The sequence below is a fragment of the Maribacter vaceletii genome (genome assembly GCF_003634105.1).
Classification (GTDB): Bacteria; Bacteroidota; Bacteroidia; order Flavobacteriales; family Flavobacteriaceae; genus Maribacter_B; species Maribacter_B vaceletii.
This window is the reverse complement of sequence record NZ_RBIQ01000007.1, coordinates 1,499,457-1,557,127: the sequence shown is the minus strand read 5'-3', so window position 1 is coordinate 1,557,127 and position 57,671 is coordinate 1,499,457. Positions and strand designations below refer to the sequence as shown.

The 57,671-nt window shown below is 32.6% G+C and carries 54 protein-coding genes (2 of these 54 cut by a window edge); 36 read left to right on the top strand and 18 right to left on the bottom strand.

From position 1 onward, the window contains the following. From aceE to CLV91_RS06375, 3 genes are all read right to left on the bottom strand, one after another. Nucleotides 1-1,384: the 5' portion of a pyruvate dehydrogenase (acetyl-transferring), homodimeric type gene (aceE, locus tag CLV91_RS06385; RefSeq protein WP_121065095.1), read on the bottom strand. It extends 1,286 nt beyond the left edge of the window; 1,384 of the gene's 2,670 nt are visible here — the first part of the coding sequence; the start codon lies at nucleotides 1,382-1,384; its stop codon lies off the left edge, out of view. Between the two features lie 347 nt (nucleotides 1,385-1,731). Beyond that, complete coding sequence (locus CLV91_RS06380) at nucleotides 1,732-2,760, bottom strand: VOC family protein (RefSeq protein WP_121065093.1); 1,029 nt, start codon at nucleotides 2,758-2,760, stop codon at nucleotides 1,732-1,734. Nucleotides 2,761-2,826: 66 nt separating this feature from the next. Next, a complete protein-coding gene (locus CLV91_RS06375; protein ID WP_121065091.1) occupies nucleotides 2,827-3,693 on the bottom strand; it encodes a DUF1838 family protein in 867 nt (288 codons plus the stop codon). Nucleotides 3,694-4,152: 459 nt separating this feature from the next. Here CLV91_RS06375 and CLV91_RS06370 point away from each other — a divergent pair, with 459 nt between their 5' ends. After that, nucleotides 4,153-6,807 carry a TonB-dependent receptor gene (locus CLV91_RS06370; RefSeq protein ID WP_121065089.1) on the top strand — a complete coding sequence of 885 codons (2,655 nt, stop codon included), beginning with the start codon at nucleotides 4,153-4,155 and terminating at the stop codon, nucleotides 6,805-6,807. 146 nt (nucleotides 6,808-6,953) lie between these two features. On the opposite strand, the gene CLV91_RS06365 is transcribed toward CLV91_RS06370, so the two are convergent. Then, nucleotides 6,954-8,375, bottom strand: a complete 1,422-nt coding sequence (locus tag CLV91_RS06365; RefSeq protein WP_211333193.1) for an aldehyde dehydrogenase family protein — start codon at nucleotides 8,373-8,375, stop codon at nucleotides 6,954-6,956. 223 nt (nucleotides 8,376-8,598) lie between these two features. Here CLV91_RS06365 and CLV91_RS06360 point away from each other — a divergent pair, with 223 nt between their 5' ends. The 11 genes from CLV91_RS06360 to CLV91_RS06310 are packed head-to-tail and all read left to right on the top strand — an operon-like array spanning nucleotide 8,599 to nucleotide 17,654. Then, entirely contained in the window at nucleotides 8,599-9,510 is a 912-nt protein-coding gene (locus CLV91_RS06360) for a hydroxymethylglutaryl-CoA lyase (protein ID WP_121065084.1), read from the top strand. Then, entirely contained in the window at nucleotides 9,510-10,745 is a 1,236-nt protein-coding gene (locus CLV91_RS06355) for a 3-isopropylmalate dehydratase large subunit (protein ID WP_121065082.1), read from the top strand. Before CLV91_RS06360 ends, CLV91_RS06355 begins: the two co-directional genes overlap by 1 nt. Before the next feature lies 1 nt (nucleotide 10,746). Continuing rightward, a complete protein-coding gene (locus tag CLV91_RS06350) occupies nucleotides 10,747-11,256 on the top strand; it encodes a 3-isopropylmalate dehydratase small subunit (protein ID WP_121065080.1) in 510 nt (169 codons plus the stop codon). A 2-nt stretch (nucleotides 11,257-11,258) separates the two neighbouring features. Next, nucleotides 11,259-11,819 carry a carboxymuconolactone decarboxylase family protein gene (locus tag CLV91_RS06345; protein WP_121065078.1) on the top strand — a complete coding sequence of 187 codons (561 nt, stop codon included), beginning with the start codon at nucleotides 11,259-11,261 and terminating at the stop codon, nucleotides 11,817-11,819. Beyond that, nucleotides 11,820-12,998, top strand: a complete 1,179-nt coding sequence (locus tag CLV91_RS06340) for a CaiB/BaiF CoA transferase family protein (RefSeq protein WP_121065076.1) — start codon at nucleotides 11,820-11,822, stop codon at nucleotides 12,996-12,998. Between the two features lie 3 nt (nucleotides 12,999-13,001). Next, nucleotides 13,002-13,436, top strand: a complete 435-nt coding sequence (locus CLV91_RS06335) for a nuclear transport factor 2 family protein (RefSeq protein WP_121065074.1) — start codon at nucleotides 13,002-13,004, stop codon at nucleotides 13,434-13,436. 23 nt (nucleotides 13,437-13,459) lie between these two features. Next, the gene (locus CLV91_RS06330) at nucleotides 13,460-14,122 is read left to right on the top strand and encodes an isochorismatase family protein (protein ID WP_121065072.1); all 663 of its coding nucleotides are present in this window, start codon (nucleotides 13,460-13,462) and stop codon (nucleotides 14,120-14,122) included. A gap of 2 nt (nucleotides 14,123-14,124) precedes the next feature. Further along, complete coding sequence (locus CLV91_RS06325; RefSeq protein ID WP_121065070.1) at nucleotides 14,125-15,075, top strand: polysaccharide deacetylase family protein; 951 nt, start codon at nucleotides 14,125-14,127, stop codon at nucleotides 15,073-15,075. Then, the gene (locus CLV91_RS06320) at nucleotides 15,062-15,982 is read left to right on the top strand and encodes a polysaccharide deacetylase family protein (protein ID WP_121065068.1); all 921 of its coding nucleotides are present in this window, start codon (nucleotides 15,062-15,064) and stop codon (nucleotides 15,980-15,982) included. Before CLV91_RS06325 ends, CLV91_RS06320 begins: the two co-directional genes overlap by 14 nt. 12 nt (nucleotides 15,983-15,994) lie before the next feature. Then, nucleotides 15,995-16,897: a bile acid:sodium symporter family protein gene (locus CLV91_RS06315; protein WP_121065066.1), complete on the top strand. Its 903-nt coding sequence runs from the start codon at nucleotides 15,995-15,997 to the stop codon at nucleotides 16,895-16,897. Further along, nucleotides 16,881-17,654 (top strand): SDR family oxidoreductase, encoded by a 774-nt coding sequence (locus CLV91_RS06310; protein WP_121065064.1) that lies wholly within the window; start codon nucleotides 16,881-16,883, stop codon nucleotides 17,652-17,654. Before CLV91_RS06315 ends, CLV91_RS06310 begins: the two co-directional genes overlap by 17 nt. A 1-nt stretch (nucleotide 17,655) precedes the next feature. Here CLV91_RS06310 and CLV91_RS06305 read toward each other — a convergent pair whose 3' ends face one another. From CLV91_RS06305 to CLV91_RS06295, 3 genes are read right to left on the bottom strand one after another with little or no spacing between them, the layout of a single operon-like run. Next, nucleotides 17,656-18,399: an SDR family NAD(P)-dependent oxidoreductase gene (locus CLV91_RS06305; protein WP_121065062.1), complete on the bottom strand. Its 744-nt coding sequence runs from the start codon at nucleotides 18,397-18,399 to the stop codon at nucleotides 17,656-17,658. After that, nucleotides 18,396-19,145, bottom strand: a complete 750-nt coding sequence (locus CLV91_RS06300; protein ID WP_121065060.1) for a hypothetical protein — start codon at nucleotides 19,143-19,145, stop codon at nucleotides 18,396-18,398. The genes CLV91_RS06305 and CLV91_RS06300 overlap by 4 nt, the downstream gene beginning before the upstream one ends. Nucleotides 19,146-19,149: 4 nt before the next feature. Next, on the bottom strand, nucleotides 19,150-20,148 hold the full coding sequence (locus CLV91_RS06295; RefSeq protein ID WP_121065058.1) for an alpha/beta fold hydrolase: 999 nt from the start codon (nucleotides 20,146-20,148) through the stop codon (nucleotides 19,150-19,152). A 190-nt stretch (nucleotides 20,149-20,338) separates the two neighbouring features. Here CLV91_RS06295 and CLV91_RS06290 point away from each other — a divergent pair, with 190 nt between their 5' ends. The 4 genes from CLV91_RS06290 to CLV91_RS06275 all read left to right on the top strand — a co-directional run bounded on the left by CLV91_RS06290 (nucleotide 20,339) and on the right by CLV91_RS06275 (nucleotide 24,156). Beyond that, entirely contained in the window at nucleotides 20,339-21,340 is a 1,002-nt protein-coding gene (locus CLV91_RS06290; protein WP_121065056.1) for an NADP-dependent oxidoreductase, read from the top strand. 53 nt (nucleotides 21,341-21,393) lie between these two features. Next, a complete protein-coding gene (locus CLV91_RS06285) occupies nucleotides 21,394-22,464 on the top strand; it encodes a hypothetical protein (RefSeq protein WP_121065054.1) in 1,071 nt (356 codons plus the stop codon). 108 nt (nucleotides 22,465-22,572) lie between these two features. Next, the gene (locus CLV91_RS06280) at nucleotides 22,573-23,586 is read left to right on the top strand and encodes a nitrilase-related carbon-nitrogen hydrolase (protein ID WP_211333192.1); all 1,014 of its coding nucleotides are present in this window, start codon (nucleotides 22,573-22,575) and stop codon (nucleotides 23,584-23,586) included. Nucleotides 23,587-23,637: 51 nt separating this feature from the next. Further along, nucleotides 23,638-24,156, top strand: a complete 519-nt coding sequence (locus CLV91_RS06275; protein ID WP_121065052.1) for a MarR family winged helix-turn-helix transcriptional regulator — start codon at nucleotides 23,638-23,640, stop codon at nucleotides 24,154-24,156. Between the two features lie 8 nt (nucleotides 24,157-24,164). Here the strand turns inward: CLV91_RS06275 and scpA are convergent, their stop codons facing one another. The 11 genes from scpA to CLV91_RS06220 form a co-directional block, all read right to left on the bottom strand. Next, complete coding sequence (scpA, locus tag CLV91_RS06270; RefSeq protein WP_121065050.1) at nucleotides 24,165-26,330, bottom strand: methylmalonyl-CoA mutase; 2,166 nt, start codon at nucleotides 26,328-26,330, stop codon at nucleotides 24,165-24,167. Beyond that, entirely contained in the window at nucleotides 26,323-27,699 is a 1,377-nt protein-coding gene (locus tag CLV91_RS06265) for a methylmalonyl-CoA mutase subunit beta (protein ID WP_121065048.1), read from the bottom strand. The genes scpA and CLV91_RS06265 overlap by 8 nt, the downstream gene beginning before the upstream one ends. Before the next feature lie 99 nt (nucleotides 27,700-27,798). Further along, nucleotides 27,799-29,340, bottom strand: coding sequence for an acyl-CoA carboxylase subunit beta (locus tag CLV91_RS06260; RefSeq protein ID WP_121065046.1), 1,542 nt, complete (start codon nucleotides 29,338-29,340; stop codon nucleotides 27,799-27,801). A 29-nt stretch (nucleotides 29,341-29,369) separates the two neighbouring features. Then, a complete protein-coding gene (gene accC / locus CLV91_RS06255; protein ID WP_121065044.1) occupies nucleotides 29,370-30,842 on the bottom strand; it encodes an acetyl-CoA carboxylase biotin carboxylase subunit in 1,473 nt (490 codons plus the stop codon). A gap of 8 nt (nucleotides 30,843-30,850) precedes the next feature. Next, entirely contained in the window at nucleotides 30,851-31,330 is a 480-nt protein-coding gene (locus CLV91_RS06250) for an acetyl-CoA carboxylase biotin carboxyl carrier protein subunit (RefSeq protein ID WP_121065042.1), read from the bottom strand. 156 nt (nucleotides 31,331-31,486) lie between these two features. Then, nucleotides 31,487-32,536 carry an N-acetylmuramoyl-L-alanine amidase family protein gene (locus tag CLV91_RS06245; protein WP_121065040.1) on the bottom strand — a complete coding sequence of 350 codons (1,050 nt, stop codon included), beginning with the start codon at nucleotides 32,534-32,536 and terminating at the stop codon, nucleotides 31,487-31,489. A 113-nt stretch (nucleotides 32,537-32,649) separates the two neighbouring features. After that, nucleotides 32,650-33,918 carry a POTRA domain-containing protein gene (locus CLV91_RS06240; RefSeq protein ID WP_121065037.1) on the bottom strand — a complete coding sequence of 423 codons (1,269 nt, stop codon included), beginning with the start codon at nucleotides 33,916-33,918 and terminating at the stop codon, nucleotides 32,650-32,652. Between the two features lie 2 nt (nucleotides 33,919-33,920). Continuing rightward, complete coding sequence (locus CLV91_RS06235) at nucleotides 33,921-34,649, bottom strand: hypothetical protein (RefSeq protein ID WP_121065035.1); 729 nt, start codon at nucleotides 34,647-34,649, stop codon at nucleotides 33,921-33,923. 1 nt (nucleotide 34,650) lies between these two features. After that, nucleotides 34,651-35,649 (bottom strand): glycoside hydrolase family 113, encoded by a 999-nt coding sequence (locus CLV91_RS06230; protein ID WP_121065032.1) that lies wholly within the window; start codon nucleotides 35,647-35,649, stop codon nucleotides 34,651-34,653. A 42-nt stretch (nucleotides 35,650-35,691) separates the two neighbouring features. Further along, a complete protein-coding gene (locus CLV91_RS06225; protein ID WP_121065030.1) occupies nucleotides 35,692-36,567 on the bottom strand; it encodes a hypothetical protein in 876 nt (291 codons plus the stop codon). Nucleotides 36,568-36,591: 24 nt separating this feature from the next. Beyond that, nucleotides 36,592-37,305, bottom strand: coding sequence for a DUF547 domain-containing protein (locus CLV91_RS06220; protein WP_121065028.1), 714 nt, complete (start codon nucleotides 37,303-37,305; stop codon nucleotides 36,592-36,594). Between the two features lie 272 nt (nucleotides 37,306-37,577). Here CLV91_RS06220 and CLV91_RS06215 point away from each other — a divergent pair, with 272 nt between their 5' ends. From CLV91_RS06215 to CLV91_RS06120, 20 genes are all read left to right on the top strand, one after another. Further along, entirely contained in the window at nucleotides 37,578-38,924 is a 1,347-nt protein-coding gene (locus CLV91_RS06215; protein ID WP_121065026.1) for an NAD(P)/FAD-dependent oxidoreductase, read from the top strand. A 41-nt stretch (nucleotides 38,925-38,965) separates the two neighbouring features. After that, nucleotides 38,966-40,564 carry a 4Fe-4S binding protein gene (locus tag CLV91_RS06210; RefSeq protein WP_121065024.1) on the top strand — a complete coding sequence of 533 codons (1,599 nt, stop codon included), beginning with the start codon at nucleotides 38,966-38,968 and terminating at the stop codon, nucleotides 40,562-40,564. A 1-nt stretch (nucleotide 40,565) separates the two neighbouring features. Continuing rightward, on the top strand, nucleotides 40,566-41,051 hold the full coding sequence (locus tag CLV91_RS06205) for a toxin-antitoxin system YwqK family antitoxin (protein ID WP_121065022.1): 486 nt from the start codon (nucleotides 40,566-40,568) through the stop codon (nucleotides 41,049-41,051). After that, on the top strand, nucleotides 41,051-41,740 hold the full coding sequence (locus tag CLV91_RS06200; RefSeq protein ID WP_121065020.1) for a glycosyltransferase family 2 protein: 690 nt from the start codon (nucleotides 41,051-41,053) through the stop codon (nucleotides 41,738-41,740). The genes CLV91_RS06205 and CLV91_RS06200 overlap by 1 nt, the downstream gene beginning before the upstream one ends. A 1-nt stretch (nucleotide 41,741) precedes the next feature. Continuing rightward, nucleotides 41,742-43,226, top strand: coding sequence for a cellulose synthase family protein (locus CLV91_RS06195; RefSeq protein ID WP_121065018.1), 1,485 nt, complete (start codon nucleotides 41,742-41,744; stop codon nucleotides 43,224-43,226). Nucleotides 43,227-43,282: 56 nt separating this feature from the next. Further along, nucleotides 43,283-43,888, top strand: coding sequence for an alpha-ketoglutarate-dependent dioxygenase AlkB family protein (locus CLV91_RS06190; protein WP_121065017.1), 606 nt, complete (start codon nucleotides 43,283-43,285; stop codon nucleotides 43,886-43,888). A gap of 17 nt (nucleotides 43,889-43,905) precedes the next feature. Continuing rightward, complete coding sequence (locus CLV91_RS06185; RefSeq protein ID WP_211333191.1) at nucleotides 43,906-44,355, top strand: DUF3291 domain-containing protein; 450 nt, start codon at nucleotides 43,906-43,908, stop codon at nucleotides 44,353-44,355. Between the two features lie 53 nt (nucleotides 44,356-44,408). Further along, nucleotides 44,409-45,773, top strand: a complete 1,365-nt coding sequence (locus CLV91_RS06180) for a glycosyltransferase 87 family protein (RefSeq protein WP_121065013.1) — start codon at nucleotides 44,409-44,411, stop codon at nucleotides 45,771-45,773. A 219-nt stretch (nucleotides 45,774-45,992) separates the two neighbouring features. Then, the gene (locus CLV91_RS06175) at nucleotides 45,993-46,622 is read left to right on the top strand and encodes a GNAT family N-acetyltransferase (RefSeq protein WP_121065011.1); all 630 of its coding nucleotides are present in this window, start codon (nucleotides 45,993-45,995) and stop codon (nucleotides 46,620-46,622) included. A gap of 34 nt (nucleotides 46,623-46,656) precedes the next feature. After that, on the top strand, nucleotides 46,657-47,847 hold the full coding sequence (locus CLV91_RS06170) for an argininosuccinate synthase (RefSeq protein ID WP_121065009.1): 1,191 nt from the start codon (nucleotides 46,657-46,659) through the stop codon (nucleotides 47,845-47,847). Beyond that, complete coding sequence (gene argC, locus CLV91_RS06165; RefSeq protein ID WP_121065007.1) at nucleotides 47,840-48,814, top strand: N-acetyl-gamma-glutamyl-phosphate reductase; 975 nt, start codon at nucleotides 47,840-47,842, stop codon at nucleotides 48,812-48,814. Before CLV91_RS06170 ends, argC begins: the two co-directional genes overlap by 8 nt. 94 nt (nucleotides 48,815-48,908) lie before the next feature. Next, nucleotides 48,909-49,703 carry a pyrroline-5-carboxylate reductase gene (gene proC / locus CLV91_RS06160; RefSeq protein WP_121065005.1) on the top strand — a complete coding sequence of 265 codons (795 nt, stop codon included), beginning with the start codon at nucleotides 48,909-48,911 and terminating at the stop codon, nucleotides 49,701-49,703. Between the two features lie 40 nt (nucleotides 49,704-49,743). After that, nucleotides 49,744-50,889 carry an aspartate aminotransferase family protein gene (locus CLV91_RS06155; protein ID WP_121065003.1) on the top strand — a complete coding sequence of 382 codons (1,146 nt, stop codon included), beginning with the start codon at nucleotides 49,744-49,746 and terminating at the stop codon, nucleotides 50,887-50,889. Nucleotides 50,890-50,936: 47 nt separating this feature from the next. Beyond that, nucleotides 50,937-52,085, top strand: coding sequence for a glutamate-5-semialdehyde dehydrogenase (locus tag CLV91_RS06150; RefSeq protein WP_394340486.1), 1,149 nt, complete (start codon nucleotides 50,937-50,939; stop codon nucleotides 52,083-52,085). Nucleotides 52,086-52,125: 40 nt separating this feature from the next. After that, nucleotides 52,126-52,893, top strand: coding sequence for a glutamate 5-kinase (proB, locus tag CLV91_RS06145; RefSeq protein WP_121064999.1), 768 nt, complete (start codon nucleotides 52,126-52,128; stop codon nucleotides 52,891-52,893). Between the two features lie 25 nt (nucleotides 52,894-52,918). Beyond that, nucleotides 52,919-53,857 carry a Rossmann-fold NAD(P)-binding domain-containing protein gene (locus CLV91_RS06140; protein WP_121064997.1) on the top strand — a complete coding sequence of 313 codons (939 nt, stop codon included), beginning with the start codon at nucleotides 52,919-52,921 and terminating at the stop codon, nucleotides 53,855-53,857. Further along, nucleotides 53,857-54,636: an acetylglutamate kinase gene (gene argB / locus CLV91_RS06135; RefSeq protein WP_121064995.1), complete on the top strand. Its 780-nt coding sequence runs from the start codon at nucleotides 53,857-53,859 to the stop codon at nucleotides 54,634-54,636. Before CLV91_RS06140 ends, argB begins: the two co-directional genes overlap by 1 nt. 1 nt (nucleotide 54,637) lies before the next feature. Further along, on the top strand, nucleotides 54,638-55,708 hold the full coding sequence (locus CLV91_RS06130) for a M20 family metallo-hydrolase (RefSeq protein ID WP_121064993.1): 1,071 nt from the start codon (nucleotides 54,638-54,640) through the stop codon (nucleotides 55,706-55,708). A 76-nt stretch (nucleotides 55,709-55,784) separates the two neighbouring features. Continuing rightward, complete coding sequence (gene argH / locus CLV91_RS06125; RefSeq protein ID WP_121064991.1) at nucleotides 55,785-57,062, top strand: argininosuccinate lyase; 1,278 nt, start codon at nucleotides 55,785-55,787, stop codon at nucleotides 57,060-57,062. Nucleotides 57,063-57,330: 268 nt separating this feature from the next. Then, nucleotides 57,331-57,671: the beginning of a BspA family leucine-rich repeat surface protein gene (locus tag CLV91_RS06120; protein WP_121064989.1), read on the top strand. 7,324 nt of this gene lie beyond the right edge of the window; only the first 341 of its 7,665 coding nucleotides appear in the window; its start codon is at nucleotides 57,331-57,333; the stop codon falls past the right edge of the window.

The window sequence follows — 57,671 nt, the reverse complement described above, 5'->3', positions numbered from 1 at the left end:
AAGCTTCTCTTTTTTCTTTAAGGTATTTAATCTCTGGACTATCTGGAGATGGTATATAAAATTTAGCTTTTGCAGCATCTTCTTTACTCATTGGAATACCAAATCTTGCAGCTGCGTCTATACGTTCATCTGCCGTCATGCTTTTTTTCTGGTGCGTCGTATTTTTTCCTTCACCAGAATCTCCCATGCCATACCCCTTTAAGGTTTTCATAAGTATTACACTAGGCTTTCCATTTGGTTTTGCTGCTTTATCAAATGCTGCAAATATTTTTTTATAATCATGCCCTCCACGTCTAATAGTTCTTATTTCTTCATCAGATAAAGATTGCATTAATTGTTCTAACTCTGGGTTATCTTTTATCCAATGCTTACGAACTTCATCTCCTGGCAACACAGAGTACATTTGGTAATCGCCATCTAAGGCTTCATTCATTCTATCTACCAAAATACCTTTATGATCTCTTTCTATTAAAGAATCCCACTCGCTTCCCCAAATTACCTTAGTAACATTCCAACCTGCTCCTAAGAAGCTTCTTTCCAATTCTTGAATAACTTTTCCATTACCACGAACAGGGCCATCTAAGCGCTGTAAATTACAATTTACTACAAGCACCAAATTATCTAGCTGCTCCCTTACGGCAATATTTAAAGTTCCAAGAGTTTCTGGTTCATCCATTTCTCCATCCCCAACAAATGCCCAAATTTTACCTCCTTTTTTCTCTTTTAATCCTCTATTTTCTAAATATTTTTGAAAACGAGCTTGGTATATGGCGCTTACCCCTATAAGTCCCATTGAGGCTGCAGGTATTTCCCAAAAAGATGGCATTCTTCTTGGATGCGGATACGATGGTAAACCACCTTCTGCTTGTAGTTCTCTTCTAAAATTTTTAAGATTATCTTCTGTTAAACGTCCTTCTAGTAATGCTCTTGCATATATTCCAGGTGCGGCGTGCGGCTGAAAAGAGACTAAATCTCCTCCATAATCTTCCGATTTTTTTCTAAAAAAATGATTTAAACCAACCTCGTACATACTAGCTGCCGATGCGTAGGTGGCAATATGCCCTCCTACACCTGCTCCACTATCATACCCCTGTAATACCATTGCCATAGCATTCCAGCGATTAATATTTTCTATTTTAGTTTCTAATACCGTATCTCCAGGGTATGGAGGCTGGTGTTTTACGTTTATAGTATTTATGTACGGAGAGTTAAGAGCTTCCCCAGCCAGTTTTACTCCTTTTTTAATTGCGAATGCTCGTAAACGGCGTATAAGTTTTGCAGCCTGTTCATCTCCTAAATCTTGAATAACTTCATCTAAAGATGCTATCCATTCTTGTAACTCTTGACCCCATTCTAAATCGTTAGCTTTTACTGTTTCATTCATAGCCTTAATATTGAGTATGTTAAATACCGTCTAAAGATAATAAATTTTAATTAATATTATTAACTATTAATTATGTTAACTAAATTTATTTTAAAAAAAATATTTTTAATAAAAGTATTTTTACTTCCCATTTCTACTTATTATCAATATTTTACACCTAAAATATGTGAATATAAAAGCCCTTGTTCATATATAAACAAGGGCTTTTTTACTAAAAATTAATCTTTTATCTTATCTAAATCATGAAAATCGTAATCTGCAAAGGTTGTTAAACTAGAATCATCAGTTTTAGAAGTACTCCTAACTCTATATTTAAACTTATCTGCACTTTATAATTACATGGCGAATTATATTAAATTCCCAACTAAATTCCATGTCAATCCATCAGGGGAATTAAATGAAATACTGGGTTCTTTAAATTCATTTTCATAGATTTCTGTAACATTAGTAGCTCCACCTTCTATAACCTTTTTTCTATACATTTCAATATCTCTCACTTGATAAGTTAAAAGAGACATTCCAAGGGAACCCGGTCGAGAAAGGTCATGAACATCTTTCATTTCTGAAGAAGTGTACATTCTAACAATTTTTAAACGCCCAGACAAATGACCTTTAACATCTAAAGAAGATCTTGGGTCATCAAAATCATGAATACTATAAACCTCAGAACTGCTAAGACCAAAAGTCTGTTGGTTACCAGATGAACAAGTAGGTTTTCCTCCTAAATTTTGTTCTTTTTGTCTTAACAAACCAAGACATTCATCATAGAATTTTAATGAACTAATGTCATCTGTACGCAATAAGATTCCATGATGTGTAAATTGACTAGATTTTAAAAAAGAATTTTCATCTATATTACCATAAGTCGGTTTTTCATAATTATATCTTTCAAAAATTGCTAATCTGCAATAAGGGTGTAAAGCAATTCCTTCTCTAACGCCAAGTGGTCTATCAAAAAATGGTTTTCCTTTTTCCATTTGATACACCTGTAACCAATGCGGCATAATAAAAGACCATAAATCTCCTTTAGCAATAGCATCTTCTACATGGTTTAAAATATTAAGAACACTTTTTGTTAATAACACACCCCATCTACCACCGTTATAACGGAGATTAGCAGTATAACCTATACCTTTATTTGTTGGTTTATCCCATTGCATTAATCGTATAAAACTATGATCACTATCTAAATGTTGTAATTGAACTGACTTAACTTTTGAGTTAACATTATAAAGTTTTTTTGCGCTTTCTGCAGATAATTCGCCTTGATCTACAATTCGGTAACCAAATTGGTTCCAAAATGCAATTGCCGCTATAAGATCGGGAACCCCTATACATGATTCATAAACTCCTCTAATTTCTTGCTGCTTAATCATGATGTTTTATTTTTCAGTTAAATTGTAAATTAGTTTTTTGCTTTATACATAAAAAAGCAATTAGAATTACCTTCCCCAACCAGCACCAGCTTTACCTTTTTGTAGCGCTCTTATCTCTGCTACATCTTTTGGAGGATTAAGCCATTTAGGTTTAACTTCTTTTGCCCAATTTAAAAGATTTGAAGGAAATTCTTCATGGCTTTCTACCCGCCAAGAATATAGTTGAATAATAGCATGACCATCACCAGCCCATTTTGGTAATTTGCCATAACGCTGCCAACTCATTTGATGTGGCTCCTCTACAGTAGCCTCTGGATGTATAAAAAAATCGTAATTTTCCCATGCTTGATATTGAGTTCCTGAAGGCAAAGGAAAATCTAAAAAAACAGAAGCATTGTACACAAATGTATTTCCCATTTTTCTATAAGGAATACCTTCTTTAGCTTTAATTTGTTGTACTCTTTCTCCTACTCCTTGTTCTACATCACCAAAAATTTTGTTGTTTTCTAATCTATAAGTTATCATTTGGTAAGGATATGCAATTGGCTCTACTTTATTACCATTGTACTCTGTAATAACCTCTCCTGTCTCTGGATCTGTATACGCAAAAGTTTTTCTGGTTAAATGGGTTATTTTACCATTTTCTTCTTCTGGCCAAATTATGGTGGAGCTATCAAAACCAATCATACCAAAAAGTTTTTTTCCAGACGGGTATTCATATACACTACCCTCTGCTATCCAGTGTACTGGTTTTCCTGTTCCAGCTCTAGCATTTACCCATGTTTTAAGAGGTTCTGGAGCATGTTTGTAAGATTTTTTATCTTGAGAAGGATGTAATACTTCTTTTTCCTCTTTCTGGGTTTCTAATTGTTTTTCATCTTTACAACCCATAAAAATAAAAAAGGCAAGGAATAAACTACTAATAAGTCTCATATCTATAATTTAAATTATATTAAGCATACTAAACGCTTGTACTAATTTTTAGTAAGCTCTAAACTACAAAAAAAATTAGTTAACTTAGTTAATAGTTTATTGATTTAATTAAATTTACTTTTAAAAGTATACTGTATAAACTATTTAAAAATAAAAAATTATACCTTAATATATATATGCCTAAATTTTATATGTTATTAGCAACACAATCTGCAGTACATTGATTAATTTTTAAATAAACGCAACAAAAATTACATATTTCTAAAAATTTAACTCAAAAATAACAAAATTCAATTTTTTTTGAAAAAATAGTTAATTTAATTAACAATTAACATTATTAATTATTATATTGGTGAAGAATTTAAAGCCCAATCTGTTAAAAACACATCTATAGAAAAGGCGAGAACTACCAAAAACACTATGTTAAACTAACTAAATTGAACTAATAATTAAACACCTATGAAAACGTACAAAATTTCACATTTGATTTGTTTCCTTAGTTTTTTACTGTGTTCGGCAGGAGCTTTTGCCCAAGGAACAGTAACAGGAAAAGTAACAGACGACAACAATGTTCCAATCTTAGGAGCAACAGTACAGCAACAAGGCACCTCTAATGGTGTAGTAACTGATGACAATGGTATGTATAGCATACAAGCAGCAAACGGAGATGTTTTAATATTCTCCTATATTGGTTTTGGCCGAAAGAAAGTTGAGGTAAGCGGATCAGTAGCTAATGTTCAACTTAAAGAAGATGTAAGTCTTTTAAATGAAGTTGTTGTATCCTCTACTAGGAAACCAGTAAGAAAACTACAAGCTACAACAGCAATTAATACTATTGGTACTCAGGAATTAAATATTTTAAAGCCTGAATCATTTTCTGAAGCAATTCAAAATACACCAGGTATAACCATTGATGAAACCCAAGGTAGAAAAGGTGGATTTAATATTCGCGGTTTTCCGGGGGGATCAAGTTATACTACTACCTTAATTGATGGTTTACCTATTACAGGTACCCAAGCATTAACTGGTGGGACCCAAGAGTTCTTTGGTATTGACCCAAGTGTTCAAACTATTGAAGTAGTACGTGGTGCTGCAGCAACTCTTTTTGGTAGAGCTGCAGCAGCTGGTGCAATAAATATAATATCTAAAGTTGGAGGAACGGAACATAAAGGGTCTTTTTCTTTAACAAAGTATAGCAATAATTCTAGAGAAGGTCACCAATTTGAAGATGAAGTAGATTTTAGAGCAGATTTTAATTTTAATGGGCCTCTTACTGAAAAGATTCGTTATAATATAGGTGGTTATGTTTTAGAAGATTCTGGTGTTAAGGAGCAGTTTGCTAAAGATAGAGGAGCCCAAATTAGAGCTAATTTTGATTGGCTTATTACAGAAACGTCTTCCATTCGTGTATATGGAAGTACTTTTAACAACCAATTTCAAAACATAACAGATGGTCCTTGGGATTTAGAAAACGGCAAAATATTAGAAGGCTGGCACCCAGCTAACACATTTTTTAATGATGCAGGAAACCTTACTACAGTTTTTGGTGAAATTGGGGTAAGAAATGCTTTCTTTGATACTTCTACGGCTACTGATGCTAATGGTGTTGCTCTTAGAGATAATCCAGGACGAAATAAAGAAAAAACAATAGGTACGACTGTTGGAGTAGATTTTAATATTGATTTAGGAAACGGATGGTTCTGGAATGAAAGGTTTAGATATAATGATTTTAAATATCTAGATATAAATGAATTTAACTTCTCTACTTTTTATGACGTAAACACAACAGTAAGTAGATTTAATGGTGCAGCAGATAACCAAAATAGAGATTGGATTACTGAACATAGAATTTCTAAGCAAATTAAAGGAGCTAACGCTGAGCATAATATTAGTGGAGGTGTGTATTATAGCACAGCAGAAAGAGATCGTTTGGGTTTAAATTTCATATATGGAACAAACGTAACCTTTAGAAATCCAAACGTAGCAAGTGCTTTTGGTTTTTCTAATGGATCTTTTAGCGACCCTTCCTTACCACCAACTTCTTATGTTTCTAATACTTCTTCTAATAGACAGGAAACAAGTACAGCCTTTTTTATAGGAGATGAAATGGTATTTAACGAAAAATTAAGTGTTAACGTTTCTTTTCGTTACGATTGGTTAAAAACTAGATTCAACAATGATCCACAAGAAATAAGACTAACAGGTGTTGATTACGATCCTGCTACATTTGAAGAAAACGAATTAAAATTTAATGATTTATCGTATTCTATAGGTGCTAATTATTTATTAGGAGAATCTTCTGCTATTTATGCCAATTATGTTAGAGCGTTTTCATTACCAGGTTCTATTAACTTGACAACTATTTTACCAGATGAAAATGAAATTGTTAATAATCTAGAAATAGGTTATAGAGCAGGTCTAGGTGATTTAACTTTAGATATAACCATGTTCAATACTACTATAGACAATAGAACCGCAACTATTTTCAATGGTGATCTTGGTGAATGGGTAGAAGAACCTGCTGGTTCTAATAAAATCTTTGGTGGAGAACTTTCCGCAGTATATACACCAAAAACGATAAAAGGGCTTTTATTAAGGGGAGCGGTAACACTTTCTAATTCTGAATATAAAAAATTCTTAGTACCATTAAGTTCTAGCACAGATCCTGATAACATATATGGGCTTAATCTTGTTACTACCGAAAATGGCTTACAAGCCTTTGATATTGGTGGATTAAAGGCGCAAAATAGACCTTCTACCATTTATAATTTAAATATTGGATATGGTACAGATAGATGGGGTGCAGATTTTGGAGGTGTAACATACTCAGGAGCTTATGCAGATGTATTAAATCTTGTTGAACTTCCTACAATGTCTGAATACAATCTTGGTGCGTATTATACATTCCCATTAGGCACAGATGAATTAAAAATTAGCATGCGTATTAAGAACCTTTTCGATGGCGCTAATGCAAGACAACTTGTAGTTGGCGGACAGGATGGAGATGCTAGTTTAAGAGAGTTGCAAGCTAATCCAGATGGTATAGGAAGAATATCTTCTGCAGTATTCCAAAACCCAAAAAGGGTATTATTTACCTTAGGGTATACATTCTAAAATTATTTTTTTGAGTTAATTAGTGCTAAAGACATCTTGTTTATGATTTTCAAGGTGTCTTTAATTTTATTACTCTTTTTAAAACAAAAAAACATGGACAATGTCCATGTTTTTTTGTTTCTAAATTAATCTTGATAAGCTGATTTTTACAACTTTATTTCTTCAAAATCTTTTATGCTCTGTGGTTTTCCTGTCTGGATAAGCAATGTACGTTTTCTAAAGAACCTTAATAATCCAGCATCTCCCATTCTAGAACCATTTAAACCAGATTTTTTAAAGGCATTTTTCTCTGCATCAAAAATCCTATTTGTTAAACTTCCATCATTTATACTAATTGCACCTGCTTCAATTTCAAAAGACACTTTATTAATTACATCCGTATTACTAGAAAATAAAGATGCAGATAATCCAAATTCAGAATCGTTTGCCAACGTTATTGCCTCTTCTATTGTAGAAAAAGACATTACAGGTATTAGTGGTCCAAATGTTTCTTGGGACATCACATTCATGGTATGATTTACATTAGACAAAACTGTTGGTCTACACCATAATCCTCCATTATGATTTTCTATTTTACCGCCACAATGCACAGTAGCTCCTTTATTATTTGCATCATTTATTTGGTCTTGAATTGCTGTTGCTTGCTTTTCAAATATAATAGGACCTATTTGCCCTTTAGATTTTTCTTCGGTATTTAATGTAGCCTGTTCTGCTTTTTTAATTAATAATTTTAAAAAGTCATCATAAATTTTATCTTGCACATAAATTCTTTCTAAAGATTGGCATGCTTGCCCTGTTGCTCCTACTGCAGAACGTAAAACAGCATCGGTTGCAATTTCCAAATCGGCATCTTCCAAAACTATTGCTGGGTCTTTTCCTCCTAATTCTAAAAAAGCAGGAATTAAACGCTTTGCACATGCCATGGCAATATGCTCACCAGTAGCAACACTCCCTGTAAAACAAATAGCATCTGTACTATTTACAACTTCTTTGCCAACTTCTGCTCCTCCTCTTACTAATTTTAATACCCCATCTAATTCCGGAACCTCTTTTATACTTTTCTCCAAAGGATCTAAATATCTTGGTGTAACTTCACTTGGTTTTAATAAAACCGAAGAACCAGCCATTAGTGCCGGTATAGTATCTATAAGAGAAAGTGTTATAGGAAAGTTCCAAGGTCCTATTACACCTACTAAATCAAAAGAGACTCTTTTTTCTACAATTTTTACCGCTGGGTCAAAAACAGAGGGGCGTGGTTCTATTTCTTTCATAATTAACGGGGCTTTATAACACCAACCATCTATCATCCCTAAAATACCTTTTACTTCATATTTAGAAATATAATTTCTACCAGTATCTTCACTTAAAGCTAATACAATTTCTTCTTCATATTTTTCTATACTCTTCTTCCACTTTTGAAGAATTTGTGCTCTATATACTACCCCAGCATTTTGCCAAGCCTTTTTATTATTTCTGAGTTCTTTTGATTTATCTTGAATTTCAGCTATAGTATCAGTCTTTAAATTATAATCATAAATTCCAGTATATGGATTTCTTATTTTCATCATTTTAAATATTTTTAAATAGCTCTCATAAAACTATTTCTTAATTAGAATATCAATTAGTTAACTAAGTTAACTAATTTTTAGCACATTAGCTTATTATTATACAAAACATACTACATACAACTTAATTTTTTTTCATTCAAAACCTACTTTTTCATTTTAAAATAGGCTGTTTCAATAAAATTAGTTAACTTAGTTAACTAATTTAGTTGTTACTATTTATTATATGAATAATAGACACATTATTATAGAAGAACAGGGTTTAAGAGACGGTTTTCAGACCCTATCTAAAACTATTCCTACGCAAAAGAAACTGGATTATATAAACCAGTTAGTGAATGCTGGTGTTAAACGCATTCAAGTTGCTTCTTTTGTACACCCTAGGCTAGTTCCACAAATGGCAGATGCAGAAGAACTTTGTAAACAATTAGTTAAAAAATCGGATGTTATTTATAGCGGTTTAGTTTTAAATGTAAAAGGAGTAGAACGTGGTATTGCTGCTAGACTAAATCATCTTTCTTGTTCTATATCTGCAAGTGATACACATAGTCAAAAAAATGCACGACTAACACTTTCCGAAGCAAAAAAGGCTTTTCGTAACATGGTTAATTTATCCAAACAAAATAATATAACTGTTCGTGGTGGTATTCAGTGTGCTTTTGGATGTAGATATGAAGGATCTATAGATGAAAATCATGTATTAGATATGGTTGACCATCATTTGGATACTGGAATAGATGAACTAGCTCTTGCAGATTCTACAGGAATGGGAAATCCTAAACAGTTAGGAAATCTGATGCAAAAAGTTGTAGAAAAAGCAGGTAATATTCCTGTAGTTCTACATCTACACAATACAGAAAATAAAGGTTATGCGAATTTGTATGCTGCAATAGAAGCTGGAGTTCAAATTTTTGACACTGCATTTGGAGGTCTAGGTGGCTGTCCATTTATTAAAAATGCTACTGGCAATATAGCTACCGAAGATAGTGTACATATGATACACCAAATGGGTTATAAAACAGGTATAGACATTAACAAGATAGCTGAAATTAGTAGAGAATTGGAAACTACCATAGGAAATAAATTACCAGGACAGTTATACCAATTATTAAATAACAAAGACATTAAAATGAACTAATGGGACAGACAATTTCAGAAAAAATAATATCTAACCATGTAGGTAATAAAGTTTATGCTGGTGAACTTGTAATTAGTGATGTAGATGGTTGTATGGCTAGTGATACTACTGGCCCCTTAACTATTAAGGCATTTAAAGCAATGGGTGGAAAAAAGGTTTTTAACCCAGAAAAATGTGCCTTAATTATAGATCATGCTGCACCATCTCCTAATGAACGCATAGCAAATCTCCATAAAATGATGCGCGATTTTGCCAAAGAACAAGGCATGCGATTGTTTGAGATTGGAGAAGGCATATGCCACCAAGTAATGGTAGAAAACCAATATGTAAAACCGGGAGATATTTTTGTAGGTGCAGATTCTCATACTCCAACATATGGCGCTTTAAATGCATTCGCTTGTGGAGTAGGATCTACAGATTTAGCAGCCGTTATGATGACCGGTAAAATATGGTTAAAAGTGCCACAAACTATAAAAGTTCATTGTTCCGGAAAATTACAAGATGGTGTTACTGCTAAAGATTTAATTCTATTCTTAGTGGGTAAAATAACCGTTTCCGGAGCTACCTACCAAGCCATTGAATTTTGTGGTGAAGCTTTTGAAGGGTTAAGTCTTGCTAGTAGAATGACTATTGCTAATATGTCTTCAGAAATGGGTGCAAAAACTGGAATAGTTCATCCTAAAGGTTTAGAGTTAGACTATGATTTTAGTGGAATTACACCGGATGATGACGCGGAATATATTAAAACTTTTGATTTTGATGTTTCTGATTTAGAACCTCAAGTTAGTGCTCCAGAATCTCCAGATAATGTACATAATATTTCTAACTACGAAGGAACAAAAATTAACTATGCCTTTATTGGAACCTGTTGTAACGGACGCTTAGAGGATTTTAATATAGCTGCCAAAATATTAAAAGGCAAGAAAATACATCCAGATGTACGTATGGTTATTGCTCCAGCATCCCAAAGTGTATTATTAGATGCTATTAGTAATGGGTCTATGACCACCTTAATAGAAGCAGGAGCATCTTTAATAACTTCTGGCTGTGGCCCTTGTGTTGGTACACACCAAGGAGTACCTGCAGATGGAGAAGTAGTAATTTCTGCTGCCAATAGAAATTTTAGAGGTAGAATGGGAAACCCAAAATCTAATATTTTCTTAGGCGCCCCGTCTACTGTAGCTGCATCTGCAATTGAAGGAAAAATAGTGAACCCTAAAAAATACCTTATATAATATGAGCACAATAAATACTAAAATAGAGGCGAAAGCACATGTATATGGTGATCATATTGATACCGATCGTATCATCCCAGGAAAATATACCAAAACATTAGATTTATCAACCTTAGCTAATCATGTATTAGAAGATTTAGACCCTAATTTTAATAAAATTGTACAACAGGGAGATATTTTGGTTGCTGGTATAAACTTTGGCTGTGGCTCTTCTAGAGAACAAGCTCCTTTAGCACTAAAACAATCAGGAGTTTCTGTTGTTATTGCAGAAGACTTTGCTCGTATTTTCTTTAGAAACGCAATAAATATTGGACTACCTGTCTTAGAAATTGGCAAACACAATATTCAAAAAGGAGCAGAACTATCTATAGATTTAAAAAATGGAAAAGTTACAGACCTTTCTGCTAATAAAACATACGCTGCTACCAAATTGCCAGATATAATGATTGCAATTTTAAAAGAAGGTGGATTAGTGAACTATTTAAAGAAAAACGGAACTTATACCCTATAAAAATGAGTAGAATAGACCCTATAAATAACCCTAAGGAAAGTGAATTAGGTTCACTTTTTACAAATGCTGAAAAATGGATGGGTTTTTTACCTAATGACGGATTAATAATGGCGCATAAACCAGATATATTATCCTCCTTTTTTCAGCTAGCAAAAGCTGTTTATGCAGAAGGAAAAGTTAGTGGCGGACTTAAAAGAATGATTGGCCATTTATCTAGTAAAGTAAGTGGTTGTCAATACTGTAGCGCACATACCGCTTATGGTGCCAATGAGCAAGGTGTAGAAAAAGAAAAATTAGAAAACCTATGGGAATATAAAACCTCTCCTCTTTTTTCGGAAGCGGAAAAAGCTGCTTTAAATATTGCTGTTACTGGTAGCATGGTTCCCAACCAAACCACTGATGAAGATTTTACAGAACTAAAAAAGCATTATGACAGTGAGGCAATTGTAGAAATAGTAGGTGTTATTTCTATGTTCGGGTTTCTAAATAGATGGAACGCTACACTAGATACACAAATTGAAGATGCTCCAGAAACTTTTTATAAATCTTTAAATAAAAAATAAATGAGTGGTCCTTTAAAAGGTATAAAAGTATTAGAATTTACACATGCAGTTATGGGCCCTTGTGCCGGACTTATGTTAGCAGATATGGGTGCAGATGTGTTACATGTAGAACCTGTTCATGGAGACAGTACACGTAGACTACAAGGTTTTGGTACAGGTTATTTTTGGTTTTATAATAGAAATAAAAAAAGTCTTGCTGTAAATATTAAGTCTAAAGAAGGGAGAAAAATAATCTACGATTTAGTAAAAGAATATGATGTTGTTGTAGAAAATTTTGGCCCTGGAACAATGGATCGTTTAGGACTTGGTTATGAAGATCTAAAACATTTGAATAAAGGCCTCATCTATTGCTCTCTTAAAGGTTTTTTAAGTGGTCCTTATGAGAAGCGTCATGCAATGGATGAGGTTGTTCAAATGATGGGAGGTCTAGCCTATATGACTGGTAGAGAAGGAGACCCATTACGTGCAGGAACATCGGTAATAGATATTACTGGCGGGATGTTTGGTTATATTGGTATTCTGCAAGCATTATACGAACGCGAAAAAACCGGAGAAGGTGGTTTTGTAAAATCTGCTTTGTTTGAAACTTGTGCTTTTTTAATGGGGCAACACATGGCATATTCTTCTCAAATAGATTATAAAATTCCGCCAATGCCTTCTAGAGTAAGTGCATGGTCTATTTATAAAGTTTTTGATACCAAAGACAATGACAAAGCATTCATAGGTATTATAAGTGAAAAACATTGGAAGCGGTTTTGCGAAGTATTTAACTGGCAAGATTGGCTTTCAGATGAAAGGTTAAAAACAAATAATCTGCGTATTGATGAACGCGAATGGTTTATACCTGAACTAGAAGAAAGGATTAGACAATTTACCAAACAAGAAATTATAGAAAAATGTGAAAAAGGACATATTCCTTTTGCTCCAATTAGCAGGCCAGAAGATCTTTTTGAAGATGAACAACTAAATAAAGGTAATAGCCTTATGGAAGTAAATTTAGGAGACGGTAAAATAACCAAGCTACCAAAGTTTCCAATAGAATATAAAGGTACCCGTGTAGAAAAAAGGTTAGATCCTCCTAAAATTGGAGAACATACGGCTGAAGTTCTAAAAGGACTAAATATTGATGATGCTACTATTGAAAAAATGATTGCAGAAGGAATTATTAAAACTGATTAAGCTATGAGGTTACTTGTTATTTTATGTACTTTATTTATTTCTACATATTGTATATCTCAAGAAATAAATGCAATTGAAAAAGAGGAAATACAACTTCAGATTACAAATTTGAAAAATGCGCATCTTAATAGTGATGTAGATTTAGCTAATAAAATATACCATGAAAACCTTATTCTTACTTCCCAAAGCGGAAAAAAATATAGTAAGAAAGAAGCTTTAGCAAATATTACAAATGCTTTTGAAAGTTATGAAAGCGCAGACATAGTCTTTTTAAAAATTGATACTAATGTGGTTTTAACCAATTACATCAACAAAAGAAAATTTAAAGGGTTTGATGAAGGAGAATATAGACTTACCGCAGTGTGGAAAAAACAAGCTAACAATTGGGTTATTATTTCTATGCAATCCTCTAAGGTTAAGAAAAAAATTAAAAGGTAATTACCCACTTAAAAAAGAAAAACATGCAAACCACAGATAAAACCGCAAAAGAACTTTATTTTGAAGTAAAAGCAAACCCAGCTCGTAAGCGTTTTGGTTTTGGAAAAAAAGCAGCTTTAGTTAATATAGATATTCAGAAAGCCTATACACGCACAGATCTTTTTAAAACTGCATATGAAAATGACCCAAAACAGTTAGATTATGTAAATGAACTAGCAGCAAAATTTAGAAAATTAGGCTGGCCCGTAGTTTGGACCAATGTTGCTTATATGGATACTGCAGCGGATGCTGGTATCTGGGGAACCCGAACAGATACACCCGATAGTTTACAAAATATAAAATTTGGTTCTGAAAGGTCTGAGCTAGATGATAGGTTAATTTTAGACCGAACAACCGATGTTTTTTATGAGAAAAAAATGCCTTCTCCATTCTTTGAAACTCCTTTACAATCTTTATTAGTTTGGCACCAAGTAGATACTATTATCCTTACTGGTGGCTCTACTTCTGGTTGTATTAGAGCTGCTGGAGTAGATTCTCTATCCCGAGGATATAGAACTATAATCCCTGAAGAATGTGTTGCAGATAAACACGAAAGTTACCATTATGCAAATCTTACTGATTTGTCTTTAAAATATTGCGATGTTCGTGAAGTGAATGAAGTTTTTACTTGGTTAAATAGTATATAATTATGAAGGAAGACCCAGGATATTACGATTATTGGCCTTATGAAAACAGACCAAAAATAAAATGGCCAAATGGAGCTAAAGTTGCCTTTTGGGTGGCTCCAAATATTGAGTTTTATGAACTAAATCCGCCAGATAATCCTTTTAGAAAACCTTGGCCTCAACCTAGCCCTGCTCTACCCGGATATACTAGCAGAGACTGGGGAAATAGAGTTGGGCATATTCGCCAAATGGAACTTTTAGAAAAGTATGGTATTCGTGGTTCAATATCTCTTTCTACTGCCTTATGCGATCATCATCCAGAAATAATAGAACTGTGTAAAGAACGTAATTGGGAATTCTTTAGTCATGGTATATATAACACAAGATATACTTATGGAATGTCTGCGTCTCAGGAAAGAGACATGATAAAAGATTCTATAGAAACTATATACAAACACACTGGACAAAAATGTGCTGGTTATTTAGCTCCTGCTCTTTCTCATTCTGAGAATACTTTAGATTTATTTGCAGAGGTAGGCACTGAACTTTTTGGGGATGAGGCTGGCTTTTATTCTTGCGATCTATTCCATGACGACCAACCTACACCTATAAATCTAAGAAGTGGAAAACGTTTTGCTTCTATCCCCTATTCTTTAGAAATGAATGATACTATAGCTTACTTGGTACAGAAAATAACTCCACGTAGGTATGGACAAGAACTTAAAGATAATTTTGACCGTCTTTATGCAGAAGGAGCAGAAAGTGGCACTATAATGTGTATTCCAACGCACAATTATCAGGTTACAAATGCACATCGTATCAAAGCATATGAGGAAGCTTTAGAATATATAACAGGACATCCAGATGTTTGGGTAACTACAGGAAAAGAAATTGCTTCTTATTATTTAGATACTTATTATGATGCATCTTTAGAAGACATCAACCAAAAAACCAAAAAATATGGCGCTAGATAAAACCTACCTAGAGTATCCAGAACGTTCCTATGGTATGGATCACAATCGTTATGATTGGGACATGCTTAGCAATAGAAAACCTATTATTTGGCCTAACGATAAAAAAATAGCGCTTTGGGTTAATGTGGGAGTTCAATTTTTTCCGCTAAACCAAAAAGGAATTCCTTTTAAAGTCCCTGGGGGAATGACAAAACCGTATCCAGATTTAAGACATTACAGTTTAAGAGATTATGGGAATAGAGTTGGTATCTACCGCTTTTTTAAAGCGCTAGATAAATACAATGTAACTTCCACTTTTGCTATGAACACCAGATTAGCAGAACGTTTACCTTATTTAACAGGAACATTAAAAGATAGAGGAAATGAAATATTGTGTCATGGTTATGACATGGATAAATTACATTATGGAGGTCAGAATCTAGACGAAGAAAAAGAATTAGTAAAACGCTCCTTAGATGGACTAAGAAACCTAACAGGACAAGACATTAAAGGTTGGGTTAGTCCCGCTAAAAACGAATCGGAAAACACTCCAGATATATTAGCTGAAAATGGAATAGATTATTTTTGCGATTGGGTAAATGACGAAATGCCTTATAATTTTAAAACAAAAAATGGTAACTTAACAGCCATGCCATTAACTACAGAATTAGACGACCATTTTATAATATTAAACAATCTTCATTCTGCTGAAGATTGGGCACATCAAGTACAAGATGCATTTCAGTTTCTATTACAAGAAACCAAAACACAAGGCGGAAGAATATTAAGTTTAAATATTCATCCATGGGTGCTAGGACAACCACATAGAATTAAATATTTAGAACAAATTTTAGAGTATCTTGGTAGTCATGAAGCGGTTTGGTCTGCTTCTTCCAATACCATATTAAATGCTTGGAAAAACAACTAGAATAAAATATAAATGACAGCGCAACTCTTATCTTATATCCCTGTCATTTTACAGACTATCTTATTTCTTGTTATGTTAGGAATGGGGTTAACACTTACTATTACGGACTTTAAACGAGTAGGTATAGCTCCTAAAGCAGTATTTATAGGGCTCTTTAACCAAATAGTATTTGTTCCCGTTATTGCATTTACAATTATTGCTATTGTACCTATGCAACCTATGGTTGCTATGGGATTAATGATTGTTGCTTGTTGCCCAGGCGGCGCTGTATCTAATTTATTTTCTCATTTAGCAAAAGGAGATACTGCTTTGTCTATAAGCCTTACCGCAATATCTAGCTTAGTAACCATTTTTACTATTCCCTTTATACTAAATTTTTCTTTGGATGCTATATTAGGAGCAGCCTTTAAGAATATACAACTCCCTTTTGGAGCCACAGTATTTAATATTTTTAAATTGACAGCTCTTCCTGTTCTTATCGGAATGTATATTAATCATAAATTCCCTCTTTTTTCTAAAAAAAGTAAAGCAGCTATTTCTTGGGGCTCTATAATTGTTATTATTCTAGCACTTGTTTTAATGATTATGAAGCTAGAAGAAATAGGAAATAGTTGGTATTTTATTAAAGCATCTTTTTTAGGCGTAATTTTATTAAATATTGCAACGCTTTCTGTTGGGTATTTTAGTGCTAAATTTTTAAAAATATCTACCAAAAGAGCTGCAACTATTGCTATTGAAAGCGGTATGCAAAACAATGTATTAGGAATGACAATAGCTTTATCTGCTAACTTACTAAATGAACCTAAAATGGCAGCAACTGCTGGCGTTTATGGGGTAGTTATGTGTATTATTGCAGTAGCTGTTATTTTTATTTTTAAAAAATTAATTAACAAACAACATGAACCTACATCTTAAGGATAAATTATTTTTAGTTGGCGGAGCCACTAGTGGTTTTGGTAAAGCAATTACAGAACAGTTAATTGCTGAAAATGCGACGGTAATTGCAGTTGCACGAACTCTTGAAAAACTTAAAGAGCTACAAAAAATAAGTGCTACTATTGAAATAATTCCTGGGGATTTATCAGATGAAAAAGTACTAGATACTATTCTACATGTAATTGGAGAACGAGTTTTAACCGGAGCTGTTATTAATTCTGGCGGGCCTCCTGCAATGCCTGTTTTAGATACAAAACTATCGGATTGGGATGAAGCTTATAAAACTGTTGTACGCTGGAAAATTGCTTTAACACAAGCTTTACTTCCTAAAATGATAGAGCAACAATATGGTCGTTTGCTTTATATTGAAAGTGTTTCTGTTAAACAGCCTGTAGAGAATTTAGTATTAAGTAATTCTATGCGATTAGCTGTTGTTGGTTATGTAAAAACATTATCCCAAGAAATAGGAACCTCCGGTGTTACACTAAATATTTTAGGCCCTGGGTTCCACGCTACGCAGCGTATGGAAAACTTGTTTAAGAAAAACAGCGAACTTAAAGGAATTCCGGAATCTGAAATTAGGGCTTCTGTAGCGAAACAAACTGCTATGGAAAAAATTGGAAAACCAGAAGATTTTGCATCCCTAGCGCTTTGGCTTTTATCGCCGCATAGTAGTTATATTTCAGGGCAAACTATTTCTGTAGATGGTGGTTTGGTAAAAGGCACTATGGGATAAATTAATGCATTCCTGCGCCACCATTAACATGTAAACATTGCCCTGTCATATGTGTTGCACCGTCACTTAGTAAAAACAAAATAACAGAACTAATTTCCTCTGGTGTACCTATACTACCTAGGGGAACAATTTTTTCATATTGTTCTTTATTAAAACGAGTGGAACCGTCTTCTTTATAAATGAAATTAGTATCTACCGCTCCAGGAGCAACTGTGTTTACTCTAATTTCTGGAGCTACTTCTGCTGCTAGAGTTTTACTAAAAGCAATAACCGATGCTTTCCCTGCGGTATAAGGGCCATAGTTTTTTTGCCCTATAAATGCTAGTCCAGAAGACATATTTACAATTGCAGAATTCGGTGTACTTTTTAAAAGTGGTAAAAATGCTTTGCAAGAGTTAAAACAGCTTTTAAAACTAATATCATACGTATGGTTCCACTCTTCTATACTTATTTCTTCAATAGATTTAAAATGGGTAATTGCGCCAGATAAATTTATTAAACCTACAATTTTATTCGTTTTTTCTTTTACAAAATCTACTAAACTTGTAACAGAATTATAGTCTAGAGGATTCACTTTATAATACAAGTAATTTTCATTGAAAGGCACTTTAGATTTCTCCTGTATATCTGCTCCAATAACTATTGCACCGGTTTCTAAAAGTTGTTTTACCAAAGCTATTCCAATACCACTATTACTCCCAATAACAACTATATAATTATCTTTTGATTTATAGGAAACTTTCATTCTTCTTTTTCTCTCCAAGTATTTTGATTACCAAAACCTGGCTCAATAAGCGTCCACCCAGAAATAACTTTTCTTAGGTTTATACCTATCCTTTTTGCATCTGGGTTTACCCATGTATAACTAATAGAAGTACTATTTATACCTACTTTATCTAAAGGCATGTCATAAATAGCAAGCTTCATTATTTCTAATTTTTTTCCATAAATTAATTGGGTTAGTTCTACTGTATAATCTACACCATCAACATCTAACGCTGCCATACCACCCTGATCATGTATTTCAAGATTTCCTTGATGATGCATATTATCCTCTGTAATAGGATATTCTATCCAACCAGAAAATTTTCTTACCCTAATAAATTTATAGGCGTCTTTATTTTTAAAATGATTTTCGCCCTGTATAAAAAGAGTATCCCCTTTAAGTTCAACATTATTCTTATTTATATCTTCTTGGGTAAAATGTAAGTTTTCAATAAAAACAGTTCCGTTTCTGCCTTCTCTTACTTCAATTAAAAAAGTTCCTTTTTCTACCTCTTTTATTTTTAATGACAAGTGTCTGTGTTTATCATCTGTTTTAATACCATGAATTTCTTCCTCCGTATTTTCTTGCCAGTATTGTTGAAAATTATCCCACTCCCCTATTAACAGAGAATCCTTACCTAAAACCTCTTTTTTACTTTTTCCAGAGGCACTAGAACTAAGAAAGACAGGAAACTTTATTCCTAAGAATTTATATATAGATTTCATACTTCTAATTTTTGCTTTTTGTAAACCAATCTATCATTAAATTTTGTAATTCTACAGCATTTAATTCTGGATTATATTTCTTAAGTAGTATCCAAGCTTCCATAAAATGAGATCCATTTTCTAAAATGTTCGGAATATCTTTTCTTGGTATTAAACCAATACTTTTTTCTTTTTCATTGGGCTCTATATTAAATGCATCTGGCAAATTATAATTAGGCAATCCATTAACTTTACTCCGTAATTGCTTAATCATTTCTATGTTTCTTTCTGCATGCCCCTCTGGAATTGAAACAGTTTCTACACAACTTGGAAATTCAAAAGCTAACAAGTCATCTATATACTTTTTAATGATACTTCCTTTCCACCTAAAAATTGTAGTAGGGACTTTTAACTGCTGTACATACTCAGCCTTTTCATGCATAAAAGCAGTTTTATACGCTAGAAAATAATTTTCTCCTGCTTTAAAAAAATCTAGTGCTATGGTATGTAAAACTTCTTTTGGTACTTGTGGTCTATGTAGCGCATACTCTTCTTCATTAAAACACCACGGAAAAAATTGAAACATTTTATTTGTAATCTCCCATATTTTCCTAATATGACTCCCGTTTATTTCTGGTGTTAAATCTGGAAAATAATGTTTTAAAATGCGCTTTCTTAAAACCTCATTAAAATGCGCAGCATTATCTAAAAAGATATGAGAAACTTCATTAGGAAAATCTAAAGCATAACGTATTGCTAATTGCGCACCTGTTGCAGAACCATATAAAATAGGGAGTTCTATACCCATTTTTTTAAAAAAATCATGTAACACCTTTGTATAATCAGATAAGTTATTGGGTGTATTAGGTAAAGCATCCGATTTTCCATAGCCAGGGGTATCTACACAGATTACTGTATAATCTAAAGCCAACTCTTTAGCCAATGGCAAAAGTAACTCTGCCGAATGTGGAGACGGATGAAACATAACCAACGCAGGACCAGCACCCAAAATATAAAAATTCATGGTTTTATTCTCTACGGTAACTTGTCTTCTCCTTATCAAAATAAAAGTATTAATTAAAATTTTTAGTTAATATAGTTAATTATTTACAATGTTAACTATTTTTTTGTAAATTTAGAATAAATTGAAGCACTTTTAACATGCTTCTATTAAAAATGAAGTAAACAACCCTACTTATATAAATAGTAAACAAATGAAAAATACAAAAGTAATTTTAGCGAATAGGCCAAAAGGAGAAATAGAAGATACAAATTTTGATATAAAAACAGAGGAGTTAAAAGAAATTAAAGAAGGGGAAATATTAATTGAAATTCATGATATTTCTCTAGACCCAGCTATTAGAGGATGGATGAATGAAGGAACCACATATATTAAAGGCATAGAAATTGGAGCCGTTGTACGAACGTTTTCTGCAGGAAAGATTATACAATCTAAAAACCCTAAATTTAAAGAAGGGGATTATGTTTCTGGTTTATTAGGAGCGCAAAACTATTGTATTTCTAATGGAGAAGGACTAAGCCACATAAATATTTCTGGAAGTAAACTTTCACACCATTTAGGTATATTGGGTATGCCAGGAATGACCGCCTACTTTGGACTCCTTAAAAGTGGAGAACCTGTTTCTGGTGATGTTGTATATATTTCTGGAGCAGCAGGCATTGTAGGTTCTACGGTTGGGCAAATTGCTAAAATTAAAGGCTGTACCGTTATTGGTTCTGCAGGAAGTGATGCTAAATGTAAATTCTTATTAGAAGAATGTGGATTTGACTATGCAATAAATTACAAAACAGAAGACATTGACCAACAATTAAAAAAATATGCTCCAAACGGGGTTCATATTTACTATGATAATGTTGGCGGGCCTACATTAGATATTGCCCTTTTAAACTTAGCTCGTGGTGCGCGTGTAGTTATATGCGGTGCCATTTCGCAATATAATGATATGGCAAATATTTATGGTCCAAAAAACTATATGAAAATAGTTACTGCTAGAGGAAAAATGAATGGCATAATTGTTTTTGACTATGTAGAGCAATGGCCATCTGCAGTTAAGGAAATTGCTGAATGGATTAATGACGGACAAATTAAAGTAAAAGAGCATACTGTTCTAGGGTTAGAAAACTTTTCTAAAACATTACAAATGCTATATACTGGAGAAAATTTCGGGAAATTAATTCTTAATATTCACTCTTAAAAACACTAATTATGTTTTTAAAAAAATATGCCTTATTATTAACAATACATTTTATGACTACAAAAACTATGACCCAAGAGATTCCAGATACTGGTATTAGTGGTCTTTATGAAGTAATGATAGGTGTTGAAAACGCAAATCATGCAAAAAAATATTTTGGAGATTTTGGTTTTAAAGTAGTAGATAGTTCTTCTTTTTCTGCTAAAGATGCTAAAAAATTATATGGGGTAAACTCTAAACTTACTTCGTATCGCTTACAAAATGGAGATATAGATAGCCATGGCTTGTTACGTATATTAGAATGGGAAAAACCTCTTGGAGATGGTATTGGTTATGCTCCTGTAGAAACTATAGGAACAAGAATTGCTGTTATGCGTACTAATGATATTTTTAGATTGTACGATATTTACCAAACAGCAAGAGAAGTTGGGAAAAAGCCATGGCTGCCAACAGAACCAGTCGCAGATGACTTATTTGGATTAAATACTGGCGAAAGAGATTTTTTTAATAGACCCGTTATAGTACGTGAAAATGCAGTTTATGGCGAATTTTTTAACCATATTTTCTTTCAACGATATGGGTATAAAATTCCTGGTTATGGCACCATTAAAGAAGACACACCACTAAAAACAAGTGAGTTTACCCATCATGACTTTGTAATTAACGCCACATCCTTAGAACAAATATCCTATTTATCTTCCGCCTTAGGTTTACAAGCAGAAGATAAACCTGCAATTGATGGCGATTGGCTAAAAGGCCCTAAAAGAGTTTTTCAAATGGAACCCGGTTATAGTCATTGGTACCAAGGTTTTGTTTCACCAAATAATATATGTGGAAAAATGAAATTCTTTATTCCAAGGGGAGATAAAACAAACAAATCTGCAAAGCAAAGAATAGGAGAAAAAGGAATAACACTACATTCTTTTTATACTCCCAAGCTAAAAATGGTTCATAAATTAGTTTCTGAACACGAACTAAATCCTACCCAAATACTAAAGAATGAATTTGGAGAAAATGCTTTTGTTTTTAAAGATACTGCAGGAATAAGTTGGCAAATTATTGAAAAAACAGAGCCTACAAAAAACACCCCTATCCAAGAATTAGAATTTAAACTTACAAATTAAAAAACTTACAATTTTTTAACACGAAAAGAATTGAATTTCTTAAGCAAAATAGTTAATAATGTTAACTATTTTGTGTAACTTTAAGAAAATCATATAAAAATATACCCATTGATAAAAAGATACAAAGCTTTAGCGCTACAAATAGAATGCGCTGCTATAAATTCTTGTAAAGATAAGAAGACAGCCCATGCTTTAATGCAAAAAACATTAAACACCGTATTAGCACAAACTAGTGGCTCAAAAAAATTTATAGGACCAGATTTAAAGCTTGTGGTTCTACCAGAATATTTTTTAACAAGCTTCCCTTTTGGTGAAACTATAGAAGAGTGGCATACTAAAGCATGTATTACCACAGATGACATTCTCTTTACTCAAATGAAAGAGTTCTGTAAAAAAGAATCTATTTTTTTATCTGGTAATTTTTATGAATTAGATGAAAATTTTCCAGACTTATATTTTCAAAGTAGCTTTATTATAGATGATGAAGGAGAACTTATTTTAAAATATAGACGTTTAAATTCTATGTTTGCTCCTACTCCGCATGATGTTTTAGACAAATACTTAGAAATATATGGGGAAGAATCTTTGTTTCCTGTTGCAGATACAAAACTTGGAAAACTAGCCTGTATAGCATCTGAAGAAATATTATACCCAGAAATTGCTCGTTGTTTAATGATGCGAGGAGCTGAAATATTTTTACATTCTTCTTCTGAAGCTGGAAGCCCAAATTTAACCCACAAGGATATTGCAAAAAGAGCACGTTCTATTGAAAATATGGCCTATACCATTTCTGCAAACTCTGCAGGTATTTCTGGAATAGACTTTCCGTTTGCAAGTACTGATGGGTTATCTAAAATTGTACATTTTGAAGGAAACGTACTTTCTGAAGCAGGTACAGGAGATAGTATGGTAGCAAACAGCTATATAGACATTAATGCACTAAGAGATTATCGTTCTAAAATATCTATGCAAAACTATATTGCAAGACAAAGATTTGAATTGTACGCACCTTCCTACACTAATATGAGTCATTATCCTTCAAATTCTTTTGAAGGAAAAAAACCTAATAAAGAGTTATTTATTAAAACCCAATTAAATGTAGTTAACAAACTGTATAATTAAGTATATAAATTATATATTTGCTCGCCATTTTTACTAAAAACTAAACGCGCCATGATTAATAAAAGTATAGAAGAATCAATAGTATTAAGTATTTTTGACTTAGCAAATCAGCTCAAAAAAATAGGGGATGATGTCTATTTAAAAGTTGGTCTTACCACACAACAATGGCTTATCTTATTACACCTTTCAGGAAATCCGAACCTTCCTTTTTTTAAAAGAGAAAAACACGTTAAAGACCTTATGGCTAGTGAACTAGCAGAGTCTTTAAACGTTTCTAGAGCAAATATAACTAACCTTATCAATGTACTTTTAGATAAGAAATTGATAAAACAGTTTGAAGATAACGAAGACCGTAGAAAAAAACGTCTTAGATTAACTAAAAAAGGAATTGCTTTAATAGATAAAACACAACCCTCTAGACTAGGTGTTATTCATTTCCTTACCGAAGGATTCTCTTCTGAAGAAAAAGACTCATTTCTTAGGTTTTTAGAACAATGCACTACTAAATTAGTTAATGAGGATGAAAAGATTAAATCTTTTCACAAACTTATTGATGCAGAGAAAGCCTAAAAACAAACTTAATCTTTATCTAATAAAATTTCTAATATCTGTATTGCAGCGGCACTTATTTTTGTGCCTGGCCCAAAAACGGCTACAGCTCCTGCATCTAGTAAAAAAGGATAGTCTTGCTTAGGTATAACTCCCCCAACTATTACCATAATATCTTCTCTACCATATTTTTTTAATTCCTCAATAACTGTAGGAACTAGTGTTTTGTGACCTGCAGCCAAGGAAGATACTCCTAAAATATGAACGTCATTCTCTACCGCTTGTCTTGCTACTTCTTCTGGAGTCTGAAAAAGAGGTCCTATATCTACATCAAACCCAATATCTGCATAACCTGTTGCAATAACTTTTGCTCCACGGTCATGACCATCTTGCCCCATTTTGGCAATCATAATTCTTGGTCTACGTCCGTCTTGCTCTGCAAAAGCATCGGTCATTTTTTTGGCTTTTTCAAAACCATCATCGTTTTTAATTTCTTTAGAATACACTCCAGATATTGCTTTTATTATTGCTTTATGGCGCCCAAAAACTTTTTCTAAGGCATCACTTATTTCTCCTAATGTAGCTCTTTCTCTTGCTGCATTTACAGCTAAAGCTAATAAATTAAATTCATCTTTATTTGTAATCTTAGAAGGGGAATTCATTTTATAGTCTGCCGCTTGTGTAAGCTTATCTAAAGCCTCTTTTACTTTTGCAGAATTCCTATTACTCCTCAAGGCAGCTAATCGTTCTAATTGCTTACGGCGTACCTCAGCGTTATCTACCTCTAATATTTGAAGTTCATCGTCCTCTTCTAATATATATTTATTTACCCCAACAATAATATCTTGTCCACTATCTATACGCGCCTGTTTTCTTGCAGCAGATTCTTCTATTCTCATTTTAGGAATACCAGCTTCAATAGCTTTTGTCATTCCTCCAAGGCCTTCTACTTCTTCTAACAATTCCCACGCTTTTGCAACAAGGTCATTGGTTAAACTTTCTACATAGTAACTACCAGCCCATGGATCTACTGTCTTCGTTATTTTAGTTTCTTCTTGTAAATATATTTGCGTTTCTCTTGCTATTCGTGCCGAGAAGTCTGTAGGGAGTGCAATTGCCTCGTCTAATGCATTTGTATGTAAACTTTGTGTGCCTCCAAAAACAGCTGCCGCAGCTTCTATAGTTGTTCTTGCCACATTATTAAATGGGTCTTGCTCTGTAAGGCTCCATCCACTAGTTTGGCAATGTGTACGTAATGCTAATGATTTTTTATTTGTTGGATTAAATTGATTTACCAATTTTGCCCATAACATACGACCTGCACGCATTTTAGCAATCTCCATAAAATGGTTCATTCCTATACCCCAAAAGAAAGAAAGTCTTGGCGCAAAGTCATCTATTTTCATTCCTGCAGCAAGCCCTGTTTTAATATATTCTAAACCATCTGCTAAAGTATACGCCAACTCTATGTCTGCGGTAGCTCCCGCTTCGTGCATATGATAACCAGATATACTAATACTATTAAACTTGGGCATATTATTACTGGTATATTCAAAAATATCGGAAATAATTTGCATAGATGGTTTTGGCGGATATATATAGGTATTACGCACCATAAATTCCTTTAAAATATCATTCTGAATTGTTCCAGAAAGCAATTTAGCATCTACCCCTTGTTCTTCCGCCGCTACAATATAAAACGCCATAATTGGTAATACAGCGCCGTTCATTGTCATAGAAACAGACATTTTATCTAACGGAATACTGTCAAACAAAATTTTCATGTCCTCGACAGAATCTATTGCTACACCTGCTTTACCTACATCACCAACAACCCTTTCATGGTCGCTATCATATCCTCTATGTGTTGGTAGATCAAAGGCCACAGATAATCCCTTTTGACCTCCTTTTAAATTTCTTTTATAAAAGGCATTACTTTCTTCTGCAGTAGAAAAACCTGCATATTGTCTTATTGTCCAAGGACGTTGTACATACATTGTTGCATAAGGACCTCTAAGAAAAGGGGCTGTTCCTGCAACAAAGTTTAAATGCGGAACCCCTTTAATTGCATCTTCTTCATAGTGCTTTTTAATTGCAATACCTTCTGCAGTAGTATGTTTTTCTTTCTCCGTTATAGAAGTTGATTTTTTAGATTTTGCCTTTAAGGTTATATGTTGAAAATCTTTTCTACTCATCTTTTAATATTTCTTGTTCTAGTTTTTCTGCTAACCTTCTCTCTACAATAGGTTCTACCTCGGTATTTTTTAAAATATCTGATGCGAATGGTTCAAAATCTAAATTTTGTTTCATTTTATCCATAAGATTTCTGTACTTGTTAGTGCCAACTAAAACCTCTTCATTTGTATTAAATTTTTCTTGTTCCTTTAATGAACTATTGCTTATTAACTTCTGAAGTTCTCCTTTTTGCAAGGATTCTAAAAAGCCGCCACCTTTTTCTATTTCTTTAAATAACTCTAATGCTTTTTCTGCTAACTGATTTGTAATATTTTCTATGTAATAAGAACCATCTGCAGGGTTATTTACTTTATCTAAAGAGCTTTCCTCTTTTAATAACAAAAGTTGATTTAAGGCTATTCTATCTCCAAAATCATTACTATTATGAAAAATAGCATCATAAGGCATATTAAATACTGTATTTGCCCCTCCTAATACTGCAGACATTGCCTCTGTTGTAGTTCTAAGCATATTTACATTATAGTCATATAATGTTTTATTTCGTTTCGTAGGCTCTGTTATAATATGTAATTGCATTGTTGTATTATAACCCTCTTGCAAAACATTCCATAAAATACGAAGTGCTCTAAGTTTTGCTATTTCAAAAAAATAATTGGTGCCAATAGCAACTTTTATAGTAACTGTTTTTATTTTCTCTAGGCTTTCTCTTGTGTCAAAAAAAGATAAATATTCATTTGCATGCGCTATTGAAATTGCTAACTGCTCTACCATATTTGCTCCTGCATTTTGGTAAGGCGCTGCATTAACCATTAAAACATTTGACACTCCTAAATCTACAATTTCATCTAAAATTTTAAAATCGGTTTCTTTAGATGTATACCAGTTTCCTGTCTTAGCAAGATTACTTAATACCGAAATATTAAAAAACACATTATTTATAGATGTTCCCACAAAATTTATGATGTCTTTAATATAATTTGAGGATAAAAAAGGAAGATTAAAGTAAATTGAAGTTTTATCTAAATCGATTTCGTAAAGTAATATACTTATATTTATTTCTTCGGATGTAATATAAAAACTCAAATTTTCTGCGCCACTATTTAAAAAATTTATAGCTTGTTTATTTGCGCTAACTGCATCTATAACAGAGATTAACTGACCTATTTTCCAAGTTTCAGTTTGTAGTGGTGTTCGTGTTTCTGCACCTATTAAATCTTTATGGTAAAAAGGAGCTACTTGTATCCCTTCTGCAGATTTCCATACCAAAGTTTCTTCAAAGCTAGCTCCTTTTAAATTTCCCTCAATAATAGAAGTCCATTCTTTAGAAGATGTTTCCGAAAATTCTTTAAACATCGTTTTTGTATTCATTCTATTCTTTTTACTCAATAATCGAGATTTAAATGCTCCGAGGTCTGCCTCAAATTTTATTATTTAAAAATGCAGGGAACTCTCCTCTAAGTTATATACTTATAAAGGAATATTTCCATGTTTCTTCTTAGGCAATTTAACGCTTTTATTTTCTAACATTGCAAAAGCTTTAATAAGTTTTCTACGTGTATCTTTAGGCAAAATAACCTCATCTATAAAACCTCTTTCTGCTGCACTATACGGATTTGCAAATTTATCTGCATACTCCTTTTCTTTTTCTATAAGCTTTGCTTCTGGATCTTCTGCAGAAGCTATCTCTTTTCTAAAAATAATTTCACTAGCTCCTTTTGCTCCCATCACAGCAATTTCTGCTCCTGGCCAAGCATAATTCATATCGGCACCTATGTGTTTAGAATTCATTACATCATAGGCTCCGCCATATGCTTTACGAGTAATTACAGTGATTTTTGGTACAGTAGCTTCACTTAAAGCATATAATAATTTTGCCCCATTAGTAATAATCCCATTCCACTCTTGATCTGTTCCGGGTAAAAACCCTGGAACATCTACTAAGACCAATAAAGGAATATTAAAACAATCGCAAAAACGCGTAAATCTTGCAGCTTTTTTTGAAGCCTCAACGTCTAACACCCCTGCTAAACTTATTGGCTGATTTGCTACTATTCCTATACTTTTTCCTGCAATTCTAGCAAAACCCACAACTATATTTTCTGCATAATCTTTATGAATTTCAAAGAATGACTCTTCATCAATAATACCGTTAATTACATGGCGCATATCATAAGGCTGATTTGCATTTTCTGGTACTATTTCTTCTAAAACATCTCTTACTTCTTCTCCTAACTCATAAGGTAATTGTGCTGGGGTATCTTCACAATTTTGGGGCATATAACTCACCAATTGCTTTATTTGGTTTATACATGCAATATCATTAGCTGCAGTTAAATGGGTAACTCCAGATTTAGTAGCATGTGTACTTGCTCCTCCTAATTCTTCTGATGTTACTTCTTCATTAGTTACTGTTTTTACTACATTAGGGCCTGTAACAAACATATAACTAGAGTTTTCTACCATTAACGTAAAATCGGTCATTGCAGGGGAGTAAACTGCGCCACCTGCACATGGTCCCATAATAGCTGAAATTTGAGGAATTACCCCAGAAGCCATTACGTTTTTATGAAAAATATCGGCATACCCTCCCAAAGATCTAACGCCTTCTTGAATACGTGCCCCGCCACTATCATTTAATCCAATTAATGGCACACCTATTTTCATAGCCATATCCATTACTTTGCATATTTTTTCTGCATGCGTTTCGGATAAAGCCCCTCCAAAAACAGTAAAATCTTGTGCAAAAACATATACCTGCCTATCATTAATTGTACCGTATCCAGTGACTACACCATCTCCATAAAAAACCTGCTTATCCATACCAAAATCCTTAGTACGGTGTGTTACTAAAGCTCCCATTTCTTCAAAAGAACCCTCGTCTAATAAAAAATGTATTCGCTCATGCGCTGTTAGTTTCCCTTTTGCATGTTGTTTTTTTATACGCTCTTGACCTCCACCTAATTTAGAGGCTTTTAACTTATCTTGTAATATTGTTTGATTGTCTTTCATTGTATGCTTTTTACCTTTCTTTAGAAAAACTAGATTCTATTTTTTTTCCAGTTAGATGCTAGTACTTTGCTCGTTTTAATCTTTTTCTGATTTTCTAGATATAACCACAAACCAACTTCGGCAGCTACTTCTCTCTCTTCAGAAAATTCTTTTTCTAAACTTTCTGGATTATAATATTTTTTTACAAAATGTGTATCAAAATTACCAGATTGAAAAGCCTCATGTTCGCAAACAAATTTTCCAAAAGGTAAGGTGGTAGAAACCCCTTCTATCTTATACCCTTCTATTGCTTTTATCATTAACTGTATTGCCTCATCTCTATTTTTGCCATAAGTAATAAGCTTAGATAACATTGGATCATAGTAAATAGGAACTGGCATACCTTGTTCAAAACCATCATCTACACGAACGCCTTCTCCTGTTGGCCTTATATATGTTTCTAATGTTCCTATACTTGGCATAAAATTATCTAACGGGTCTTCTGCATAGACTCTAATCTCTAAGGCATGACCGTTTATACTAAGGTCTTCTTGGGTAAATTCTAACTCTTGATTACGGGCTACTTTAATTTGTTGTTCTACCAAATCTAGTCCTGAAATTAACTCTGTTACAGGGTGTTCTACTTGCAGCCTAGTATTCATTTCTAAGAAATAAAAATTCTTATCACCATCTAAAAGAAATTCTACCGTACCTGCCCCAACATAGTCACAAGCTTTTGCCACTTTTATAGCCGCCTCTCCCATTTGTTTTCTAATCTCTGGAGTTAATACAATAGATGGTGCTTCTTCTACCACTTTTTGGTGTCTACGTTGTACGCTACATTCTCTTTCAAATAAATGCACAACATTCCCATGATTATCTGCTAGTACTTGTATTTCTATATGTCTTGGTGAGGTTACATATTTTTCTATAAAAACAGCTCCGTCACCAAAAGCAGCAATGGCTTCACTAATGGCTCTTTCCATTTGTTCTGGAAGTTCTTCTAATGTTTCTACAACACGCATTCCTTTACCACCACCACCAGCAGATGCTTTTATTAGTATAGGAAAGCCTATTTGTTTTGCTATTTTCTTAGCTAAGTCTATATCTGTAATGGCCTCTTCTATGCCTGGAACCATTGGAATATTATAATCTTTTACCGCTTCTTTTGCTGCCAATTTATTACCCATAACTTTTATAGCATGAGGTTTGGGGCCAATAAAGATTAGTCCGTTATCTTTTACCATTTGCGCAAAAACAGCATTTTCACTTAAAAATCCATATCCTGGGTGAATTCCTTGCGCTCCTGTTGTTTTTGCTGCATCAATAATTTTCTCCATTACTAAGTAAGACTCTGATGATGGTGCTGCTCCTAAAAGAACTGCTTCATCTGCAAATTTTACATGAGGCGAATTACGGTCTACATCTGAATATACTGCAACAGTTTTAATACCCATTTTTTGGGCAGTTTTCATGATACGCAATGCTATTTCTCCTCGGTTGGCTATTACTATTTTCTTCATGCTATATATTATTCTACCTCAATTATTATTTGACCCTTTTCTACTGCATCTTCTTTTTTAACAGAAATAGATGTTATAGTACCTTCTCCTTGCGATAAGATTATATTTTCCATTTTCATTGCAGATAATACTATTAATGGAGTTCCTTCTTCTATTTCTTGTCCTTCTTCTACCAGAATATCTATAATAAGACCAGGCATTGGAGCTTTTACATTATTTAATTTTTGAGAAGCATTAGAAAACAATCCCATCTCTTTAACCATTTGATCATAACTATCTTCTATTTTAAGAACATGTGTATTCCCATTTACAGCAATAGTTACTTCCTTTTCTAAAAAATTAGAATTAATTAACTCTACATTATACGCTTTTGCATTTTTTAATACATGAAAATGAGTATCATTAATACTACTTACATCTATTTTTTCTACTGCTTGTTTATCAATTAAAATTTCTTCTTTATCAATAGTGATACGATAGTTGCCCATATTTTTTAGGTTTATTTTTTTACTTCTATCTTTTTATACAAAATATAACTATAGCAAAAGTACTTAAAAATTAGTTAACTAAGTTAACTAATTTTTGTTAGAGACACTAATTCTTTATTAAAAAGGTAATTTTACCCTCTTAAAATTTAATTTTTATTATCTTTTTTGGAAATCTAAAATAGCTCCTTCACTTATCCATTTTGCAAGTGCTTGTCTATTATCTGGTTCTAGAATTCTTTTTTGGTCTTTCTTATTTCTAATATTACCAATTTCTATAAAAGTCATTGCCGGCCATGTTTTTCTTACCATGTATAACTCTGTTCTATGCTCAAAAGTACCTGAGTACGTTCTATTTGGCTGGTACTTTTTATATTTTTTTTGGAAAGTCTTATGAATATTCTCTGCTAAATTTTTACCACTTTTACTTTTTTCATGGTGGTAAAAGAAAACATCTATATTTTGACCCTTACTTCTACTATCTACATGTGTAACAATTAAACGTTGGTATTGTCCTTTATGTTTTGTGTATAATTCATTTACAATATCTACACGCTGTTTTAATCTAGCAACTTGGTTTAGCGGAATAACTTTATTTTGGTACGCAACCTCATCATGGTCTATTTTTAGAATCCGTTTATCTCTTATACCGTCATTATTATCTCTTATAATAATATAAACAAGTGCTCCATGCGAAATTAATTCTCTTGCCAATCTTAAAGTTATATCATAAGCGTATTCATCTTCTGCAATAGGCTTACCTGCATAAGTTGCCATAGCCCCTGGATCTGGCCCTCCATGACCTGCAACTAAATAAAAAACGGCATTTTTTAATTTGCTACTTTTAATAGGTACTTTTCTATACTTTTTTCCAAAAATAGCATATCCTTTTCCTGTCTTTGGTAGAACATTAGGGATTGCTTTTTTTGTTTCTTCTAACGCTACTTTTGCTTCTACATTTGGTATTTTATATGTACGCCCTTCGTATACATGAATACTATCTCTAATATTATCTATATTAAGCGCTACAAAGGCATCAAAAGTTTCATATGGGTTAACTCCTTTTTTTCGTAACAGGGCATATATACCTTCTCCTTTTTCTGCAATAACAGTCTCCAAAGAATCTTTTTGAGCTACAACACTAAAAGAGAAGCATAGAAGAACAAACGTTATTACGTTTTTTAAAAAAAAGAGAGAGATAAATTTCATATAAAAAAGGATTCAAAAATGATGCCTAACTTTTTAAAGTTCTACATCAAAATTATATAACTTTTTTAAATGTAGTATAGGTTTTAAAAAAAGTAATTAAATTTTTATTCCTATTAAAAATATTGGCCAATACCAAAAACCAATCCGTGAGAGGAATTTTTAGTAATTCCGTAGCCATAATCTATCCTAAAAATGGCATTAAATATTTTTTTATGCATAAAGCGCAATCCTACTCCTGGGTAAATACGCAAGTTTTGGTCGTCACTAAAATCGCCGAAATCTCCTCCCGGATTTCTCCAAGAACCGCCATCTACAAATATATTACTTTGCAGAACAAACCAATCTTTATCTATTAGGGTGTGCCTATACTCTGAGTTAATAATTATTGCCGCGGTACCACGATCTATAGTATTACCTACTCCTCTTATATTTATGTTATTATCTACTGTAAATGGTGCAAAAGGTGTATTTACATTGGTTGCCAATCCTAAACGAACTCTACTGGCCCAGTTACCTTTTTCTTTAATTCTTTTATAGAAAGCAAAATCATTAAAACCTATTAAAAATTCTGGCAAATTTATATTTGGACTACCTACGTATTGAAAATTAAGATTACTTCTAAAACCAGATAAATATTGATAATGATATTTTATGTCTGAATAATTATAAATAAACTTAAATAAGTGCTTATTTACCTTTAATTCTTGAGGCACCGAAGCGTTTGTTGCTCCAGAAATATAATTATAATCTTCTCTAAACAGACTAAAACCAAGCTCTACTCTATTTTTAAAGTTTATTTGATATAATCCTAAAAGCTCTGCACCTTTATTATTATACTTATAATCTGCAGTAGTATCATCAAAAAAAACAGGTTCTTGTGTAGTTAAGTCTTTATAGCTAAATGCTAAACCTAATTTAGTACTAAACAAATATGGCGCTCTAATATTAACACCATAAGAATTAAAAACATCATATTGATAAAAACCACCTAAAGTAACACCACGGCCAAATAAATTAAACTCCTGCAAACCAAGCCTGAAAGCAAAATTATCATTAGATGAACTAAATAAATTTGCAAACGGAATTAAAGTTATATTCTCTTCTAAATGATAAATTACTTTACAGGTATTATCTATACTTTTAGTTACCTCAAAAGTTGCATTTGCTATAAAAGCTAATCTTTTTAAATGTGCAATGTCTTCTACTAATTGAGTAGAATCTAAACTTACACCTTCTTTTACTTTTATTAAGTTCATCACAAAAGAAACCTTGGTTCTCTTTGCTCCTGTTATTTCTACTTTAGAGATACTAAGCTGCTCTTCTTGAGCGTTACCTATGGCTACCATAAAAAATAGGAATAGAACAAGAATACTTTTATTCATAATTAAAATTGCGTGGTAAAAGGTTTTTCAGAAAATAAATTTACCCAATTATCTTCACTTACCCCCATTAAAGTAAAATTGTAATTGGTATTATTATTTAATTCTGGCGGATTATCTCTGGTTACATTTAATACTACATTATCTAAATTATAATAAATAAAATGGTTATTAAAAGTATAAGTACCAGACAAAAGGTTGTTTTCTGCGCTAGAGACAACTTGAAAATAAATTTTAGTATCTAAAAGACTACCATCTTCCCATGTAAAACTTGGCATTTGAGTACTGGCATCTATGGTAACGTTGTCTGTTAAATACTCTGTAGGTTTTGTAAATTGCTTTAGCCTTATAGGATTGCATAAATGCGTTTTCCCTTCTTCCTCAAAAGTAACAATAACCCATTTTTCGGAATCAAAATCAATATCAAACTTCATTAAATATCCATTAAAAACATTGGATAATGAGCTTTTTATTTTTGTGTAGTTTCTATAATTGTTCTTATCGTGGGTTTCTGTAGGTGTTGCATAACACTGTATGTTTATAGCCCTTGGTCTAGGGTATAAAAATATACTTACTTTAGATTCATTTTTGCCACTAGCTGCACAGGCAATTACATTATCAATAACAAAATCTTTTCCTTCTAAACTACTTTGTAATGTTTCCTTTGTCTCTTCTAAATCTTCAGAACAACTAACTAAGAAAGCACAGAATATAAAAAGAATGTAATTTTTCATTTTAATTATTCTTATAAAAACTTTTTATTATTTTTTCGGCTGGTTTATTCTGAGGTGTAAATCTATTATCCTTTTCTCCTCCTACATTTTTATAATCTAAAAACCATTTCCACACATAACCTCCCGCAAACCAATCTTCTTGCCAAAATTCTGAAAAAATTGCTTCTTTAGCATTGGCTTGTGCTTTTAAATTAACTGCTTCATCTGTACGATCTACAGTCCACGGTTTTTTAGCAGTATAGTCTACACTCCTATACCCGTATTCTGTAAAAATTATAGGTTTATTGTTACTATCAGATATTGCTTTCATTTTAATCTTCCAAGGTTGCCACCCTTGCTTTAACTCTTCTACAGTGGGTGTTTTAGACTCACACAGGGGGAAATAAGCATCTACCCCTATAAAATCTAGCTCTTTCCAGAAAGGTACTTTAGGGTACTCATCCCAATTTGCTGCGTAAGTTAATTTACCTTTATAAATACTTCTAATTTTTGTAATTAGCTGTCTCCAATAATCAGGTCTATGCACAACAAATTGCTCTAATTCTGTACCTATACAAAACAATTCTATTTTACTTTCTTTAGCTAACTGGGCATAGGTAATAATAAATTTCTCGTAAGAGTTTTCTAATGCAACCCAATCTTGCTCCGTTTTCATTTTAAGAGTTCCTGTAAACTCTCCTCTCCTTATCCAAATTTGAGGCTTAAGCATTACTTTTACCTTATTCTTATGTAAGATATTTACATATTGTTCTGCTCCATTTTTTGTTTCTCCAAACCACTGTCTTTCTGTATTAAAAAAAATCTCGGGAGAATTAATGTCTCTTATAAAACCAAAAGGCATTACTGCAGCATGGTTCGCATAAATATTTAAAACATTATTTACATTTTCTTGTGTAGCTTTTTCTCTTGAAGAGACAAAACTTACCCCATTAATTTTAGCACTTTTTTGACTGGCGCAAGAAATTTGCAATAACAAAAAAAGGAGCCCTATTTTTTTCATTCCTAATGATTAAGACTCCTAAAATACAGTAATTATTTTTTTCTATAAGATAACTCTAAGTCCCAAATTAAAAGTTTGTCCTAAACCGGTGTTGCTTCCTCTTAAAAAATTTGTGTATAAAGCTTCTAAATTTAAAGCATCTGTTAATTGGTATTTAACACCACCACCAGCTGCAGTAAAATCTTGTGTAAAATTATTTCCTAAATCTATTCGTTGGGAATGTTGTACTAATCCTAATATTGTAAACTTAGAGCTTGGAAAATAACTTAAAAACACACCTGGCGTAAGGTTTAAACTGTTATTTGCAAAACTCTCCTCTTTATCTCCAAAATTTAATTCAGAATTTAATTCTGTAAATAATTGCCATTTATCTCCTGGGAATGTATAATCGTAAAAGAATCTATTTTGCCATGTATACCCTTTTTGGTCAAGAAAAACACCATTTTCTGTCTCATTATCTACTAAAGGAATAAAAATAGAACTCTGAATACTAAAATTACTTACCGATTTAAATGGTACAAATTTTATAGAAGGTGCAATAGAAGTTAAACCAGAACGGGCTGTATTGTCTTCTCCATCAAACTTAAAAACATCTAATGCATCTCTACCTCCAATAACGTTTGAACGAAATTCAAAAATTGCCCCAACATTCCACCTATTATTTTCACCAACTCCTGTATATGCCTCTAATGTAGATGTAAAAAAAGTTTGTCTTGCTTCTTTTCCGCTACTAAAAGTACTTTCTGTTTGTGTGTACAAATTATTAAACCATTTAATATCTAATTGTCCTTTTCCAATTAATTTAGAAGGGGTGTATTGTTGAATATTACTTTTTTCCTGATCATCATCCTGTGCTATATTTATACTAGTAACTAAAAGAGCTGCTAATACAAGAGCATATTGTTTAACTAATTTCATTATCTTTTTTTTAGGTTGTTAATTTTATTTTAAATCGTTCAAGGTCCAGTCGTAAGGGTAATAAGATACCTTAGCTTTCATTGGCAATTTTTCTTTTTTATATTGATTAATGTAATCTACTAAAGAACCATTTTTAGTAAAATCTCCTTTATACCATTCAAAAATCTGAGAGATTTTCACTTTATTCTTATTTACCTGAATAAAACTGGGATCATTTAAAGCTTTGTTTGTTTGCATTTGCAACTGCTTTTCTAAAGTACTAGGTTTATATGCTTTATTAATTATTGGAGGGCATCCTAAACCAGCACAAACTAATACAAAATGAAAACGAGGTTCCATAGGAAAATTTCCTCTTAATAGCTTATTTTCAATATCATTAAGTGTAATGTTTTTACCTCCTACGTTGTGCTTTTTCTTGTCAAAAAAACCTGCTTTATCTAACGGTGATTTAATTGGGTAATTTTCTACAACACTATTTATTACATTAAGATTATAAGCATTTATCCAAAACGCTTGGTACTCTTTAGCATTCTCTTTATCTAACTTAAGACCATTTGCTATATTTAAGATTTCATTTAATTCTTTTGTATCCTTTTTTATTTCTGAATATGCTACTCTTCCATTTTTTACATGCTTACTAAAAAAATTATCTGCTTTTGTAAAAAATACATCTGTGCTTTGGGCATTACTTTTATAGCTTATTAGACATAATACTGCCAAGATTACTACTTTTTTCATTTTAACTATTTTATATTATTTATTTGCTTTTTAAAAGAAAAACACGACTAAAACTATAATTCTAGTTGTAATAATTCACATTATATTAAACTTAGATGTAAATTTCTTATAGCTCTGTCGTTCTAAATTTTAAAACTTAACAAAGCTTCGTTTTTCTTTCTGTTGCCAAAGAAACTTTAAAAGTATCACACAGTTATCACAAAAATAATTTCTAAAATTTAGTTAAGTTTTTATAAGTAACTTCGACTTAAACCAAATAACCAATCAAATTTATGGAACATATAGTCATTATAGGTAATGGTATTTCTGGGGTAACTGCTGCCCGCCATATTAGAAAATTATCCAACAAAAAAATTACTATTATATCTGCAGAGACAGACTATTTTTTCTCTAGAACTGCTCTTATGTATGTGTATATGGGTCACATGAAATTTGAACATACGCAACCTTATGAAAACTGGTTTTGGAAAAAGAATAGAATAAATTTAGTTAAAGGCTACGTAACCTCTATAGACCATAAAAACAATACCCTAAAAATTAAACATAACACCGATATAGTTTATGATAAATTAATTATAGCCACAGGCTCTAAACCAAATAAATTTGGGTGGCCAGGGCAAGATTTGGGTGGTGTACAAGGGTTATATTCCAAACAAGATTTAGATACTTTAGAAAAAAATGCACCTAATAAAGAAACTTGCAAAAGAGCTGTTATTGTTGGCGGAGGCTTAATAGGTATAGAAATGGCCGAAATGCTTCGTAGTAGAGATATTCCAGTTACATTCTTAGTTCGTGAAAATAGTTTTTGGAACGGGGTTTTGCCTAACGGAGAATCCCAAATGATAAATGAACATATTTTAGAACACCATATAGACTTACGTTTAGAAACTAATTTAGTTGAGATTTTATCAGATGAAAATGGCAATGCCAGAGCAATTACTACCGATAAGGGTGATACTATAGAATGTACTGTAGTTGGCTTAACTGCTGGTGTTTCGCCTAATATTAATTTTTTAAAGGATTCTGGAATAGAATTAGGTAGAGGCGTAAAAGTAAATAGAATGTTAGAAACTACAATTCCTAATATTTATGCCATTGGCGATTGCGCAGAACAACATGAAGGCATTGGTAACCGAAGACCTATAGAAGCAGTTTGGTATACTGGTAGAATGATGGGGGAAACTCTTGCGCAAACCATTTGCGGCAACCCTACAGAATATAAACCTGGCCATTGGTTTAACTCTGCTAAATTTTTAGATTTAGAATACCAGACTTATGGTTGGGTATTTAGCGAACGTGGAAAAAAAGAAGAAGAACAACATTTTCATTGGAGACATGGAAAAGAAAAAATTTGCGTAACCATTGCTTACCATAAAAACACCAAAGCCTTTCTAGGTATAAATACTTTTGGCATTCGTATGCGCCATACCATTTTTGACCGCTGGTTAACTGAAAGCAGAAGTATAGAATATGTTTTAGAATATCTTAAAGATGCAAATTTTGACCCCGAGTTTTACGCAAAATACGAAAAAGAAATCCTGCAAAAATATAATCAAGAAAACGGTACAAACATAACTCCAAAGAAAAAAAGCTGGAAAAGAATTTTTAGCAAAGCCTAAACATAACTATTTACAATAGGTACAACAATAAAGCATTTAAAATGAAAGCAATAAAAAACATAGGTCTTGTAGTATTCCTAATTGGTTTAGGAATTTTTACTGCCTTAACTGTAATTGGGAAATTTACGGTTAACCAACAATTATTTGATGAAATTCTAGTAGAGAAAAAAATAAAAAGCGAAATTTTTATTGAAAACTTACAGAAGAATTTAGTGGATAAAGATTTTAACAGCATGTTATCCTTATCTCCTATTGTTGTAAATGCTTTAGAAAGTGCTAACGCAAAACACAAAAAAAACAAAGAATACAAAAAAATAATATATACCAACCCTCATGATATGGCTGCCTACATTGGCAAAAAATCTGGCAGCGGCTATATAGCAAACAATAAAGGTACAATGTGGTTTTTAACCTTTGGACTTGGCATTATTGGCGCGCTTATGTTTATTTTACCAAACGTTATTTTACTAGGAAAAAAAGGCATTAAAAATGACGGAATTTACCACGAAAGTGCAACAAATCGTAAATGGATTGCTTGGATGGTACTTGTCTTTTTAGTTGGTTTTTATCTAATCCTTTATTTCCGCTCAGAATATGCTGTAAATTGGACATTCATTGTAGATCCAATTAGTGAATTTCTTAGTGGTAATCCTGCCGGGCATTGGTTTGTTTATGGTTTTATGTATTGTGCGGTTATGACCGTTATGGCAGTACGTATGTATATAAAATACCGCCATAATATGTATCAAATTGTACGTACCACATCTGTATTATTTTTTCAGATTGTGTTTGCTTTCTTAATTCCAGAGATAATGGTGCGTTTGCAAATGCCTTACTACGATTTTAAAAATGCCTTTCCTCTAGACTATGATTTCTTTTTTCAATGGAATTTAAAATCACTAATTAATAGTGGAGGTATAGGAATGTTTATTCTTATTTGGGGTATTGTTCTAACTTTAGTTATAGTTCCCGTAATGGTATACTTTTTTGGAAAAAGATGGTATTGTTCGTGGGTTTGTGGTTGTGGCGGACTTGCAGAAACTTTAGGAGATCCTTACAGACAACATTCTAGTAAATCTTTATTTTCCTGGAAAGTAGAACGTTGGCTAATACATGGAGTGCTACTTTTTGCAGTGATAATGACGGGTTTAACCCTGTATAGTTTTTTTGCAGAAACTGGAACTATAGTAATAATCAAAGATATACTTTCCTTAAAAGTACAAAGCATTCAAAATCTATATAGTTTATTAATAGGTGCTGTATTTGCAGGAGTTATCGGTACTGGTTTTTATCCTATTTTTGGGAATAGAGTATGGTGTAGATTTGGTTGCCCCTTAGCTGCATATTTAGGTTTTGTACAACGTTTTAAATCTCGTTTTAGAATCACGACCAATGGAGGTCAGTGTATTTCTTGTGGCAACTGTTCTACCTATTGTGAACAAGGTATAGATGTTAGAGCGTATGCACAAAAAGGAGAAAACATTGTGCGTTCTAGTTGTGTAGGTTGTGGGGTTTGTTCTGCGGTATGCCCAAGAGGAGTATTAAAATTAGAAAATGGTCCTGAAGAAGGACGTATTAATCCTACCGAGGTGTTACTAGGGAATGATGTTGATTTAATGGAATTAGTTAATAAAAAATAAAATGATTTTTAAAATACCAATGATGGCTCTTCTTTGCCTTTTTCTTAACCTAAAAGAAAAAGAATACGCTACTTATCAAAAGGAATTTTATAAAACAGGAAAAATTAAGTCCGAAGGTTGGCTCAAAAACAATACAAAAACAGGATATTGGAAATTTTACCATGAAAATGGGGTTGTTTCTAAACAAGGACATTATTACAATGGTAAAAAAGAAGACTATTGGTATTTTTACAGCAAACATAATGTTCGTTTAAGAGAAGGTAATTATGAAAACGGACAAATGATTAAATGGTGGCTTTTTTATGATACTAAAGGAGCTATTGTCCATAAATGCCAGCTTACCAATGGAGTAAAAAATGGGTACTGTTTAAAGTATAAAAATCAAAAAATAACTGCTGCCGTAAGATATTCTAATGGTAAAAGAATAAAAGAATGGACTAGCTTTTCAAGTTTTAAGAAAGAAAATAAACTATCTGATTTGTATTAATGACCAATATAAAAGTTATTATCCCTGCTTTTAATGAAGCAGATTCTATTGCACATGTAATAAAAGAAATACCATCTTTAGTCTCCGAAGTTATTGTGGTTAACAATAATTCTACAGACAATACCGTAGAAAATGCTAAAAATGCAGGAGCTACGGTTTTAACAGAAACAAAAATGGGTTACGGTTATGCCTGTTTAGCAGGTATGAAATATGTAAGTACGCAAGAAGTAAAACCAGATATAATTGTATTTATAGATGGTGATTATTCAGATTACCCTGAAGAACTCACTAAAATAATACAACCAATTATAGATAAAAAAGTAAACTTTGTGGTAGGTGCTAGGGTAAAAGAATTAAGAGAAGAAGGTAGCATGACACCACAACAAATTTTCGGCAATTGGTTAGCAACCAGTTTAATGAAGTTGTTTTTTAGGGCAACATTTACAGACCTAGGGCCGTTTAGAGCTATAAAGTACCATACACTATTATCTTTAAATATGGAAGATAAAACCTATGGTTGGACCGTAGAAATGCAATTAAAAGCTTTAAAAAAGAAAATAGCATATACCGAAGTACCAGTACGTTACAAAAAAAGAATTGGCATCTCAAAAGTGTCAGGAACAGTAAAAGGTAGTATATTTGCAGGCATAAAAATATTAGGTTGGATATTTAAATATAGTATGAAATAAAATGGGACTAACAATTGCTTACATCATTATTGGTATTTACAGCATTGCGTTATTGTTGATATTCTTCTACAGTTTAGCTCAGCTTAACCTATTAGTTAATTACTTAGGTTATAAAAGAAGAAACCAAACCGCTCCAAAATACAACCTATTAGACCCAAAAGAAATTCCGTTTGTTACCATACAACTTCCTGTTTATAATGAGGAATATGTAATGGACAGATTGTTAGAAAATATTGCAAAATTAGAGTACCCAAAAAGCAAATTAGAAATTCAGGTTTTAGACGATTCTACAGATGAGTCTGTTCACGACACAGCAAAGCATATAACAAAATTACAAGCTACTGGCTTAGACATAAAACACATTAGAAGAGAAAACAGACAAGGATTTAAAGCTGGTGCTTTAAAAGAAGGGCTAGAAATTGCAAAAGGAGATTTTATTGCCATTTTTGATGCCGATTTTTTACCAGACCCAGATTGGTTAAAAAAGACTGTCATCTATTTTAAAGATGAAGAAATTGGTGTTGTACAGACGCGTTGGGGGCATATAAATAGAGACTATTCTACCTTAACTCGTATACAAGCTTTTGCTTTAGATGCACACTTTACTTTAGAACAAGTTGGCCGTAACGCAAAAGGACACTTTATTAATTTTAATGGTACTGCAGGTATTTGGCGTAAAGATTGTATTCTAGATGCTGGTAACTGGGAAGGAGATACACTTACTGAAGATTTAGATTTAAGCTATAGAGCCCAATTAAAAAACTGGAAGTTTAAATATTTAGAAGATGTAGAAACTCCGGCAGAATTACCTGTTGTAATTAGCGCTGCTCGTTCCCAACAATTTAGATGGAATAAAGGTGGTGCAGAAAACTTTAGAAAAACCGTTACAAGTGTTGTTTCTTCTAAAAACATTCCTTTTAAAACTAAGTTTCATGGTGTAATGCATTTGCTTAACAGTTCTATGTTTTTGTGCGTTTTTATAGTTGCTTTGTTAAGTATCCCTATGCTTTACATTAAAAATAGTTATGGACATTTAGGGTGGGTTTTTGAAGTTACAAGTTTCTTTATTGTAAGTACTATAATTCTATTTATCTGTTATTGGTTTACCTATAAAAGCATACAAGGCAGTAGTTTTGATAATTTTATTGATTATATAAAACTATTTTTTACCTTTTTCTCTATTGCTTTAGGCTTTTCTTTACATAATTCTATTGCTGTTTTAGAAGGGCATATGGGAAAAAGGAGTGAGTTTGTACGTACTCCTAAATTTAACTTAAACAACCTTACAGATAGTTGGAAAGGAAATAAATACCTAACCAAAAAACTTTCTCCAAACATGATATTAGAAGCGGCACTTATGTTATATTTTCTTTTTGGAATGTATAGCGCTGTACCGTTAAATGATTTTGGTCTTTTTCCTTTTCATTTTATGCTATTTCTAGGCTTTGGCTACGTCTTTTTTAAATCGCTTACTGCTAGAGCATAAATTGGATTCCTTTTAACCATTCTTTTTCTTAGATTGCAATAATCTAACGCTAGAAAATGGATTTATTTAATACGGATTCTACTCCAAATATTTTACCTTTTGATGGTGAAGTATTTTATTATGGTACTATTTTAGACCTTTCTAAATGTCAATATTATTTTAATACTCTCTACAATACCATTGAGTGGAAACCAGATGAAGCAGTAATTTTTGGAAAACGCATTTTTACAAAACGTAAAGTAGCCTGGTACGCAGAAAAATCTTTTGAATACACCTATTCTAATAGCACAAAAATTTCTTTACCATGGACAAAAGAGCTTTTAGAACTAAAAAATCTTGTTGAAGATAAGACTGGAGAAACTTATAATTCTTGCTTATTAAATCTTTACCATAATGGCGAAGAAGGCATGGCGTGGCATAGTGATGGTGAAAAAGATTTAAAGAAATATGGCACTATAGCCTCTCTTAGTTTTGGAGCCGAAAGAAAATTTCTTTTTAAGCATAAAGACACTAAACAAAAAATTAGTATTGTTCTAGAAAAAGGGAGTTTATTAGCAATGAAAGGAACAACCCAAAAAAATTGGTTACACTGTTTACCACCTACAAAAAAAGTATTTACCCCTAGAATAAATTTAACTTTTAGAACCATAGAAGCTTCTTAAAACAAAATTAGAATATAATGGAATACCAATTAGCAGAAATTAATGTTGCTAGAATAAAAGGAGTAACTATAGACGACCCTATAATGAAAGAGTTTGTAGATAACTTAGATACTATAAATACCCTTGCAGAAAATAGTGATGGCTTTATATGGCGATTAAAAGACGAGACTAATAACGCAACAAAACTTAACCCATATAATGACGTTCAAGTTATAATAAACATATCTGTCTGGGAAAATGTAGAAGCTTTAGGAAACTATGTTTATAAGACGGTACACAGTGATTTTTTAAGAAGACGTAAAGAGTGGTTTAAAAATTATGGAAATGTAAGTACCGCTATGTGGTGGATTCCTGAAGGAAAATATCCAACAGTAGAAGAAGCAGTAGAAAAACTTGCCGAGCTTCAAAAAAATGGAGCAAGCTCTAGTGTTTTTAATTTTAAAAATCCATATTCAAAACCTAACTAAAAAACAATCTCTATTATTGGGTTATTCGTATATTGCAATAAACCAACTTACGTATGTGGAGGCAACTCACTTCCCATTGGAAGCTACATAAATATTCTATCCTACTTGTACTAGCAAGCATTACTTTATATGCATCCTTTGCTTATAATTTACATAGAGAAGACTTTATAAAACTTCTTACCCTCAGTATTGCATTATTTTTCCTCTGCTATAAAATTATACAATTTCAAAAATGGAATTTTAAATTCTTATTAGGTGCAGGAATCCTTTTTAGGCTCGTTTTTCTTATAGCTGAACCAAACTTATCTCAAGATTTTTATCGTTTTATTTGGGACGGAGAACTAATAAACAATTTTAAAAACCCTTATTTATATTTACCTAAAGTACTTATCGAACAAGAAGACTTAATAATTGCTAATGCTCATGAGTTATATAAAGGCATGGGAGATTTAAGTCCAAAATTTTATAGTAATTACCCGCCTTTAAACCAGCTAATATTTGCAATTACAGCTTTTTTGGGTGGTAAAACAATACTTGGCTCTGTAATTGTAATGCGAATTACTATTGTTCTTGCAGATATTGGTATTGTTTATTTTGGACGTAAACTTTTAAAAAACCTTAATCGTTCTCCGCATTTAATATTCTGGTATTTTTTAAACCCATTAGTACTAATAGAACTTACTGGAAATTTACATTTTGAAGGTGTTATGCTCTTCTTCTTTATCTGGTCTTTATATTTATTATCTATAGACAAATGGAAATCTAGTGCTATAGTCTATGCCCTTTCTATTATGGTGAAATTGGTTCCTCTTTTATTTTTACCATTGTTTTTAACCCATTTTAAATTTAAAAAAAGTGTCCAGTTTTACGGCATAGTTGGCATAACCACTGCTACTCTTTTAATGCCTTTTTATTCTTCTGAATTTATTACTAATTACTCCGAAACTGTAGGGCTTTGGTTCTCTAATTTTGAGTTTAACGCAAGTATTTATAATACTATAAAATATATTGCTATAACATTTTTAGATGCTAAGCCTTGGGAACTAATAAAATCTTACGGAAAAATAACCCCTATAGTTACCATAATTACGGTACTCCTTTTTACTTTTTTAAAAAAAAACAAAGATTTAAATACACTTATAGCCTCCATGTTATTTACGCTAACTATTTATTATTTTATTTCTCCAACAGTGCATCCTTGGTATATAATTTTTTTGGTTCTTGTTAGCTTATTCACTAATTATAAATATGCCATAATCTGGTCTGCTGCAGTAATTTTAAGTTATTGGGCTTATGGTCAGCCAGATTTTAAAGAAAATTTAAGCCTTCTTAGTATTGAATATATTACAGTATTTGGAGTTTTCATTTATGAATTAGTAACACAACGTAACAAAAAGCGCCTTTTTTGTAAAAATTAAACAGTTAGTGTTGTTGTTTCAGTATAATTTGTACATTTGGTGTCTAATGAAAACAAAAGCACATACATATGTAAACATCTGGGCAACTGCTTCAGCATGTTCTTTTGTTCCCACTCGCCGCCGCCCGTAGGGGTGTGTAATATTTATGGAAATAGGTGAGTCCATTTCCCTTCTCGAAAACAATAAGTTATTCATTATTTTTAATAAAACAAGCATTCAATGAAAATTGTAATTGCTAATACATCACATTTTAAATACGCTCAACTTATTTGCGATACCATTGGGGAATCTGCAAAAGTAAGAGGTACCGGTATTGCAAAACGTACTCCAGAATATATTCAAAAAAAATTGGAGAATGGTAATGCTGTAATTGCTTTAGATGGCGATAAATTTGCAGGTTTCTGTTATATAGAAGTTTGGGGGCATGAAAAATTTGTTGCCAATTCTGGACTTATTGTTCACCCTGACTATAGAAATCAAGGGCTAGCAAAAAAAATTAAAAAAGCGGTTTTTGACCTCTCTAAAGAAAAATTTCCTGATGCTAAAATATTTGGTATTACTACCGGATTAGCGGTAATGAAAATTAATTATGAGCTAGGATATAAACCTGTTACTTTTTCTGAGCTTACCGATGACCCAGAATTTTGGAAAGGGTGCCAAACCTGTAAGAATTTTGACATCTTAACTCGTACCGAAAGAAAAATGTGTCTTTGTACCGGAATGTTACATGACCCAAAAGCAACATCAAAAAAAGAAAAAATACAAGAACCAGAAAAAGTAAATAGCAAGGCTTTTCAAAGGTTAAAAAAGATTAAGGAACAATTATTCCTAAAAAAGAAACAAAAATAGATTTTCCGTTTTACGGGAGTAAATAATATATAGAATGAAAAAATTAGTTTTAGCATATAGTGGAGGTTTAGATACATCCTACTGTGCAAAATATTTATCAAAAGACAAAGGATTTGAGGTACATGCTGTAAGTGTAAATACTGGTGGTTTTTCTAAAGAAGAAATAGCTACTATTAATTCTAAAGCTATAGATTTAGGAGCTACTAGTTATACTTCTTTAGATGCCGTACAGACTTTCTATGACAAAGTGGTTAAGTATTTAATTTTTGGCAATGTATTAAAAAACAATACATACCCACTTTCTGTAAGTGCAGAGAGAATAGTACAAGCTATTGAGATTGTAAATTATGCTAAAAAAATTGGTGCAGAATATATTGCCCACGGTAGTACTGGCGCTGGAAATGACCAAGTAAGGTTTGATATGATTTTTCAAATCATTGCTCCAGAGATTGAAATTATTACTCCAATTAGAGATAACAAGTTATCTAGAGAAGCTGAAATTGCTTACCTAAAAGAAAACGGTGTTGACTACTCTTGGGAAAAAGCAAAATATTCTATAAATAGAGGGCTTTGGGGAACTTCTGTTGGTGGTGAAGAAACCTTAACTTCTAAAAATGCACTACCAGATAGTGCTTATCCTAGCCAATTACAAGAGAAAGAACCTACAGATGTAAAACTTACTTTTGAAAAAGGAGAATTAGTTGCTATTGATGGAGAAAAAAATAACCCAGTTGCAAATATTGAAAAACTAGAAGCAATGGCTTCTAAATACGCTATTGGCAGAGATATTCATGTTGGTGATACTATTATTGGTACAAAAGGTAGAGTTGGTTTTGAAGCTGCCGCTGCATTAATAATAATAAAAGCACACCATTTACTAGAAAAACACACACTTAGCAAATGGCAACAATACCAAAAAGAACAACAGGGTAATTTCTACGGAATGTTATTACATGAAGGAAATTATTTAGACGAAGTAATGCGAAATATTGAAGCCTTCCTTACAGATACACAAAAGAATGTTTCTGGGGATGTTTTCTTAAGCTTATACCCTTTCCAGTTTAGATTAAACGGAATTTCTTCTAAACACGATTTAATGACCGATGCCTTTGGTAGTTACGGTGAAGTTAATAAAGGATGGACAGCAGATGATGCTAAAGGATTTATAAAAATACTTTCAAATTCTGGTAAAATATATAACCACGTAAATCAACAAAATGATTAAAGTAGGAATTATTGGTGGCTCTGGTTATACGGGTGGAGAGCTCATCCGAATTTTATTAAATCATCCGCAAGCAGAAATAGATTTTGTGTATAGTACCACAAGAGCTGGTAAAAAAATCACCAGTGCTCATGGCGATTTATTGGGTGTTACTGACCTTGCTTTTACTGGTGATGTAAATCTAAATGTAGATTTGGTTTTCCTTTGTTTAGGACATGGTAATTCTACCAAGTTTTTAAATGCACATGCATTTTCTAAAGACACCAAGATTATAGATTTAAGTAATGATTTTAGGTTAAATGCGGATGAAACTTTAAACGAAAGAACGTTTGTTTATGGGCTTCCAGAATTAAGAAAATCGGAAATTCAGAAAGCAAAGAACATTGCTAACCCAGGATGTTTTGCTACTGCTATTCAATTGGCATTATTACCATTAGCAAAAGAAAACAAATTACAACAAGATGTACATATAAATGCAGTTACTGGCAGTACTGGTGCAGGAGTTAGCCCATCTGCGACATCCCATTTTAGCTGGAGAAATAATAATGTATCTTGGTACAAACCGTTTACACACCAACATTTAGGAGAAATTGGTGAAAGCTTAGAAAGCTTGCAAGAAAATGTTGGAGAGTTGTTTTTTCTTCCTAATAGAGGAAACTTTACAAGAGGAATTTTAGCAACTGCTTATACTAAATATGATGGAGATTTAGAAAGTGCCAAAGCTATTTTTAGTGATTTTTATAAAGATGCACTTTTTACACAAATTTCTGATGAAGCTATTAATTTAAAGCAAGTTGTAAACACCAATCAGTGCCATATTCATTTACATAAACATGGTGATACTTTATTAATTACTTCTGCCATAGATAACCTTTTAAAAGGTGCATCTGGGCAAGCAGTACAGAACATGAATTTAATGTTTGGGTTTAATGAAAGTGAAGGACTTAATCTAAAAGCAGGAGTATTCTAAACGAGTAAAAAAATAAAATTTAAACCATCAAAGTTGTACAATTTTAAGGTATTAAAAACTTAATACTCTGTACTAACCACTTAATACTAAAAGTATGAAAGTAGCAATCATAGGAACTGGGAATTTAGGATTAGCCATTGGTAAAGGAATATTAGATAGTAACGGAGCTAGCTCTATGTACCTTACCAAAAGAAATCTAGATGACATTAAAGAATACGCTAGTTATGATAAAGTAGTTTTAACAAGTGATAACAGAGAAGCTGTTAAAAATTCTGACGTCTTAATATTTGCTATTCAGCCACGTCATTTAGAAGCTATACTAGAAGATGTAAAAGATTTATTGACTGCAAACCATATAATAATTTCTGTAATTACTGGATTTAGCATTTCGCGTATAGAATCTATTGTTGGAAGTGATAAAAATATTATTAGAAGCATGCCAAACACTGCTATTGCGGTAGGTAAATCTATGACTTGCATGTGTAGTAATGCTATTGGCAAAAGCAAAATTGCTATTGCACAATCTATTTTTGATAAGGTAGGAGCTTCTATGGTTATTCCGGAAGAGCAAATGCAAGCAGCTACCGTAATATGTGCAAGCGGAATTGCTTTTTGGATGCGTTTAATACGTGCTACTACCCAAGGAGCTATACAATTAGGTTTTGAAGCTAAAGAAGCCCAAGAACTAGCAAAACATACTTGTGATGGTGCTGCTGGTTTATTATTAGCATCTGGCAATCATCCAGAAGAAGAAATAGACCGTGTAACCACTCCAGGAGGATGCACTATTGAAGGATTAAATGAAATGGAACACCAAGGCCTAAGTTCTTCCTTAATTCAAGGAATTGTAGCATCATTCGAAAAAATAAATCAAATTAAAAAAGGGTAAAGTTGCTCACAGCGCACTCTTAAAAAGGAAAGTATATATTATGAAATTATTTGATGTTTACCCACTTTACAATGTAACTCCTATTTCTGCAAAAGGAATGGTCGTTACAGATGATAAAGGGCAAGAATATTTAGATTTTTATGGTGGGCACGCTGTAATTTCTATTGGTCATGGGCACCCTCATTATGTAGAAAAAATAAAATCCCAATTAGATAAAATTGGCTTTTATAGTAACGCAGTACAAAACCCTTTACAGGTAAAACTTGCTACTAAATTAGGAAAGTTATCTGGTTGTGAAGATTATAATTTATTCCTCTGTAATTCAGGAGCCGAAGCAAATGAAAATGCTCTAAAAATGGCCTCTTTTAAAACAGGAAAATCTCGTGTAATTGCCTTTAAAAACGGCTTTCACGGAAGAACTTCTGCTGCCGTTGCAGCAACAGATAATGAGAAAATAAACGCACCTCTTAACAAGCAACAAAAAGTAACTATTTTACCTTTTAATGATATTACTGCTTTTACAGCCGAAATAGAAAAAGGAGATGTTTGTGCTGTTATTTTAGAAGCTATTCAAGGTGTTGGTGGTTTAGAAGAACCTACTTCAGAATTTTTTCAAAAAATAGCTACGTTAGCTAAAGAAAATGGTGCTCTTCTTATTGCTGACGAAGTACAATGTGGCTTTGGAAGAAGTGGTAAATTCTTTGGTTTTCAGCACCATTGGGATGCTGAGCGTAGCCAAAGTATACAACCAGATATTATTAGTATTGCTAAAGGAATGGGAAATGGTTTTCCTGTTGGTGGAGTACTTATTCATGAAAGCATAGAAGCTTCTTATGGTATGTTAGGAACTACTTTTGGTGGCAACCATTTGGCTTGCGCTGCTACAACAGCTGTTTTAGAAGTTTTAGAGAATGAAAATTTAATAGAAAACGCAGCTAAAATTGGTGCTTATTTTAATGAAAAAGCTAAAGAAATTCCGCAAATAAAAAGTATTAAAGGGAAAGGTTTAATGCTCGGAATCGAATTCGATTTTGAAGTAGGAGAACTACGCAAAAAAATGATTTATGACCAGCATATTTTCACAGGAGGTGCTATGAATAAAAAATTACTACGTTTTTTACCAGCCCTAAATTGTACCAAAGAACATATAGATATATTTTTTAATGCACTTAAAGAAGAATTATAGTGAGTATTCTATTAAACATACAAGAACGTAATGCTGTCCTGCTAACTATGGCAGAGCTAATTCTAGAGCATAAATCGGAATTATTAAAAGCTAATATCACAGATTTGGAATCCTATAACGGCGATGATATTTCTATGCGTGATCGTCTAAAGGTAGACCAGGATAAAATAGACGGCATGGTATTATCCTTAAAGCAACTTGCTAACGAGCCAGACCCTTTAGGGGTTGAACGTTTTGCCTTCACGCACGACAATGGTATTCAAGTAAGTAATAAAACAGCTCCTTTTGGGACTATTTTAATTATTTACGAATCTAGACCAGATGTTACTATTGAAGCTGCAGGTATTGCATTTAAATCTGGAAACAAAATACTTTTAAAAGGTGGTAAAGAATCCGTAAACAGTAATTTGGTGTTAGTAAATTTATGGCACAAAGCTTTAGATGTACATAATTGCGCCAAAGACTGGGTTACTTATTTACAATTTGATAGAAAACAAACACAAGAATTTTTAGAAAATCCGACCCAAAAACTAGATCTAATTGTACCAAGAGGAGGGGAAAGACTAATTGCTTTTGTAAAACAATATGCCACTTGCCCTGTTATTATTAGTGGGCGTGGCAACAATTTTGTTTATATAGATACTGAGGCAGATTTGCAAATGGCACTAGATATTATCATAAATGCAAAAACAACAAAAATATCGGCATGTAATGCATTAGACAAAGTACTTATAGCAGCAAATTTACCAAGAAAACAACAATTTGTGCAACACTTAATGGCTGAACTTAAGAAAAGTAACGTTGAAATTATTACAGACGAAGCTTTCTCATCACTAGAAGGAACATCAACCATTAAAGATGAAAATATTTGGTATCAGGAGTTCTTAGATTATAAAATTGTTTTTGGTCAAGTCCCTTCTTTAGAAGATGCAATTACTAAAATTAACAAATACGGAGGCGGTCATTCCGCAGCAATTATAACCGCAAATAAAGATACCGCTAATACCTTTATGCAGTTGGTAGATACTGCTGCTGTGTACCACAATGCATCTACAAGATTTACAGATGGTGGGCAATTTGGCTTAGGAGGAGAACTAGCGATAAGTACCGATAAATTACACCAACGTGGACCAATAGGATTACAGCATTTAGTAACCAATAAATGGTACATTTTAGGTAATGGGCAAATAAGATAAAGGCATTCTCTTTATAATCAAGGAAGATGAAAAAATAGGCATGAAGAAAAAAAGAATCTTACTTAAAATTGGTTCTAATACCCTAACTAAAGAAACCGACCATATTTCTAGAGGTAAAATCGAGGATATTGGAAGGCAAGTTGCTAGTTTAAAAGAAGACTACGAATTTATAATTGTTAGTTCCGGAGCTATTGCTGCAGCTAAACAGTTCGTAAAACTAGAGCATAACGGAGAAGAAATTAATGTTAAACAAGCTTTAGCATCTATTGGACAACCCCACCTTATGCGAATTTTTCAAGAGAACTTTAGAGAACTAGGCCTTTTTACATCGCAATGTTTATTATCTTATTCAGATTTTGAAAAAAAAGAATCGCAAATCAATATTAAAAACACTATTGATGTATTAGTATCTAACAACTTTATTCCAATTATTAATGAGAATGATACCGTTTCTACCGATGAAATAAAATTTGGAGATAATGATAAGTTAGCAGCACTTACGGCAGCATTATTACAAGCCGATTTGTTACTAATTGCAACCAATACAGACGGTATTTACACAAAGGAATCTATTAATAATAACCTACCAAAAACTATTACTGCGGTTAGTGATTTAACTATATTAAAGAATGAAATTAGTGATGAAAAATCATCGCATGGTACTGGCGGAATGCAATCTAAAATTGAGGCTGCAACCATAGCTCAAAAAGCGAATATTGAAACATGGATTGTAAACGGATTAAAAGAAAATTTTATTCTAGACGCCATTAATAATAAAAGTAATTTTACAAAAGTAACCCAAGAATAATAGGTTACACTTTAATACCTTTTAAATGAAAAACTATCTTTCTATAAACGATATTGATTCTCTTCCAAAACTAGTAGAAGAAGCTAAAAACCTTAAAAAAAACCCAAAAGCCAATGTTGCTCTTGGTGCAAATAAGACTATTGGTCTTCTTTTCTTTAATAACTCTTTACGTACCCGTTTAAGCACGCAAAAAGCTGCAACAAATTTAGGTTTAGAAGTAATGGTTATGAACTTTGGTAACGAAGGTTGGGCATTAGAATATGAAGATGGTACTATCATGAACCAAGGCACATCAGAACATATAAAAGAAGCTGCTCAGGTTGTTTCTCAATACTGCGATATTATTGGCATTAGAGCATTTGCAGGACTAACAGACAAAGAAAAAGACAAAGCCGAAGTGGTTTTAAATGGCTTTAAAGAATATGCTTCTGTTCCCATTTTAAATATGGAAAGCTCTGTTGGGCACCCTTTACAGGGCTTAGCAGATGCTATTACCATAGACGAAAATAAAACAAAGAAAAGACCCAAAGTAGTTTTATCCTGGGCACCGCACCCTAAAGCATTACCACATGCAGTAGCTAATTCTTTTATAGAAATGATGCAGTTACAAGATGCAGAATTTGTTTTAACACACCCAAAAGGATACGAGTTAGACCCTAAAATTACAAATGGTGTAACCATAGAAAATAACCAAGAAAAAGCTTTAGAAAATGCCGATTTTGTTTCGGTAAAAAACTGGAGTAGTTATGCCAATTATGGAAAAGTTTTAAATCAAGATGAATCTTGGATGATGACTAAAGAAAAATTAGGCAAAGCAAAATTTATGCACTGTTTACCTGTTCGTAGAAATGTCGTAGTTAACGATGCTGTTTTAGACAGTGAACAATCTATAGTTATACAACAAGCAAATAATAGAACGTACGCTGCACAAATAGTACTTAAAAAAATATTAGAAAACCTATAATGAAAGAGAAACTATCTATCGTAAAAATAGGAGGTAATGTAATTGAAAACAAAACAGAACTTGCTAAATTTTTAACCTTTTTTTCTCAACTAAAAGGAGCAAAAATACTAGTACATGGTGGGGGTAAACTAGCTACGCAATTAGCATCCAAACTAGGAATAGAATCCCAAATGGTAAATGGTCGTAGAGTTACAGATGCTAAAAGCTTAGAAATAATTACCATGGTTTATGGCGGGTTAACTAATAAAAACATAGTTGCAAGCTTACAAGCAAATGGAACTAATGCTATAGGTTTAAGTGGTGCCGATGGTAATGTTATACAAGCTCATAAAAGGCCTGTAAAAGAGGTAGATTTTGGTTTTGTTGGCGATATAGATGGTATAAATGCAGATTTTTTAAACACACTTATTACCTCTGGTGTAACTCCTGTTTTTTGCGCCTTATCTCATGATGGCGAAGGAAACATCTTAAATACAAACGCAGATACTATAGCATCTGAAGTAGCAATTGGGATGAGCAAATTATATAATACTACTTTATACTATTCCTTTGAAAAAAAAGGAGTTTTAATGCGTATTGAAGATGAAGATTCTGTGGTAAAACATATAGATTCTAACAAATACAAAGAGCTTTTAGAACAAAAAATAATTGCAGATGGCATGCTTCCTAAACTAGAAAATTGCTTTCATGCATTACAAAATAACGTTGGTAAAGTCTGTTTAGGAAATATTGAAATGATACAACCAAATGCTAGCTTATTTACAACAATAACATTATAAGATGGAACAGAAAGCACTAACAGAAAAAGCCATTTCTTTATTAAAAGAGCTTATAAGTATAGAATCTTTTTCTAAAGAAGAAGATAAAACTGCCGATGCAATTGAGGCATGGTTCACTAGTTTTTCTATTCCTTTTACTAGAGAAAATAATAATGTTTACGCAAAAAACAAATATTGGGATGATAGCAAACCAACCTTATTATTAAACTCACATCATGACACCGTAAAGCCCAATAAAGCGTACACTAGAGATCCTTTTTTACCAGAAGTAATAGATGGTAAATTATACGGTTTGGGTAGTAATGATGCTGGTGGATGTTTGGTGTCACTACTCGCTACATTTGTTACTTTTTATGCCAAAGAAAACCTCAGCCATAATATTTTAATGGTGGCTTCTGCTGAAGAGGAAAATGCTGGAGTAAATAGCCTACGCGGCTTACTACCTAGTCTACCAAAAATTGATGTTGCTATTGTTGGCGAGCCAACACTAATGCAATTAGCAATCGCAGAAAAAGGGTTGGTAGTTTTTGATGCTGTTGTAAAAGGAACACCATCACATGCAGCGCACCCTAATGATAATAATTCTATTTATAATACTATTGAGGTTTTAGATTGGTTTAAGAATTATAAATTTGAAAAAACTTCTGAAGCTCTTGGAGATGTAAAACTTACGGTAACACAAATAAATGCCGGTAGTCAGCATAACGTAGTTCCAGCACAAGTAGAACTTGTAATAGATGTTCGTGTAAACGACAGCTACACCAATAAAGAAATTGCAGATTTATTAAAAGCTGAAGCCCCTTGTGAAATTCAAGAACGTGGACTTAAACTAAACTCATCCAAAATAGATAAAGACCATGCATTGGTAAAAAGTGGTGTAGCATTAGGAAGGAGTACCTATGGCTCCCCAACCCTATCCGACCAAGCAGCATTAACTTGTCAATCTGTAAAATTGGGGCCAGGAGATAGCACCCGTTCACATTCTGCCGATGAATTTATTTATGTAAATGAAATTGAAGAAGGTATAGATTTATACATTAAAATATTAGAAGGATTTTTAAAACAGAATTAAGTACTAAGTACAAAGTATTAAGTTTTTCTTAATCACTAACTTTGTACTTAGTACTAATTACTTAATACTTAAAAAAATGAAACTCTGGGATAAAGGATTTAGTACCGATAAAAAAATAGACCACTTTACAGTAGGTAATGATAGAGAACTAGATTTGCAGCTTGCTAAATATGATGTAATCGCCTCTACTGCACATGCTAAAATGCTAGGAAAAATAGGCTTACTTACCCAAAAAGAGACCGATGCCCTTGTAAAAGAATTAGACCTTATTGCTAAATCTATAGAAAAAGGCTCTTTTACTATTGAAGATTCTTTTGAAGATATGCACTCTAAGATTGAGTTTTTGCTAATTGAAAAGCTCGGCGATACCGGTAAAAAAATACACACTGCACGTTCCAGAAACGACCAAGTTTTGGTAGCTATGCATTTGTATTTAAAAAATGAATTAGAAGAAATTAAGGAGCAAACAAAGTCACTTTTTAGTCTTTTAATTAATCTTGCAGACAAGTATAAAACTGTTTTATTACCAGGATATACACATTTACAAATAGCAATGCCATCTTCTTTTGGGCTTTGGTTTTCTGCCTATGCAGAAAGTTTAGTAGATGATTTATATTTTATTGATGCTGCCTATAAAATTGCTGACCAAAATCCACTTGGGAGTGCTGCTGGTTACGGTAGTTCTTTCCCAATAGATAGAAGCTTTACTACTAAAGAAATGGGCTTTGCTACACAAAAGTACAATGTAGTAGCTGCACAAATGGGAAGAGGAAAAGTAGAAAAGGCTACTGCTTTTGGAATGAGTAGTATTGCCGCTACCCTCTCTAAAATGGCAATGGATATTTGTTTATATATGAGCCAAAATTTCGATTTTATTACCTTCCCAGATGAACTTACCACAGGAAGTAGTATAATGCCTCATAAGAAAAATCCAGATGTGTTTGAATTGGTACGTGGTAAGTGTAATAAAATACAAGCAGTACCTAATCAATTAATTCTTATAACAAATAACCTTCCTAGCGGTTATCATAGAGATTTACAATTAGTTAAAGAAGTACTAGTCCCTGCGATACAAGAATTAAAATCCTGTTTAGATATCTTAACTTTTAGTCTAAAAGAAGTAAAAGTTAATACTGGCATTTTAGAAGATCCTAAGTACGATTATCTTTTTAGTGTAGATACTTTAAACGAGTTAGTTCTTAGTGGCATACCTTTTAGAGATGCCTATAAGAAAATGGGAATGGAAATAAATGAAGGTACTTTTTCTCCTAAAAAAGATATTAAACACACGCATGATGGTAGTTTAGGAAACCTATGTTTAAATGAAATTCGCGAGAAAATGAATAAAGTGTAAAGCATCCATTTTTAGGGCTTTAAAAAGCGTTAATTAAATAGAAATTTCTATTTAATTAACGCTTTTTTTGTGTGCTAAAAAGTTAAAAAAGGCTACTTGCAGCCTAATAACTACCCCTGTTTTCAGTCTGTTTTACACGCACATCTACTCTTACTTTTGTCTTGTTTACCTATAAAAAAACAAGGTTCACAACAAAAACTGTAAATCATCTAAAGGGTTTATCATATTTGAAAAAACTAATCGTTACCACATAACATCCAAACTTACCATGATAAAACATATACTCACCACACTCTTCTTATTTTTTAGTTTTTGCGTTTTAGGACAAAATTTTGAATCTACTTGGAATACCAATAATACCGAGACTGGCTCTTCTGCCAATAACGAAATTACTATACCTACAAACCCTGCATACACTACCTATAATTATGATGTAGATTGGGGAGATGGATTATCGGACACTGGAGTAATTGGTACTATTACACATACCTATGCAACTGCTGGCAGTTATACCGTTAGCATTAGCGGTACATTCCCATCTATTTATTTTAATGATGAAAATGCTAATGATAAATTAAAAATTATAGAAATACTTGCATGGGGAGATAT

Bases quoted from the DNA above. Each gene is read 5' to 3' on its own strand.
- CLV91_RS06380 (WP_121065093.1), bottom strand. From the start codon at position 2,760: ATGATTAAGCAGCAAGAAATTAGAGGAGTTTATGAATCATGTATAGGG.
- CLV91_RS06375 (WP_121065091.1), bottom strand. From the start codon at position 3,693: ATGAGACTTATTAGTAGTTTATTCCTTGCCTTTTTTATTTTTATGGGT.
- CLV91_RS06370 (WP_121065089.1), top strand. From the start codon at position 4,153: ATGAAAACGTACAAAATTTCACATTTGATTTGTTTCCTTAGTTTTTTA.
- CLV91_RS06365 (WP_211333193.1), bottom strand. From the start codon at position 8,375: ATGATGAAAATAAGAAATCCATATACTGGAATTTATGATTATAATTTA.
- CLV91_RS06360 (WP_121065084.1), top strand. From the start codon at position 8,599: ATGAATAATAGACACATTATTATAGAAGAACAGGGTTTAAGAGACGGT.
- CLV91_RS06355 (WP_121065082.1), top strand. From the start codon at position 9,510: ATGGGACAGACAATTTCAGAAAAAATAATATCTAACCATGTAGGTAAT.
- CLV91_RS06350 (WP_121065080.1), top strand. From the start codon at position 10,747: ATGAGCACAATAAATACTAAAATAGAGGCGAAAGCACATGTATATGGT.
- CLV91_RS06345 (WP_121065078.1), top strand. From the start codon at position 11,259: ATGAGTAGAATAGACCCTATAAATAACCCTAAGGAAAGTGAATTAGGT.
- CLV91_RS06340 (WP_121065076.1), top strand. From the start codon at position 11,820: ATGAGTGGTCCTTTAAAAGGTATAAAAGTATTAGAATTTACACATGCA.
- CLV91_RS06335 (WP_121065074.1), top strand. From the start codon at position 13,002: ATGAGGTTACTTGTTATTTTATGTACTTTATTTATTTCTACATATTGT.
- CLV91_RS06330 (WP_121065072.1), top strand. From the start codon at position 13,460: ATGCAAACCACAGATAAAACCGCAAAAGAACTTTATTTTGAAGTAAAA.
- CLV91_RS06325 (WP_121065070.1), top strand. From the start codon at position 14,125: ATGAAGGAAGACCCAGGATATTACGATTATTGGCCTTATGAAAACAGA.
- CLV91_RS06320 (WP_121065068.1), top strand. From the start codon at position 15,062: ATGGCGCTAGATAAAACCTACCTAGAGTATCCAGAACGTTCCTATGGT.
- CLV91_RS06315 (WP_121065066.1), top strand. From the start codon at position 15,995: ATGACAGCGCAACTCTTATCTTATATCCCTGTCATTTTACAGACTATC.
- CLV91_RS06310 (WP_121065064.1), top strand. From the start codon at position 16,881: ATGAACCTACATCTTAAGGATAAATTATTTTTAGTTGGCGGAGCCACT.
- CLV91_RS06305 (WP_121065062.1), bottom strand. From the start codon at position 18,399: ATGAAAGTTTCCTATAAATCAAAAGATAATTATATAGTTGTTATTGGG.
- CLV91_RS06300 (WP_121065060.1), bottom strand. From the start codon at position 19,145: ATGAAATCTATATATAAATTCTTAGGAATAAAGTTTCCTGTCTTTCTT.
- CLV91_RS06295 (WP_121065058.1), bottom strand. From the start codon at position 20,148: ATGAATTTTTATATTTTGGGTGCTGGTCCTGCGTTGGTTATGTTTCAT.
- CLV91_RS06290 (WP_121065056.1), top strand. From the start codon at position 20,339: ATGAAAAATACAAAAGTAATTTTAGCGAATAGGCCAAAAGGAGAAATA.
- CLV91_RS06285 (WP_121065054.1), top strand. From the start codon at position 21,394: ATGACTACAAAAACTATGACCCAAGAGATTCCAGATACTGGTATTAGT.
- CLV91_RS06275 (WP_121065052.1), top strand. From the start codon at position 23,638: ATGATTAATAAAAGTATAGAAGAATCAATAGTATTAAGTATTTTTGAC.
- scpA (WP_121065050.1), bottom strand. From the start codon at position 26,330: ATGAGTAGAAAAGATTTTCAACATATAACCTTAAAGGCAAAATCTAAA.
- CLV91_RS06265 (WP_121065048.1), bottom strand. From the start codon at position 27,699: ATGAATACAAAAACGATGTTTAAAGAATTTTCGGAAACATCTTCTAAA.
- CLV91_RS06260 (WP_121065046.1), bottom strand. From the start codon at position 29,340: ATGAAAGACAATCAAACAATATTACAAGATAAGTTAAAAGCCTCTAAA.
- accC (WP_121065044.1), bottom strand. From the start codon at position 30,842: ATGAAGAAAATAGTAATAGCCAACCGAGGAGAAATAGCATTGCGTATC.
- CLV91_RS06250 (WP_121065042.1), bottom strand. From the start codon at position 31,330: ATGGGCAACTATCGTATCACTATTGATAAAGAAGAAATTTTAATTGAT.
- CLV91_RS06245 (WP_121065040.1), bottom strand. From the start codon at position 32,536: ATGAAATTTATCTCTCTCTTTTTTTTAAAAAACGTAATAACGTTTGTT.
- CLV91_RS06240 (WP_121065037.1), bottom strand. From the start codon at position 33,918: ATGAATAAAAGTATTCTTGTTCTATTCCTATTTTTTATGGTAGCCATA.
- CLV91_RS06235 (WP_121065035.1), bottom strand. From the start codon at position 34,649: ATGAAAAATTACATTCTTTTTATATTCTGTGCTTTCTTAGTTAGTTGT.
- CLV91_RS06230 (WP_121065032.1), bottom strand. From the start codon at position 35,649: ATGAAAAAAATAGGGCTCCTTTTTTTGTTATTGCAAATTTCTTGCGCC.
- CLV91_RS06225 (WP_121065030.1), bottom strand. From the start codon at position 36,567: ATGAAATTAGTTAAACAATATGCTCTTGTATTAGCAGCTCTTTTAGTT.
- CLV91_RS06220 (WP_121065028.1), bottom strand. From the start codon at position 37,305: ATGAAAAAAGTAGTAATCTTGGCAGTATTATGTCTAATAAGCTATAAA.
- CLV91_RS06215 (WP_121065026.1), top strand. From the start codon at position 37,578: ATGGAACATATAGTCATTATAGGTAATGGTATTTCTGGGGTAACTGCT.
- CLV91_RS06210 (WP_121065024.1), top strand. From the start codon at position 38,966: ATGAAAGCAATAAAAAACATAGGTCTTGTAGTATTCCTAATTGGTTTA.
- CLV91_RS06205 (WP_121065022.1), top strand. From the start codon at position 40,566: ATGATTTTTAAAATACCAATGATGGCTCTTCTTTGCCTTTTTCTTAAC.
- CLV91_RS06200 (WP_121065020.1), top strand. From the start codon at position 41,051: ATGACCAATATAAAAGTTATTATCCCTGCTTTTAATGAAGCAGATTCT.
- CLV91_RS06195 (WP_121065018.1), top strand. From the start codon at position 41,742: ATGGGACTAACAATTGCTTACATCATTATTGGTATTTACAGCATTGCG.
- CLV91_RS06190 (WP_121065017.1), top strand. From the start codon at position 43,283: ATGGATTTATTTAATACGGATTCTACTCCAAATATTTTACCTTTTGAT.
- CLV91_RS06185 (WP_211333191.1), top strand. From the start codon at position 43,906: ATGGAATACCAATTAGCAGAAATTAATGTTGCTAGAATAAAAGGAGTA.
- CLV91_RS06180 (WP_121065013.1), top strand. From the start codon at position 44,409: ATGTGGAGGCAACTCACTTCCCATTGGAAGCTACATAAATATTCTATC.
- CLV91_RS06175 (WP_121065011.1), top strand. From the start codon at position 45,993: ATGAAAATTGTAATTGCTAATACATCACATTTTAAATACGCTCAACTT.
- CLV91_RS06170 (WP_121065009.1), top strand. From the start codon at position 46,657: ATGAAAAAATTAGTTTTAGCATATAGTGGAGGTTTAGATACATCCTAC.
- argC (WP_121065007.1), top strand. From the start codon at position 47,840: ATGATTAAAGTAGGAATTATTGGTGGCTCTGGTTATACGGGTGGAGAG.
- proC (WP_121065005.1), top strand. From the start codon at position 48,909: ATGAAAGTAGCAATCATAGGAACTGGGAATTTAGGATTAGCCATTGGT.
- CLV91_RS06155 (WP_121065003.1), top strand. From the start codon at position 49,744: ATGAAATTATTTGATGTTTACCCACTTTACAATGTAACTCCTATTTCT.
- CLV91_RS06150 (WP_394340486.1), top strand. From the start codon at position 50,937: ATGGCAGAGCTAATTCTAGAGCATAAATCGGAATTATTAAAAGCTAAT.
- proB (WP_121064999.1), top strand. From the start codon at position 52,126: ATGAAGAAAAAAAGAATCTTACTTAAAATTGGTTCTAATACCCTAACT.
- CLV91_RS06140 (WP_121064997.1), top strand. From the start codon at position 52,919: ATGAAAAACTATCTTTCTATAAACGATATTGATTCTCTTCCAAAACTA.
- argB (WP_121064995.1), top strand. From the start codon at position 53,857: ATGAAAGAGAAACTATCTATCGTAAAAATAGGAGGTAATGTAATTGAA.
- CLV91_RS06130 (WP_121064993.1), top strand. From the start codon at position 54,638: ATGGAACAGAAAGCACTAACAGAAAAAGCCATTTCTTTATTAAAAGAG.
- argH (WP_121064991.1), top strand. From the start codon at position 55,785: ATGAAACTCTGGGATAAAGGATTTAGTACCGATAAAAAAATAGACCAC.